This is a genomic window from Arthrobacter sp. SAFR-023 (assembly GCF_051965295.1).
Lineage (GTDB): Bacteria > Actinomycetota > Actinomycetes > Actinomycetales > Micrococcaceae > Arthrobacter.
On sequence record NZ_JBQCMF010000010.1, the window covers coordinates 1 to 55,398 of the forward strand.

Annotated in this window: 54 protein-coding genes and 1 pseudogene (1 of these 55 only partly in view); 23 read left to right on the forward strand and 32 right to left on the reverse strand. The window is 65.9% G+C overall.

From position 1 onward, the window contains the following. The 3 genes and pseudogenes from ACTHQX_RS11875 to ACTHQX_RS11885 all read right to left on the reverse strand — a co-directional run. Window positions 1-725: pseudogene (locus ACTHQX_RS11875) on the reverse strand (HNH endonuclease signature motif containing protein); the annotation flags it as partial. Between the two features lie 143 nt (window positions 726-868). After that, window positions 869-1,729, reverse strand: coding sequence for an NAD-dependent epimerase/dehydratase family protein (locus ACTHQX_RS11880; RefSeq protein ID WP_440157908.1), 861 nt, complete (start codon window positions 1,727-1,729; stop codon window positions 869-871). Between the two features lie 8 nt (window positions 1,730-1,737). Further along, complete coding sequence (locus ACTHQX_RS11885) at window positions 1,738-2,724, reverse strand: MSMEG_6728 family protein (protein WP_440157909.1); 987 nt, start codon at window positions 2,722-2,724, stop codon at window positions 1,738-1,740. A gap of 166 nt (window positions 2,725-2,890) precedes the next feature. On the opposite strand from ACTHQX_RS11885, the gene ACTHQX_RS11890 reads away from it, so the two are divergent. Beyond that, window positions 2,891-3,517 carry a hypothetical protein gene (locus ACTHQX_RS11890; RefSeq protein WP_440157910.1) on the forward strand — a complete coding sequence of 209 codons (627 nt, stop codon included), beginning with the start codon at window positions 2,891-2,893 and terminating at the stop codon, window positions 3,515-3,517. Between the two features lie 187 nt (window positions 3,518-3,704). On the opposite strand, the gene ACTHQX_RS11895 is transcribed toward ACTHQX_RS11890, so the two are convergent. Beyond that, window positions 3,705-4,400, reverse strand: a complete 696-nt coding sequence (locus tag ACTHQX_RS11895) for a transglycosylase family protein (RefSeq protein WP_440157911.1) — start codon at window positions 4,398-4,400, stop codon at window positions 3,705-3,707. 299 nt (window positions 4,401-4,699) lie between these two features. Beyond that, window positions 4,700-7,363 carry an ABC transporter gene (locus tag ACTHQX_RS11900; RefSeq protein ID WP_440157912.1) on the reverse strand — a complete coding sequence of 888 codons (2,664 nt, stop codon included), beginning with the start codon at window positions 7,361-7,363 and terminating at the stop codon, window positions 4,700-4,702. Between the two features lie 203 nt (window positions 7,364-7,566). Here ACTHQX_RS11900 and ACTHQX_RS11905 point away from each other — a divergent pair, with 203 nt between their 5' ends. After that, window positions 7,567-8,535, forward strand: a complete 969-nt coding sequence (locus tag ACTHQX_RS11905) for an adenosine deaminase (RefSeq protein WP_440158043.1) — start codon at window positions 7,567-7,569, stop codon at window positions 8,533-8,535. Window positions 8,536-8,547: 12 nt separating this feature from the next. On the opposite strand, the gene ACTHQX_RS11910 is transcribed toward ACTHQX_RS11905, so the two are convergent. After that, complete coding sequence (locus ACTHQX_RS11910; protein WP_440157913.1) at window positions 8,548-9,207, reverse strand: hypothetical protein; 660 nt, start codon at window positions 9,205-9,207, stop codon at window positions 8,548-8,550. A 365-nt stretch (window positions 9,208-9,572) separates the two neighbouring features. On the opposite strand from ACTHQX_RS11910, the gene ACTHQX_RS11915 reads away from it, so the two are divergent. Further along, entirely contained in the window at window positions 9,573-11,876 is a 2,304-nt protein-coding gene (locus tag ACTHQX_RS11915; RefSeq protein WP_440157914.1) for an FdhF/YdeP family oxidoreductase, read from the forward strand. 45 nt (window positions 11,877-11,921) lie between these two features. Here ACTHQX_RS11915 and ACTHQX_RS11920 read toward each other — a convergent pair whose 3' ends face one another. Together ACTHQX_RS11920 and ACTHQX_RS11925 are read right to left on the reverse strand one after the other, a co-directional pair. After that, on the reverse strand, window positions 11,922-12,896 hold the full coding sequence (locus ACTHQX_RS11920; RefSeq protein ID WP_440157916.1) for an aldo/keto reductase: 975 nt from the start codon (window positions 12,894-12,896) through the stop codon (window positions 11,922-11,924). Between the two features lie 228 nt (window positions 12,897-13,124). Beyond that, window positions 13,125-14,018, reverse strand: a complete 894-nt coding sequence (locus tag ACTHQX_RS11925) for a glucose 1-dehydrogenase (protein WP_440157917.1) — start codon at window positions 14,016-14,018, stop codon at window positions 13,125-13,127. A 373-nt stretch (window positions 14,019-14,391) separates the two neighbouring features. Here ACTHQX_RS11925 and ACTHQX_RS11930 point away from each other — a divergent pair, with 373 nt between their 5' ends. Beyond that, complete coding sequence (locus ACTHQX_RS11930) at window positions 14,392-14,691, forward strand: DUF2630 family protein (RefSeq protein ID WP_440157918.1); 300 nt, start codon at window positions 14,392-14,394, stop codon at window positions 14,689-14,691. 212 nt (window positions 14,692-14,903) lie between these two features. On the opposite strand, the gene ACTHQX_RS11935 is transcribed toward ACTHQX_RS11930, so the two are convergent. Continuing rightward, complete coding sequence (locus tag ACTHQX_RS11935; RefSeq protein WP_236807335.1) at window positions 14,904-15,203, reverse strand: hypothetical protein; 300 nt, start codon at window positions 15,201-15,203, stop codon at window positions 14,904-14,906. 246 nt (window positions 15,204-15,449) lie between these two features. On the opposite strand from ACTHQX_RS11935, the gene ACTHQX_RS11940 reads away from it, so the two are divergent. Beyond that, complete coding sequence (locus ACTHQX_RS11940; RefSeq protein WP_440157919.1) at window positions 15,450-16,313, forward strand: pullulanase X25 domain-containing protein; 864 nt, start codon at window positions 15,450-15,452, stop codon at window positions 16,311-16,313. Between the two features lie 271 nt (window positions 16,314-16,584). Here the strand turns inward: ACTHQX_RS11940 and ACTHQX_RS11945 are convergent, their stop codons facing one another. Continuing rightward, a complete protein-coding gene (locus ACTHQX_RS11945; RefSeq protein WP_440157920.1) occupies window positions 16,585-16,773 on the reverse strand; it encodes a hypothetical protein in 189 nt (62 codons plus the stop codon). Window positions 16,774-16,828: 55 nt separating this feature from the next. Between ACTHQX_RS11945 and ACTHQX_RS11950 the strand changes: the two genes are divergently transcribed. Further along, window positions 16,829-17,335, forward strand: coding sequence for a hypothetical protein (locus tag ACTHQX_RS11950; RefSeq protein WP_440157921.1), 507 nt, complete (start codon window positions 16,829-16,831; stop codon window positions 17,333-17,335). An 82-nt stretch (window positions 17,336-17,417) separates the two neighbouring features. After that, entirely contained in the window at window positions 17,418-17,720 is a 303-nt protein-coding gene (locus ACTHQX_RS11955; protein WP_111902885.1) for an acylphosphatase, read from the forward strand. Here the strand turns inward: ACTHQX_RS11955 and ACTHQX_RS11960 are convergent. Together ACTHQX_RS11960 and ACTHQX_RS11965 are read right to left on the reverse strand one after the other, a co-directional pair. After that, on the reverse strand, window positions 17,713-21,522 hold the full coding sequence (locus ACTHQX_RS11960; RefSeq protein ID WP_440157922.1) for a TM0106 family RecB-like putative nuclease: 3,810 nt from the start codon (window positions 21,520-21,522) through the stop codon (window positions 17,713-17,715). The genes ACTHQX_RS11955 and ACTHQX_RS11960 overlap by 8 nt on opposite strands. A 162-nt stretch (window positions 21,523-21,684) precedes the next feature. After that, the gene (locus tag ACTHQX_RS11965; protein ID WP_236807341.1) at window positions 21,685-21,987 is read right to left on the reverse strand and encodes a DUF1540 domain-containing protein; all 303 of its coding nucleotides are present in this window, start codon (window positions 21,985-21,987) and stop codon (window positions 21,685-21,687) included. Between the two features lie 326 nt (window positions 21,988-22,313). On the opposite strand from ACTHQX_RS11965, the gene fdhA reads away from it, so the two are divergent. Next, window positions 22,314-23,525, forward strand: a complete 1,212-nt coding sequence (gene fdhA, locus ACTHQX_RS11970) for a formaldehyde dehydrogenase, glutathione-independent (protein ID WP_440157923.1) — start codon at window positions 22,314-22,316, stop codon at window positions 23,523-23,525. Between the two features lie 130 nt (window positions 23,526-23,655). Then, window positions 23,656-23,952: a hypothetical protein gene (locus ACTHQX_RS11975; RefSeq protein WP_440157924.1), complete on the forward strand. Its 297-nt coding sequence runs from the start codon at window positions 23,656-23,658 to the stop codon at window positions 23,950-23,952. Window positions 23,953-24,005: 53 nt separating this feature from the next. Here the strand turns inward: ACTHQX_RS11975 and ACTHQX_RS11980 are convergent, their stop codons facing one another. Then, window positions 24,006-24,779 carry an HNH endonuclease family protein gene (locus ACTHQX_RS11980; protein ID WP_440157925.1) on the reverse strand — a complete coding sequence of 258 codons (774 nt, stop codon included), beginning with the start codon at window positions 24,777-24,779 and terminating at the stop codon, window positions 24,006-24,008. A gap of 328 nt (window positions 24,780-25,107) precedes the next feature. Between ACTHQX_RS11980 and ACTHQX_RS11985 the strand changes: the two genes are divergently transcribed. From ACTHQX_RS11985 to ACTHQX_RS11995, 3 genes are all read left to right on the forward strand, one after another. After that, complete coding sequence (locus ACTHQX_RS11985; protein WP_440157926.1) at window positions 25,108-25,653, forward strand: YceI family protein; 546 nt, start codon at window positions 25,108-25,110, stop codon at window positions 25,651-25,653. A 217-nt stretch (window positions 25,654-25,870) separates the two neighbouring features. Next, window positions 25,871-26,068: a hypothetical protein gene (locus ACTHQX_RS11990; protein ID WP_236807368.1), complete on the forward strand. Its 198-nt coding sequence runs from the start codon at window positions 25,871-25,873 to the stop codon at window positions 26,066-26,068. Window positions 26,069-26,130: 62 nt separating this feature from the next. Next, window positions 26,131-27,102, forward strand: a complete 972-nt coding sequence (locus ACTHQX_RS11995) for a serine hydrolase domain-containing protein (protein ID WP_440158044.1) — start codon at window positions 26,131-26,133, stop codon at window positions 27,100-27,102. Window positions 27,103-27,186: 84 nt separating this feature from the next. Here the strand turns inward: ACTHQX_RS11995 and ACTHQX_RS12000 are convergent, their stop codons facing one another. Together ACTHQX_RS12000 and ACTHQX_RS12005 are read right to left on the reverse strand one after the other, a co-directional pair. After that, window positions 27,187-28,383: a TerC family protein gene (locus tag ACTHQX_RS12000; RefSeq protein WP_440157927.1), complete on the reverse strand. Its 1,197-nt coding sequence runs from the start codon at window positions 28,381-28,383 to the stop codon at window positions 27,187-27,189. Between the two features lie 86 nt (window positions 28,384-28,469). Further along, entirely contained in the window at window positions 28,470-29,225 is a 756-nt protein-coding gene (locus ACTHQX_RS12005; RefSeq protein WP_440157928.1) for an ArsR/SmtB family transcription factor, read from the reverse strand. 229 nt (window positions 29,226-29,454) lie between these two features. On the opposite strand from ACTHQX_RS12005, the gene ACTHQX_RS12010 reads away from it, so the two are divergent. Further along, window positions 29,455-30,258, forward strand: coding sequence for a chitosanase (locus ACTHQX_RS12010; protein WP_440157929.1), 804 nt, complete (start codon window positions 29,455-29,457; stop codon window positions 30,256-30,258). A 17-nt stretch (window positions 30,259-30,275) separates the two neighbouring features. On the opposite strand, the gene ACTHQX_RS12015 is transcribed toward ACTHQX_RS12010, so the two are convergent. Beyond that, entirely contained in the window at window positions 30,276-32,033 is a 1,758-nt protein-coding gene (locus ACTHQX_RS12015; RefSeq protein WP_440157930.1) for a RecQ family ATP-dependent DNA helicase, read from the reverse strand. Between the two features lie 173 nt (window positions 32,034-32,206). After that, window positions 32,207-32,527: a YegP family protein gene (locus tag ACTHQX_RS12020; protein ID WP_440157931.1), complete on the reverse strand. Its 321-nt coding sequence runs from the start codon at window positions 32,525-32,527 to the stop codon at window positions 32,207-32,209. Window positions 32,528-32,710: 183 nt separating this feature from the next. Between ACTHQX_RS12020 and ACTHQX_RS12025 the strand changes: the two genes are divergently transcribed. Together ACTHQX_RS12025 and ACTHQX_RS12030 are read left to right on the forward strand one after the other, a co-directional pair. Continuing rightward, window positions 32,711-33,127, forward strand: coding sequence for an ester cyclase (locus ACTHQX_RS12025; protein WP_440157932.1), 417 nt, complete (start codon window positions 32,711-32,713; stop codon window positions 33,125-33,127). Between the two features lie 416 nt (window positions 33,128-33,543). Next, window positions 33,544-34,623, forward strand: coding sequence for a TM2 domain-containing protein (locus ACTHQX_RS12030; protein ID WP_440157933.1), 1,080 nt, complete (start codon window positions 33,544-33,546; stop codon window positions 34,621-34,623). A gap of 88 nt (window positions 34,624-34,711) precedes the next feature. On the opposite strand, the gene ACTHQX_RS12035 is transcribed toward ACTHQX_RS12030, so the two are convergent. Together ACTHQX_RS12035 and ACTHQX_RS12040 are read right to left on the reverse strand one after the other, a co-directional pair. After that, window positions 34,712-35,134, reverse strand: a complete 423-nt coding sequence (locus ACTHQX_RS12035) for a DUF3592 domain-containing protein (RefSeq protein ID WP_440158045.1) — start codon at window positions 35,132-35,134, stop codon at window positions 34,712-34,714. Window positions 35,135-35,253: 119 nt separating this feature from the next. After that, window positions 35,254-36,318, reverse strand: a complete 1,065-nt coding sequence (locus ACTHQX_RS12040) for a glycerophosphodiester phosphodiesterase family protein (RefSeq protein WP_440157934.1) — start codon at window positions 36,316-36,318, stop codon at window positions 35,254-35,256. A 261-nt stretch (window positions 36,319-36,579) separates the two neighbouring features. Between ACTHQX_RS12040 and ACTHQX_RS12045 the strand changes: the two genes are divergently transcribed. After that, window positions 36,580-37,116: a hypothetical protein gene (locus ACTHQX_RS12045; RefSeq protein WP_440157935.1), complete on the forward strand. Its 537-nt coding sequence runs from the start codon at window positions 36,580-36,582 to the stop codon at window positions 37,114-37,116. A 175-nt stretch (window positions 37,117-37,291) separates the two neighbouring features. On the opposite strand, the gene ACTHQX_RS12050 is transcribed toward ACTHQX_RS12045, so the two are convergent. The 5 genes from ACTHQX_RS12050 to ACTHQX_RS12070 form a co-directional block, all read right to left on the reverse strand. After that, on the reverse strand, window positions 37,292-38,224 hold the full coding sequence (locus tag ACTHQX_RS12050; protein WP_440157936.1) for an SAM-dependent methyltransferase: 933 nt from the start codon (window positions 38,222-38,224) through the stop codon (window positions 37,292-37,294). A 364-nt stretch (window positions 38,225-38,588) separates the two neighbouring features. Continuing rightward, the gene (locus tag ACTHQX_RS12055; protein ID WP_440157937.1) at window positions 38,589-38,738 is read right to left on the reverse strand and encodes a hypothetical protein; all 150 of its coding nucleotides are present in this window, start codon (window positions 38,736-38,738) and stop codon (window positions 38,589-38,591) included. Between the two features lie 172 nt (window positions 38,739-38,910). Continuing rightward, window positions 38,911-39,237, reverse strand: a complete 327-nt coding sequence (locus ACTHQX_RS12060) for a sugar phosphate isomerase/epimerase family protein (RefSeq protein ID WP_440157938.1) — start codon at window positions 39,235-39,237, stop codon at window positions 38,911-38,913. A gap of 10 nt (window positions 39,238-39,247) precedes the next feature. Continuing rightward, window positions 39,248-39,403, reverse strand: a complete 156-nt coding sequence (locus ACTHQX_RS12065) for a hypothetical protein (protein ID WP_440157940.1) — start codon at window positions 39,401-39,403, stop codon at window positions 39,248-39,250. Window positions 39,404-39,431: 28 nt separating this feature from the next. Further along, complete coding sequence (locus ACTHQX_RS12070) at window positions 39,432-39,608, reverse strand: hypothetical protein (protein ID WP_440157941.1); 177 nt, start codon at window positions 39,606-39,608, stop codon at window positions 39,432-39,434. Between the two features lie 523 nt (window positions 39,609-40,131). Between ACTHQX_RS12070 and ACTHQX_RS12075 the strand changes: the two genes are divergently transcribed. Then, complete coding sequence (locus tag ACTHQX_RS12075; RefSeq protein WP_111902841.1) at window positions 40,132-40,452, forward strand: GYD domain-containing protein; 321 nt, start codon at window positions 40,132-40,134, stop codon at window positions 40,450-40,452. 107 nt (window positions 40,453-40,559) lie between these two features. Here ACTHQX_RS12075 and ACTHQX_RS12080 read toward each other — a convergent pair whose 3' ends face one another. The 3 genes from ACTHQX_RS12080 to ACTHQX_RS12090 form a co-directional block, all read right to left on the reverse strand. Further along, window positions 40,560-41,810: a S8 family serine peptidase gene (locus ACTHQX_RS12080; RefSeq protein ID WP_440157942.1), complete on the reverse strand. Its 1,251-nt coding sequence runs from the start codon at window positions 41,808-41,810 to the stop codon at window positions 40,560-40,562. Between the two features lie 334 nt (window positions 41,811-42,144). After that, complete coding sequence (locus tag ACTHQX_RS12085; RefSeq protein WP_440157943.1) at window positions 42,145-43,590, reverse strand: SLC13 family permease; 1,446 nt, start codon at window positions 43,588-43,590, stop codon at window positions 42,145-42,147. 46 nt (window positions 43,591-43,636) lie between these two features. Then, window positions 43,637-44,755 carry a PrpF domain-containing protein gene (locus ACTHQX_RS12090; protein ID WP_440157944.1) on the reverse strand — a complete coding sequence of 373 codons (1,119 nt, stop codon included), beginning with the start codon at window positions 44,753-44,755 and terminating at the stop codon, window positions 43,637-43,639. Window positions 44,756-44,975: 220 nt separating this feature from the next. Here ACTHQX_RS12090 and ACTHQX_RS12095 point away from each other — a divergent pair, with 220 nt between their 5' ends. Then, window positions 44,976-45,935, forward strand: a complete 960-nt coding sequence (locus ACTHQX_RS12095; protein WP_440157945.1) for a LysR substrate-binding domain-containing protein — start codon at window positions 44,976-44,978, stop codon at window positions 45,933-45,935. A gap of 103 nt (window positions 45,936-46,038) precedes the next feature. On the opposite strand, the gene ACTHQX_RS12100 is transcribed toward ACTHQX_RS12095, so the two are convergent. After that, complete coding sequence (locus ACTHQX_RS12100; RefSeq protein ID WP_440157947.1) at window positions 46,039-46,512, reverse strand: DUF4383 domain-containing protein; 474 nt, start codon at window positions 46,510-46,512, stop codon at window positions 46,039-46,041. A gap of 275 nt (window positions 46,513-46,787) precedes the next feature. Here ACTHQX_RS12100 and ACTHQX_RS12105 point away from each other — a divergent pair, with 275 nt between their 5' ends. After that, window positions 46,788-47,576 carry a hypothetical protein gene (locus ACTHQX_RS12105; protein WP_440158046.1) on the forward strand — a complete coding sequence of 263 codons (789 nt, stop codon included), beginning with the start codon at window positions 46,788-46,790 and terminating at the stop codon, window positions 47,574-47,576. On the opposite strand, the gene ACTHQX_RS12110 is transcribed toward ACTHQX_RS12105, so the two are convergent. Further along, complete coding sequence (locus ACTHQX_RS12110) at window positions 47,565-47,699, reverse strand: hypothetical protein (RefSeq protein ID WP_440157948.1); 135 nt, start codon at window positions 47,697-47,699, stop codon at window positions 47,565-47,567. The genes ACTHQX_RS12105 and ACTHQX_RS12110 overlap by 12 nt on opposite strands. A 207-nt stretch (window positions 47,700-47,906) precedes the next feature. Between ACTHQX_RS12110 and ACTHQX_RS12115 the strand changes: the two genes are divergently transcribed. Continuing rightward, window positions 47,907-49,001 (forward strand): TerC family protein, encoded by a 1,095-nt coding sequence (locus ACTHQX_RS12115; RefSeq protein WP_440157949.1) that lies wholly within the window; start codon window positions 47,907-47,909, stop codon window positions 48,999-49,001. 103 nt (window positions 49,002-49,104) lie between these two features. Here the strand turns inward: ACTHQX_RS12115 and ACTHQX_RS12120 are convergent, their stop codons facing one another. Both ACTHQX_RS12120 and ACTHQX_RS12125 read right to left on the reverse strand, forming a co-directional pair. Then, window positions 49,105-50,034, reverse strand: a complete 930-nt coding sequence (locus tag ACTHQX_RS12120) for an NADP-dependent oxidoreductase (protein ID WP_440157951.1) — start codon at window positions 50,032-50,034, stop codon at window positions 49,105-49,107. A 94-nt stretch (window positions 50,035-50,128) separates the two neighbouring features. Continuing rightward, entirely contained in the window at window positions 50,129-50,887 is a 759-nt protein-coding gene (locus ACTHQX_RS12125) for a FadR/GntR family transcriptional regulator (RefSeq protein ID WP_440157952.1), read from the reverse strand. A 95-nt stretch (window positions 50,888-50,982) separates the two neighbouring features. On the opposite strand from ACTHQX_RS12125, the gene ACTHQX_RS12130 reads away from it, so the two are divergent. From ACTHQX_RS12130 to ACTHQX_RS12140, 3 genes are read left to right on the forward strand one after another with little or no spacing between them, the layout of a single operon-like run. Next, window positions 50,983-51,861, forward strand: coding sequence for a carbon-nitrogen hydrolase family protein (locus ACTHQX_RS12130; RefSeq protein ID WP_440157953.1), 879 nt, complete (start codon window positions 50,983-50,985; stop codon window positions 51,859-51,861). A gap of 10 nt (window positions 51,862-51,871) precedes the next feature. Then, window positions 51,872-53,221 carry an APC family permease gene (locus ACTHQX_RS12135; RefSeq protein WP_440157954.1) on the forward strand — a complete coding sequence of 450 codons (1,350 nt, stop codon included), beginning with the start codon at window positions 51,872-51,874 and terminating at the stop codon, window positions 53,219-53,221. A 34-nt stretch (window positions 53,222-53,255) separates the two neighbouring features. Further along, a complete protein-coding gene (locus tag ACTHQX_RS12140) occupies window positions 53,256-54,038 on the forward strand; it encodes a carbon-nitrogen hydrolase family protein (RefSeq protein WP_440157956.1) in 783 nt (260 codons plus the stop codon). A 254-nt stretch (window positions 54,039-54,292) separates the two neighbouring features. Here the strand turns inward: ACTHQX_RS12140 and ACTHQX_RS12145 are convergent, their stop codons facing one another. Continuing rightward, on the reverse strand, window positions 54,293-55,398 hold the final stretch of the coding sequence (locus ACTHQX_RS12145) for a tetratricopeptide repeat protein (RefSeq protein ID WP_440157957.1). It continues 1,690 nt past the right edge of the window; 1,106 of the gene's 2,796 nt are visible here — the last part of the coding sequence; the start codon falls outside the window, past its right edge; its stop codon occupies window positions 54,293-54,295.

Sequence of the window (55,398 nt, forward strand, 5' to 3'; positions counted from 1 at the left end):
GGCCGGCCGGCGAGTCCGGTGCGGGGGAGTGTGGCGTCGGCGAGGGCGAGTCGGCGGCGTGCTTCGGAGGAGCTGATTCGGAGCCGGGTGCGGAGGAACTCGGCGGTGTTCCGGGACCCGTCATCGGCCGGCGACCAAGTCACCACACGGACCGGAACCGACTGGGCCGTAATGGAAGCCGAAGCCGGGGTCTCAGCGGGGGCGTCAATGGCAGCAGCTGCGGCGGATACGGCCGTGACGGCGGAGGGCTGAGCTCCGAGCGCCGTGGCGGCTTCGCGTTCAGTGCCCCAGCCCGTGGGCCAGCCGGCCGCGCGCCCGGCCGTCTCCGCGGCGTTGATCGCCTCCGTGCGCGTCCGCTCCACGGCCGCGGCAGCCTGCAGCTGAAGGTACTCGACGCGGCGGGACAGTTCCTCGGTGAGCTCCGCGAAATCAGCCGCGTCCTGGAAGCTCGCCGCGGCGAGCTCCGCCGGTGCCGAGCTGGTTGCGGTGTCCAGCGCCGCCAGGGACGCCTTCAAATCAGCAGTCACTGGGCGCGACGCCGGCACGTCGGCTGTGAAGCCGGCGGCAGCACCGCCGTCGGGCGTGTCCTCAATAGAGGCGTCAGAAAGGAAACCAGCGGAGGGGACGCTGCGGAACCCGGGGCCGCGCATCAGAGCGGCGGCGCTGAAGCCGGAGACGTCAGTCCCGGCTGCGGTATCCGCTCGATCTTCCCCAATGGCTTCCATAGGAAAACTTTCTCAACAGGATCTGACATTTTTAGGGGTGATCCGGGTCACTGGGGGCCATTAGTGAAAAGTTTTTGAAAAAACTTTTGGATCCCCTCCCAAGCCGTCCTCTTCCGCTGCATCGCACCCCGCCGCGCACGGAATCAGGGGTGGCGCACGCCCACTCCGGCAAGAATGTTGCGGTAACCCTCACGGAAGGTTGGGTACTTGAACGACAACCCTGTTTCCCGAAGCAGCGCGTTGCTGCACCGCTTGTTCCCACCGCGTGCTTCACCCACGTCTCCCGTGGGCGGGACGTCCAACCCCAACTCGGCCGCCAGAAAACGCAGGACGTCGCCCAATTCGGCCGGGTCGTTATCCACGCCGAGATAGACCGGCGACGGCACAGCACTCATGGTGCACAACTGCACAATGGCACCGGCGGCGTCGTCCCGGTGGATGCGGTTAGTGAAGCGAGGCTGGTCCGGGATGATGGCCGAGCCTGTCCGGACCTGATCGATAAGCCTGGTGCGGCCCGGACCGTAGATGCCGCCAAGCCTGAGCACGATGGCTGAGGTTCCGGTGCCATCGAGCCGCTTCAGCAGGAGCTCCTCTGCTTCGCGCATGATGCGGCCAGAAAATCCCCCGGGCTCCGGCGTCGTGTTTTCATCGATCCAGCCGCCTTCAGCGTCACCGTGGACGGCTGTGGAGGAGACGAAAAGGACGCGTTCGGGCGTCGCGCGGTCGCGCTCAAGAGCGTCGAGCACATGCGTTACGCCGTTCAGGTACGCGCTTCGGTATGCCTCTTCCGTGGGCGCGTCCGCTGCCACAGCAATAACGACGGCGGCCGTGTCCGCCGGGACAGGCGGCAGTTCGGCGGTGCTCAGGTTCGCCGCGACGCCCTCGATCTCCGCCGGCAGCTTGCTCGGGGAACGGCGCCAGCCCACCACACGGTGCCCTGCTGCAGCGAACCGCAGGCCCGCCTCGGTGCCGAGGTCGCCGCAGCCGGCGAGAAGGATAGTCATCCGCGGACCTAGAGAGCCGGGACCGGGAAGAAGACGCGCGGGTCCTGCAGCAGCGCCGGGTAGTCGAACTCTGACCGGTCGATGATGTCGGTGACCTGGAAGTTGCGGCCGAAGCGCCCGTCGTCGAGCGTGATCGGACGGCCCACGACCATTCCGACGGCGAACCTGCTGCCGCCGTCGAACGGGACGGCCACTGGCGATTTTCCGGGAAGCGTGGAGAAGGCTGCCTCCTGGCGCTGCCGCTTGCGCGACGGCTTCTTGACCAGCGGCTTGGCCGGAGCCTTCTTGGCCACCTTGGCCGGCCGGCGCGACGTTTCCTCCGCGTAGACGAACTGGTAGTCCTCTCCGGATTCCCCGGCGGCTCCGGAGCCACCCGAACCGCCGGAGGCATCGGAACCACCGGAACCGTCGCCGGCCGCCGAAGCGGCGCCAGCAGCGGAAGCCGCCCGCCCCACGGCCGGAAGCCCAACCTTGTCCAACCGCTCGGGGTCGCCGTGGCCGACGTGCTCGCGTAGGATCCAGAGAACCTCGCCCTCGGGATCCTCCGGGAGGAACTCGTGCCTGGGTTCCGGCCAGACGTACTCCAGGCCGTGCTCGGTGCCGGGGAAGACCTCTTCGTAGAACCGCGGGTCCTTGCGGATCAGGTTGGACCGGTGGCTCATGTGCAACTCGGGGTCGCCGAGCCACGGCGGAAGCAGGATCTTGGCAGCGTAGTCAGGGTGCGCAGCCTGCGGGGCAAACTCGCGGATGTTGTCCCGGGTGTTGTCGGCGAAACCGCGCTTGGTCCATTCGTCAACCATGGCGAGGCCGTACATGGTGAGGGCGGGAACGTGCCCCATCCACATCCGGATGGCGGGGTGTGACTGCCAGCCGTATTCCGGGATGACCAGCGCGCGGAGTGTCTGCAGCGCCTCTACGCGCTGTTTGCCCAGCCGGGGCGTGTCCAGCGCGGCCGCGCTTTGCCGGAAATCGGGATAGGGAAGGAAGGTTTGCATCCCTTCAGTCTGCCGTCCTTGGCGCCATGTGCCAATTGAAGTGCCGAGCAGCACAGTCAGCCGCCAAAATGGACAGTCGGGTGTTCACAATGTGGACCTGTGCATACGAAAGGTTGATTAAACCACTAAGATATCCGAAACCTCAACAGCGTCTGGAAGCCTACTCATGACTCTTACGTCCCCCGCGCCCCTGTCCTCCGCCCCCGCGGAAGCGAATTCACACGCGTCACAGGAGCCTCAGCTGTTCGTTCCGAAGTACGGCCAAATGCTGGGCGCCGACGCGAACGGGATCCTCGTTCTGGACGAGTTTACGCTTGATCCGGCCGCTGCGCGCAAGGACCAGCACCGTTTCCGCACTGCGCTTGCTTCCGTTGCGCTGACCCTGCGCCGTCTCGTCGCCCTGCGCGTCTTCATCGCAGTGGTGGCCGTCGCCAACCTGCCGCTCTTCCTGATGTCGACGGGCTGGTGGATCTATGCCGTCTCGCTGGCTCTGGTCATCGGTGTTCACGCTGCCGTGAACTGGCTGAACAAGCACGAGCCGCGCGTCAAGCACCGCCACGAGCTCGAACTGCACCTGCACCGCGAACGCAGCGACAACTACCGTAAGGTGCGCGACGCCGTGAAGTTCGTCGTCGACAGCCCCTCCCGCGTCAATGAGCACCTCTACCTTGAGCTGCTGCACGCCAAGCGGGTAGCGCTGCACCTCGCGTCGGGTACTGTCGCACTCCTCGACACCAGCGACGACGCCGCCTGGAAGGTGCGCATCGTCCGCGAACTCCCTGCTGCGGCCTAAGGCCGAAATAGTGACGCTTCCAGCCGTCACGCTATAGGCAATTAATCACGACGCCGGGCGTCCCCACTCAGGGGGCGCCCGGCGTCGTCGTTGGAGCCGTACAAAACGAAACCGGACGGCCCCCCGAAAGGGGACCGCCCGGCGTCGAGCTTTGATGCAGTGCCGCTAAGCGCGCCGACCAGCCAGATTAGGCAGGCAGCTGCAGGAGCTGGCCCACATACACCAGGTTCGGGTCGCTGATGGTGTCGGTGTTGGCGTCAGCGAGGTGCTGCCAGCCGCCCTGGATGCCGAGCTTCTGAGCGATCTTGCTCAGGGTGTCGCCTTCCTGGACCGTGTAGGTCTGGCCGCTCACGGCGACCGTGGCAGCGTGGCGGGCCTCGGCCGGTGCCTGGACCGGAACTTCGGCGGCCACCGGGGCCTGTGCCACGGGAGCCGCCTGGACCGGAGCCTGGACCGGAACGGCCTGCACGGGTGCGGCCTGAACCGGCGCGCTCTGGGGCAGGATCTGCGGTGCAGGAGCGCCACCGCCGCCGTTCAGGCCCAGCTTGGCGGAGCAGGCGGGCCATGCGCCCCAGCCCTGGGTAGCCTGGACCTTTTCGGCCACGGCGATCTGCTGCGCGCGGGAGGCGCCCTGGGGGGAGCCGGTTCCGCCGAAGGCGGCCCAGGTCTGCGGCGTGAACTGCAGGCCGCCGGAGAAGCCGTTGCCGGTGTTGGTGGACCAGTTGCCGCCACTCTCACACTGGGCGAGGGCGTCCCAGGTGGAGGCGCTGGCGGTAGGCGTGGCCGCGTTGGCGGCCGTGGCGGAGAGCGCCAGGGTTGCTGCGGAAACGGCGGCCAGGGTGACTCCACGGCGCGCGGCAGTATTGAATGTCGACTTTTTCATTATTGGGATGCTCCTGAGGCCACCCGCGCTCGGTCCGTCCCCGGACGTTGTCGCGCTACTGCCCGCCCCTGACGAACTAGAGGTCATTTCGGTATCCGCCGGCCGGGCAGTAACTGGTGGTGGCGGCACCGGGCATTCTTGGGCCCGCGTCGCGCGGGCATGTGTCCCACCCTAGAGGTGTCGGGCGCCGTTATCAAATCGAGATCTTTATTGACAGTCAAGCAGTTTAAGGGCACTCCAACCCGGCAGTTGGAGGGCCCAGGCCCGCCGGAACCGGGGACGGGGTAGTCGCCAGGTTGTTACCTCTCGGACGGGGATTTCAGGGCGGAAGCCAGGTACGGCGCCGTCCGGCTGTCCGGTGAACCGGCGACGGCGGCGGGCGTTCCCGAGGCAACGATCTCTCCGCCGGCGTCCCCGCCGGCCGGTCCGAGGTCGATCACCCAGTCCGCTTCCGCCACCACGTCCATTTCGTGTTCCACCACGACCACCGTGTTTCCCGCGTCCACAAGGCGCTGCAGCTGGGCCATGAGGAGCCGGACGTCTGCCGGATGCAGTCCGGTGGTGGGCTCATCCAGCAGGTACAGCGTGTGGCCGCGGCGGGCACGCTGCAGCTCGGTGGCGAGCTTGATGCGCTGGGCCTCTCCGCCGGACAGTTCGGTGGCAGGCTGTCCGAGCCGCAGGTAGCCCAGCCCGACTTCCCGGAGCGTCTGCAGGCTGCGGGCAGCGGCTGGAACGTCCTGCAGGAATTCCGCGGCGGCGTCCACAGTCATGCCCAGGACGTCGGCCACAGTCTTGCCGCGGTAGGTGATTTCAAGGGTTTCAGGGTTGTAGCGGGAACCGTCGCATTCCGGGCAGGGGCCGTAACTGCCGGGCAGGAAGAGCAGTTCGACGGCGACGAATCCTTCGCCCTGGCAGGTCTCGCACCGCCCGCCCGCCACGTTGAAGGAGAACCGTCCGCCCCCGTATTTGCGCGCCCGGGCTTCGTCCGTGGCGGCGAACTCCTTGCGCACAGCGTCGAAGAGCCCGGTGTAAGTGGCCAGGTTGGACCGGGGCGTACGGCCGATCGGTTTCTGGTCCACCGTCACCAGCCGGTCCACGTGGTGCAGGCCGGTCACGGTACCTACGCTCAGCGGGGCGCTGGGGTCGCCGTTCATCACGGACTGGTCCTCGTTGGCGCCCGATAGCCCAACGCCAGCGGCGTCTACGCCCTCGCCGTTGCCGTGCAGTTCGGATCCGACCACTTCGGCCAGGACATGGCTGACCAGCGTCGACTTGCCCGAGCCGGACACCCCGGTGACCGCCGTCAGTACCTGCAACGGGAACGCCGCGTCGAGGCCGCGCAGGTTGTGGCGGGAGATGTCCTTCAGTTCCAGCCAAGCACCAGGCTCCCGACGGCGGCCGGTACCGTCGCTGCTGTCAGGCGCGCCGCCGTCGTAAGCACCGCCGTCGTGAGCACTGCCGTCGACAGCACTGCCGCTGGAACCGTCCGGAACGAGGAACGGGCGCGTAACGGATGCCTCGACGGCTGCAAGGCCGGCCACCGGCCCGCTGTACAGGACTTCGCCGCCGCCCTCTCCTGCCCGCGGCCCCACGTCCACGAGCCAGTCAGCACGGCGCACAATATCCATGTTGTGCTCCACCACGAACACCGAGTTGCCCGAGGACTTGAGCTGCTCCAGTACCGCCAGGAGGGGCTCGGCGTCCGCCGGGTGCAGCCCGGCAGACGGCTCGTCCAGCACATAGACCACACCGAAGAGCCCCGAGCGGAGCTGGGTGGCGATCCGGAGGCGCTGCATTTCGCCGGGGGAGAGGGTGGGCGTGGAGCGGCCCAGGGCAAGGTAGCCGAGCCCCAGATCCAGCAGGACCGTGATGCGCTGGAAGAGGTCACGCGTGATGGCCACGGCCACCTCGTTGCCTTCGCCGGAGGACAGCTTGCGGGAGGCGGTTCCGGCATCCTTCAGATCGGTCGTCGGGCGGATGATGTCCGCCAGTTCGGCCATCGGCACCGCGTTGAGGTCGGCGATGGTCCTGCCTGCGAACGTGACGGCCAGGGCCTCCGGCGTGAGTCCGCTGCCGCTGCACCGCCGGCAGGGGCCGGTTTCCATGAAGCGGAGCACCCGTTCGCGCATGGTGTTGCTCTTGGAATCGGCCAGGGTGTGCAGCACGTGGCTCTTGGCGCTCCAGAACTTGCCCTTGTACGGTTTGGCCACGCGGTCGCGCTGGGGCATGATTTCCACCACCGGCTGCTCCTCGGTGAAGAGGATCCAGTCGCGGTCCTTCCGGGGCAGGTCCCGCCACGGCGTATCGACGTCGTAGCCCAGATGGGTGAGGATGTCGCGCAGGTTCTTGCCCTGCCACGCCGTCGGCCATGCGGCGATTGCACCCTCCCGGATGCTCAGCGACGGGTCCGGAACCAGGGACGCTTCGGTGACGGTGTGTGCCACGCCGAGACCGTGGCACTCGGGGCATGCCCCCGCCGCCGTGTTGGGCGAGAAGGCGTCTGAGTCCAGCGGGCTGGCTCCGGCCGGATAACTGCCGGCACGCGAGAAAAGCATGCGGAGCGAGTTGGACAGCGTGGTCACCGTTCCCACCGTGGAACGGCTGCTGGGGGTGCCGCGGCGCTGTTGAAGCGCGACGGCGGGAGGCAGCCCCGTGATCATCTCCACCTTGGGATTGTGGCCCTGCTGGATGAGGCGGCGGGCGTACGGCGCCACGGACTCGAAGTACCGGCGCTGGGCTTCGGCGTAGATGGTCCCGAACGCCAGGGAGGACTTGCCCGACCCCGAGACGCCGGTGAAGGCGACGATCGCGTCGCGGGGGACGGCCACATCAACGTTGCGAAGGTTGTTCTCGCGGGCGCCGCGCACCCGGACAAAGCCGTCAGCAGAATGGCGGGCACCGGTGCCGGCTTCCAGGCTCCAGTCCAGATCAGCCAAGGGGTCAGCATACTCTTCAGTCCGCATCTGTTCGACTCTACGGGCATAGCCCGTCCGGGGACTATTCTGCAGGGGTGAACACTTACGACACCGCCGCTGAACCTGTCGATCCCACTGCGTTTTCAGGTCAAGCTGCGCCTTCAGCTCAAACTGCACCTTTAGAGCAATCGGGGCCCGCAGCAGAAACTGCGCCTGCAGCTGAAGAGGAGCTGGTGGCGCCCCCGTCGCCGATGCCTTTGGCGGAGCTCCACCTGCACATCGAGGGGACGCTGGAGCCGGAACTGATCTTTGCGCTCGCTGAGCGGAACGGGCTCGAACTGCCGTACGCGGACCTGGATGAGCTGCGCAGCCGGTATGAGTTCAAAGACCTGCAGTCGTTCCTCGACCTGTACTACACCAACATGGCCGTGCTGCGGACCGAGCAGGACTTCGCGGACATGACCCGGGCCTACCTGGAGCGCGCTGCGGCGGCCGGGGTGCGGCACGCGGAAATCATGATGGATCCGCAGGCGCACCTCTCGCGCGGCGTCGCCCTGGAGACGTGCGTGAACGGCGTGGCCTCGGTCCTCGCCACATCGGAGGAGGAGTTCGGCATCTCGACGCTGCTGATCGCCGCCTTCCTACGGGACCTGTCCGAGGACTCGGCGCTGGAAGTCTTGGAGGGGCTGTTGGCGATGAACGCGCCCATCGCCGGCATCGGCTTGGATTCCGCAGAGGTGGGCAACCCACCGTCGAAATTCACGCGGCTATTTGCCCGGGCTGGCGAAGCAGGCCTGCGGAAGATTGCGCACGCGGGGGAGGAGGGCCCGCCGTCGTACATCGTTGAGGCGCTGGACGTCCTGGGCGTGGAGCGGATCGACCACGGGATCCGGTGTATGGAGGACCCGGACCTCGTGGAGCGGTTGGTCAACGACCGTGTGCCGCTGACGGTCTGCCCGCTGTCGAACGTCCGGCTCCGCGCGGTGGACATGCTGGCCGCGCACCCGCTGCCGGCGATGCTCGCTGCCGGGCTCAACGTCAGCGTGAACTCGGACGATCCGGCGTACTTCGGTGGTTATGTGGACAGCAACTTCGCCCAGCTCGAGTCGGTCCTGGGCTTGTCCGAATTCGACCGGGTCAGGCTCGCGGCGAACTCGATCAGCTCCTCGTTCGCAAGCGAGGAGCGGAAACACGAGCTGCTGGCCGAGCTGTCGGGCTAAGGTCCCGGCGGGTTACGGCTCGGGCGTGGCATCCGGCTGCTCGGAGTCGGCCCGGCCGCCTGTCGCTGAACCACTGGCAGCCGCTGCCGGGGCTCCCGTCCGGATGATCCACCAGCCCAGGGCCGCCATGACCAGCCCGATGGGGATCCCGTAAGGCGGCAGCCCTGCGTTGTAACCGAGGAACCCCGCGGCCACGAACGCGATGCCGATCCACGCGGGGAACATCCCTGAGCGCCAGCCGGCGATGCCAAAGAACATCCAGCCCAGGGCGAAGAGTATGTAGCTGGACAGCGCGCCGACGGCCAGCATTCCGGACCCTCCGGCGAGGATCGTGCCCGGGGCTACGTCGATAATCCAGGGGCCGGCGAAGCCGTCGAACCACATGTTGCCGGCCATGTCCAGGGTGCCCGCAAGTGCGAAGCAGAAGCCGACGGCGCCCAGTCCGCCGGCCCGGTCTGCGACCCGGAAGTAGACGCACACCAGGGCGATCGTGAGCGGGACGAACGCCACCCAGTACAGGGCGTTCGTGACCTGGAACGGAATCTGCCTCATCATCTCGATCCGGTCGAGGCTCCTGTCGGCGGCGAGCAGGCGGGCCACGTCCACGGCGGCGAAGACGAGGCCGGACACCTGGGCGATGGGCCCGGCGGCTCTGGCCAGCGGTGAGGACATTTTTTCCTCCTGTGGAGGGGAATGGCGGGTACTGATTCGGAGCACCGGCGCCGTTCGCCCGGTGCCGGCGACCCGCCGTCGTAAATTGCGTAGGCCAGCACAAAGAATGCCAGAAGCCTGCGGCGTTTTAGCCAGCCCATCCGACGGCGCATGTCGGCTCCAAACAGTTTCTGCAGGTGCACCTATTGTCCGCCCCTTCTGCGTTGGCGCACTAGCAGGCGCTGCGTCGCTGCGCCGCTGCCCAGGCGCGGGCCGAATGCTTGCAGGCGCCTTCCATAACTGCTAGTCCTGTGGGGAGGCAAGACCGCGGCGACGACGCCGCGGGCAGCAGTACCGGGACGATGCCGAGTCAAGGAGTGTGCAGCATGCCGCGCAAAAACCCAGACGTGGACGAGGCAGACGGCAAGGACCTGGAAGTCGGCAAGCCGAAGGAGTGGGCCGCCGGCATCCCTGGCGTCCTGCATTCCATGCAGCCAGCCATCAAGCACATGGGCCTGAGCAGGACCGAGAAGACGCTGCTGGCCCTGAACCAGAAGCACGGCTTCGACTGCATGAGCTGCGCCTGGCCGGACCCGGACCACCGCAAGACGTTTGAGTTCTGTGAAAACGGGGCCAAGGCCGTCACTTGGGAAGCCACGCCCGTGGTCATCGGATCGGACTTTTGGGCGGAGCATCCCGTCAGGGAACTGCGGCAGAGGACGGAGTACTGGCTCGGGATGCAGGGCCGCCTTACGGAGCCGGTCTACAAGCCGGCGGGGGAGGACCATTACCGGCCCGTGAGCTGGGACGAAGCCTTCAAGATTCTGGGGCGGAAGCTGAACGGCCTGGCAACTCCGGACGAGGCCGCCTTCTACACGAGCGGCCGGACGTCAAACGAGGCGGCCTTCATCTACCAGCTGTTCGTGCGGGCCTTCGGCACCAACAACCTGCCGGACTGTTCAAACATGTGCCACGAATCATCCGGCTCGGCGATGGGCCAGACCATCGGCATCGGCAAGGCCACCATCACCTACGACGACTTCGCCAAATCGCAGCTCATCATCATCATGGGTCAGAACCCGGGTACCAACCACCCGCGCATGCTCACCGCGCTTGAGGAAGCCAAGGAAGCGGGCGCCGGGATTGTGGCCGTCAATCCACTGCCGGAAGCCGGGCTGCTGCGGTACAAGAACCCGCAAAAGGTCAAGGGCACCATTGGGCACGGCAGCGATCTCGCGGACCAGTACCTGCAGATCCGCGTGGGCGGCGACATGGCGCTGCTGCAGGCCATCTCGAAGCGGGTCCTGGACGCCGAGGAAAAGAATCCGGGGACCGTGCTGGACCACCAGTTCCTTGAGCAGCACTGCGAGGGGCTGGAGGAACTCCGCGCCCACCTTGGGGGGCTGGACGACGAGGCAGTCCTCGCGGCCAACGGGCTCCGCAGCGACGAGTTTGACGAGCTCGCTGCCCGGTATCTGAAGGCGGACCGCGTCATCATCACCTGGGCCATGGGGATCACCCAGCACAAGAAGAGTGTGCCCACCATCAAGGAGATCATCAACCTTCTCCTGCTGCGGGGAAACATCGGCAAGCCCGGCGCCGGTGCCTCGCCGATCCGCGGGCACAGCAACGTCCAGGGGGACCGGACCATGGGCATCTGGGAGCAGATGCCGCCCACGTTCCTGGACGCCCTTGGCAAGGAGTTCGACTTCGACCCGCCGCGCGTCCACGGCGCTGACGCCGTGGAAACCATCCGAAGAATGCGCGACGGCGGGATCAAGGTTTTCATGGCATTGGGAGGAAACCTTGTGGCCGCCATCTCGGACACCCACGCTGCCGAGGCGGCCATGGAGAACACGGACCTCACCGTTCAGATCTCCACGAAGCTCAACCGCTCGCACACAGTGACAGGCAAAGAGGCGCTCATCCTGCCCACCATGGGGCGCACGGAGATCGACCTGCAGGAGTCTGGCCCGCAGTTCGTGTCCGTGGAGGATACTGTTTGCGCCGTGCATCCCTCGGCCGGAAGGGTCCAGCCTGTTGCGCCGAACCTGCTCTCCGAGGTGGCCATCGTCTGCCGGACCGCACGGGAGACGGTGGAGGGCAAGTCCAGCGCGGACTGGGCCGGGTTCGAGAAAAACTACGACCTCATCCGGGAGCACATTTCCCATGTGGTGGCCGGCTGTGAGGACTACAACAGCAAGATCCGGCAGGAAGGCGGCTTCGTCCTGCCCAACGGCCCGAGGGATTCGCGCACCTTCTCCACGCCCACCGGCAAGGCCATGCTGACGGTCAACCACTTGGAGAGCATTGAGCGGCCCGCGGGCACGCTGATCCTGCAGTCCATCCGGTCGCACGACCAGTTCAACACCACCATCTACGGGCACAACGACCGTTACCGGGGGATCAAGAAGGGCCGGGATGTGGTGTTCGTCAGCCCCGAGGACATCGCGGAGCTTGGCCTCAGTGACGGCCAGTTCGTGGATGTCCGTGGTGTGTACGAGGACAACGTGGAGCGGGTGATGCGGAAGCTGCGGGTCGTTTCGTATCCCACGGCCAGCGGCTGCGCGGCCACCTACTACCCGGAGGCCAACGTTCTGGTCCCGCTGGACAGCGTCGCGGAGGGGAGCAACACGCCGGCATCCAAGGCTGTGCTCGTGCGGCTGGAACCCAGCGCGGAGCCCGCTTAGCGCCCGGCAGGCACCAAGGAGACTCCCTCGGGTTAGGGGTTTACTTTAGGTGTCTATCGAGTTCATGTGCGGGTAACGCGCCCCTGCGGCAGCGCCCGCGGGGGCAAGTTCATCAAGGCGGGCAAGGTCCTCCGCTGAAAGCTCGACGTCGGCCGCGCCCAGGTTCTCGGCCAGGCGTTCGCGCTTCTTGGTGCCGGGAATGGGCACGACGTGCTCGCCCTGCGCGAGCAGCCAGGCCAGGGCGAGCTGCGCCGGACTGCACTGCTTCTCATCTGCGAGTTCCTTGACCCGGTCCACGAGTTGCAGGTTCCGGGTGAAGTTTTCGCCCTGGAAGCGGGGAGAGTGCCGCCGGAAGTCATCGGCAGCAAAATCGTCGGGGCTGCGCAGCTGGCCGGTGAGGAAGCCCCGGCCCAGGGGGCTGTAGGGCACGAAACCAATACCCAGCTCCGCCAGCACGGGGAAGACCTTCGTCTCCGGCTCCCGCTCCCAGAGTGAATACTCGGTCTGCAGCGCAGTGACCGGATGAACGGCGTGCGCCCTGCGGACGGTCTCAGCGCTGGCTTCGGACAGGCCCAGATGCAGGACTTTGCCGGCCTCGACGAGGTCTGCCATGGCTCCGACCGTGTCCTCGATGGGGACCGTCTTGTCCACCCGGTGCTGGTAATAGAGGTCAATGTGGTCCACTCCGAGCCGCTGCAGGCTGGCGTCGCAGGCGGAGCGGACGTACTCGGGGCGGCCGTTGATGCCCACCCAGGAACCGTCCTCCCGCCGCTCGTTGCCGAACTTCGTGGCCAGGACCACGTCGGAGCGCCGGTCCGCGATGGCCCTGCCGACCAGCTGCTCGTTGGTGAACGGGCCGTACATGTCAGCGGTGTCCAGCAGGGTTCCACCGGCGTCCAGGAAGGCGTGGATGGTGGCGATGGACTCGTTGTCGTTGCCGGTCCCGTAGAACTCGCTCATGCCCATGCAGCCGAGGCCGAGGCTGGAGACGGAAAGTGAACCAAGCGTGCGGGATTCCATGGGGCTCTCCTCAGGTAGGTTGCGGGAGTGGCTCAGGGAGGTGCTGTAGTCGCCACTATAAGTCGACCGGCGGCGTTTATGCTCCACTTTCGTGGCGCCGAAACGCCGCCGGCCCCGGGTGTCCCGCATGCTGACGCGGATTTCCCAGTGACCGGCGGCGACGTTGCTTCCGAAAGTGGTGCAGAAATGCGGGTGCCGCGCGGATTTTCGGCGCCCCGGCAACAACAGCTACGGCGAGGGGGTGCCTCCGTTGACGTTCAGGGTCTCGCCGACCACGAAGCTCGACTCCGCCGAGGCCAGGAACACGTAGGCGGGGGCGAGCTCGGCGGGCTGTCCGGCCCGGCCCAGGGGAGTGTCCTTGCCGAACTCGGGAAGGGCTTCCTTGGGCTGGCCGCTGCTGACCTGCAGGGGAGTCCAGATCGGCCCGGGAGCCACGGCATTGACCCGGATTCCCTTCGGCGCCAGCTGCTGTGCCAGTCCCTTGGTGAAGTTGTTGATGCTCGCCTTCGTGGTGGCGTAGTCGAGGAGGGTCGGCGACGGGTTGTAGGCCTGGATCGACGTCGTGTTGATGATCGTCGATCCGGCGGGAAGGTGCGGCACCGCGGCCCTGGTGAGCCAGAACATGGCGTAGACGTTGGTCTTCTGCGTGTGGTCGAACTGTTCGTCGGTGATGTCGCCGATGTCCTCTTGCGCCACCTGCTTGCCGGCGTTGTTCACGAGGAGGTCCAGTCCGCCCAGTTCCTGCAGTGCGGTCTCCACCAGCTTCTGGCAGGTGGCAGGGTCCTTGAGGTCGCCGGGCACTTTGACTGCCTTGCGGCCGGCCTTCTCGATCAGGTTCGCGATTTTCGCCGCGTCTTCCTCCTCCTCGGGAAGGTAAGAGAGCACGACGTCGGCCCCTTCCCGTGCGAACGCGATCGCCGTCGCTGCGCCGATGCCGGAGTCCGCACCCGTGACGATTGCCTTCCGGCCGTCGAGGCGGCCCGTGCCGCGGTAGGTGTCCTCGCCCAGGTCAGCCTTGGGTTCCAGCTTGGCGTCCAGGCCGGGCTCGGGCTGGTGCTGCTTGGGCGGCTCGATGTGCTCGTAAGCGGTGACAGGGTTCTTGAAGGTGTACTGGTCGGTCATGGTTCTCCTCCGTGGTGGTGTTGAACGCGGGCAGGATCATCTTGGTCCGGGCGGTGCTGGCATCGCGGGAATGCTAAGCATGCTTACCGTCCACCCTAACGAGACTGCGGCGGTGCCGCCAGTGGCAGTTGGGCGCCTGTTCGAGGCGCCCTGACCAGGGCCGGCTGCTCAGGTCGGGCCGCTCGGGGCGGGCCGCTTGGGGGGTGGCTGCTCAGGGCGGGCTGCTCAGGGCGGGCTGCGGTTAAGGGTTGATGGCCACCCCTTCCGCGTTCTGCATCGCCTGAATAGGCTGGCAGTCCCAGCCTTGGCGAACGGTCGCCGGTGGCGGTCTCCGGGAGTAAATCCGGTACACGGCAACGAAGGAGCGCAGGCGATGGACAACCAGGATATTCTGCAGCGCATCCAGGCGCTGGTTGACGAAGAGCATCAGCTCCGCGATCCTGCGGCGTCGGGCCCCGCCAGCGGCTCCGGCGCGGGTGGCTCCATGGAAGATGCATCCGACGAGGGTGCGGCTGAGCGGGATGAGCGTCGGGCCCGGCTGCGCCAGGTGGAAGAGGCCCTGGACCAGTGCTGGGATTTGCTGCGCCAGCGGCGGGCTAAGTCAAAGGCGGGCGAGGACCCCAACGAGGCGGATGCCCGTCCCGTCAATGAGGTGGAAGGCTATGTGCAGTAGCAAGCGGCCGGCCCCGTAAAAGTCGGCCAGCGGCAGTCAGGGGCCGGCCGGTCCAGTAAGAGGCCTGCGGGCAGCAAGTCTCCACCCGCGCGGAAGGGCGGCCGCCGTTAGCAGCCGCCCTTCCGCATTGCTGGAACGTGTTATTGCTGGTGCGTTATCGCCGAAACGTTATTGCCGGTGCGCTGTTACCGCACGGCAGCTCGTGCCGGCGCTTACTGTTCCTGCCCGCTGTGCAGTCCATCGTCGCTGCTGTCTGCGGAAGCCGAGTCGCCGGTGTCGTCGGAGAGGTCCATATTGCCGCGGGCTTCCTCCATGGTCGGGCCGCCGGACGGGACGCTGTAGCGCTCCGGGCGAATGCCGTGCGACTGCTCCTCGATGAGCGCCTGCTCCTCGCTGAAGCGGATGACGTTGGCGTCATCACCGGCGTCGCCGGGAACGTCCTCGCGGAGCTTTGAAGGGTCCGGAACGATAAAGCCGTCTGCCTTGCTGCTGTGTTCACTCACTGAACTCATCCCTTCCGTTTGTTGCCTCGGTCTACATGGTAAGCCTACTTTCTATTGACGACGCCGGGAAATGGCGCGGGAAGCGGCTCAGGAAAGTGGCCCCCGCAGGCCGGCGAAAAGCGAGATTTCGGCCTCAGTTGGGGTGTAATTTCCGTCATAGTCGGTCACGACACACAATGTTTACCCACCAAAGTCGCCATAATTGCCCACCTCTTGGCAGACTACTGGGGGAACAATCGCTCTGTAAGGGGAACCATGCGCAAGACTGCCGCCGAAAACACCAACATCCGCCTCAAGGCCGTGCTGGACGTTCTGGCAGAGGGGGTGTTGTCCGGTGACTCGCAGAACGCCGGCGCCGTGCTGGCTGAAGCGCTCGTACGCGTGCCGCTGAACGCCTACGAAGCTGAACTGCTCAGCGGCGGCATTCCCCGCGGCCACAAGTCACTGACCACCGCCACGTCCAAGCTGGTCAAGGCCGGCTGGCTCGTCAAGGGACGCTCCGGCTGGACCATCACCGAGGACGGGCAGCGCGCGACGGTCGCCTTCCCGGACGCAGCCAGCTTCTCGGCAGCGCTCGACGCCGGTACTCCGGTCCCTGCCGGCACGCCCCTTCCGGTGGCCGCACCTGCCAAGCCGGCAGCCGCGGAGGCGGCCCCGGCAGAGGCCGAGAAGGCCCCGTCCAAGGCAGCGAAGGTTGTCGACAAGGCCGCCAAGCTGATCGAGGACGCAGTCGCTCCCGTCGCCAAGGCTGTGCGCAAGAAGGCAGAGGCCGACGCCGGGGCGCAGGCTCCCGCCGTCGGAAACTCCACGGAAACCATCGAGCAGCCTGCCGCGGTGGCCGTGGCTGGCGACTTCAACACCCTGCTGGGAGCCCCGGAGAACTGGGCGCCGCAGTACGACGAAGCGCAGATGAAGCTGGACGAGCTGGACCAGCTGTGGAAGATTTCGGCTGAGATCCCGGCCGGCTACTACAACTTCAAGATCGCCCTCAACCGTTCCTGGGATGAGAACTACGGTGCGTTTGGCGCATTCGATGGTGCCAACCACGAACTTCACCACTCCGGCGGCCAGCTCACCATTCGCTACAACCACCGGACTCGGGACATCACCGTCAACTGATCCCGTCCGGCCGAAGCCCCGCTCCAGCGCATGCTGCGGCGGGGCTTCGTCGTTCCCGGCCCGCCGGTCGAGCTGGTCAAGACCAGGGTGACTCTGGTCCGCTGGTCGAGCTTGTCGAGACCAACGGGAGTCACTTCGTTCGCGGGGCCTTCGGAGCCGGGTCGTTATTGACGGCAACACTTTGGACGCGGTGCCCTCCATCCTCTTCCCCAGTCGATGGACACACGCCCAGAATGGGGAGCACGTTCGCAACTCAAGGAGGAGCTTTGCGCTATTCAGGGACTTTGTCCGCGGCCGCAGTGTTGGCCGCCGTCGTCGCGCTCGCCGGCTGCGGGGCGCCTGCCTCGCCCGGCGGAAGGTCTGCGGCACCCACAACGTCAGCCTCTTCCTCTGCCGCGGCCTCCGCAACGGGAAGTGGGACGGCGACGGCGACCGACAGCCCCGCGTCTGCCACTGCCACGCCATCCGCAACGCTGCCTGAGGGCTGGAAGACGTTTACGACGTCGGACGGCAAGTTGAGCTTCGATCTTCCGTCCGGGTGGACCATCAAGGATCCGGCCGGACAGACGCCGCAGGGAGGCGGCGTGTTCGTGGAGGTCCGGAACCCTGCTGGCAAGTCGATGTCCACGCTGCGCACCAACATGGTGGTGGGCGCGGAATGCACCAAGAAGCAGCCGTACGGCATGTACGACTCCGAACCGCTACCGGCACTGAAGCAGTCCGGGAGCACACCAAGGTTCACGTTTGAGTCGCGGCAGGACAATACGGCGACCGACCCCGCCAAGATGACGATCCTGGCCTACGGCATCACCTCGGCGCCGGAGCCGACCGGGCCCACGGCCTGCCCGATAGCCCATTTCTTCACGTGGCCGCCAAGCGGGGCGATGTTCGGCGGGGTCTACAACCCGTTCGACACCACCCCGGGAAATCCACCCAACGTGGACACGCCTGAGGCGTACATGGAAACGCCCGAATACAAGAACATCCGCGCCATGATCACCTCGCTCCGCCCGGCGGGGTAGCGCTGCTGGTCGAGCTCCATCAGGTTGTGCACCTTCTCGTCGAGCCTGTCGAGACCAGGGCCGCCGGCGCTACATTGGTTCCATGACTGACTCGAACGCAGCCGACCCGGACAGCGTCCGCCTCACCGCGCGGGTCACTGGCATGGTCCAAGGCGTCGGCTTCCGGTACTGGACCGCGCGCAAGGCCGATGAGCTGGGGCTGACCGGTTCAGTCAGGAACGACGACGACGGTTCGGTCGCCGTCGTCGCCGAGGGCCCGCAGCCGGACATCGTCGAATTCAGGCGCTGGCTCGGATCGTCCCACGCACCGGGGAGGGTGGCGCACGTCGACGAAAAGGTTTCCCCGGCTGAAGGCGGATTCGGGAGCTTTCAGGTTGTCAGCTGAGTCTCCCCGGGCTGAGACCCAGGAAGGCCCCGAGCTCCTCGAGCGCGAACGGCCGTGACGGCATGTAATTCGTGAGCTCAGGGGAGCGGACGATCACCGCCCGCCATTGACCACGGGACACAGCCACGTTGATCCGGTTGCGGTTGAGCAGGAATTCGGCTCCGCGCGGTGCCTCGGCAATGGCCGAACACGCCATGGACACGAGCACCACTGGAGCCTCCTGGCCCTGGAACTTGTCCACCGTGCCCACCCGCACCTCGGACAGGCCCTCATGGTCCAGGGCGTGCCGGACGGCCTGCACCTGGGCGTTGTACGCAGCCACCACCAGGATGTCCCTGGCTTCCAGGCGCCGGATCGGCTCGTCCTTGCCGGACGTCCACTTAAGCCCGATATGCCCGCGCGCCAGTCCGACGATCGCTGCCGCCTCTTCCGCAGAGCTTGTGGTGTTGCCGGTATGCGGCACCAGAACGGTTTCCACGCCCGGAGGTAGCCCGTCGAGGTGGCGCAGGGATGCCGCCGGTGCGGATTCCAGTTTGCCGTCGTAACTGAGCACCGACACCTTGCGGCAGAGCTCAGGATGCATCCGCCAGGAATCGGCGAGGAAGTAGCCCCGTTCGGCAGGCATCGTGGCGTGCCCGGCTGACAGCCACCCGAGCGCGGACTCGTCAACCGGCTCAGGATGCGATCCCTGGGTGACCTGGGGAAGCTGCTGTGGGTCGCCGAGCAGCAGGAGCCGCTTCGCGGACCGGGCCACGGCCAGCGTGTTGGCCAGCGAATACTGGCCGGCCTCGTCAATGACCAGCAGATCCAGGGATCGTGCCGGTACGCATTTGCCCGTCATGGTCCAGGCGGTTCCGCCAACCAGGCAACCGCCGTCCGCGTCCAGGAGCCGCGCGATGTCCTCGTCGGCGACGCAGGTCCATGGGACGTCGTGCGGTTGGGACAGTTTCTTGGCCACCACGGCGGGATCCACCCCGGCCTTCTCGATTGCCGTGCAGAGCATGTTCTCGACGACGGCGTGCGACTGGGCGACCACGCCCACCTTCCAGCCGGCCTGCACCAGTCGGGCGATGACGTGGGAGCCGACGAACGTCTTGCCCGTTCCCGGAGGACCCTGCACCGCGACGTAGGACCCGTCGAGGTGTTCCAGCGCCCGGGCAATCGCAGACACGTAATCCGCTTTGCCCTCCGCATCGTTGCCAACTGCAGGCAGATTCGGGATGCCGGCCAGCCTGGGTGCTGTCCGGCGCAGGATGTCCACGCCGGGATGCTTGGGAAGTTCCGGCAGCGAGGAGCCGACGAGCTGCGCGAGTTCCGCCAAAGCGGCTTCGATGCTGACGGTGGGAATGGGACGGTCGTCCGTCAGCGCCATAGGCAGCTGGAAGTACGGGGGCACCGCTTTCTTGGATTTCTCCGTGATGGTGATGATGGTCCGGCCGCGCTGATCGGGATGGTCCTCGACGGCTTCCACGAGCGTGCCGAAAATGCCGTCCCGGGAGGGCGGCATGGTGGCTTCGTGGCGTGCTTCAGCAGCACCTGCAGGCTGGCCCGCTGCCGCTCGCCGCGCGGTCCGCCCGCCGTCGACCTCCCCGAGGCCGTCGGGCAGGGGGTCCTCGAACATCCTGAACCAGGTGGAACCCGGCTTGAACTCAGAACCCTCGCTCATGATGCCGGTGAGCCGCAGGGTGCGGGACTCAGTCCGGGCGCGAGCGGTGGGCGGCGCCCAGTCCGACACGACTTCAGCCGCCTCAACGATGAACACGTTGCGCTGGTCCCGCCACCTGTCGACCTCGGATTCGAGCCGGTCGAAATGCCCCCACCAGAACTGTTTGCGCTCCCGCCGGTGGTACCCGGTAGCCGCCGCGACCAGTGCCACGGCCTGCTCGTCCGCCGTCAGCCCGCGGTGATCCGGAATGGCGTCCAGGAAGGCACGCAGACCGGCTTCCTCCTGTGACGGTTCAGCGTCCGGGACTGCATCCGACGGCGTCTGGGAACGGGAGGCTTCCAGGGCGTCGGCTCCGGCAGGAGCACTGATCTCCGCCAAAGCACTGATCTCCGGCTGAGCAGCGGGTGCCCCACCGCCACGCAGTTGCAGCAGCCAGTCCCGGAGGCGCAGCGTGGAAAGGCAGTCGTACTGGTTGTAGTCAGAAATGGAGGCGAGGATGGCCGCCGCCTCCTCCTGCGTCTCGGGTCCGGCATCGCGCGCTTCGCAGTAGGCCACGTATGCCACCACCGAAGCGCCGGCGTCCTTGACGTCACCAGAGCGCAGGTTGTCTCCCATGTACAGGGGCTCGAGCTTCTTGATGGAGTACGAGGCCTCGGAGATGCGGAGTGAGTGCCGGACGGTCGCATACAGGTCCACGAGGAGCCCGCCGCGCAGCCACGAATCCACCACGTCCTCGCCGGCGACGTGGTTCAGTGAGAGATTGCGCAGGGCCGTTTTTTCGTAAGGCGCATAGTGGTAGACGTGCATGTCCGGGTACCGGGCCCGGCGTTCCTCCACGTAAGCGAGGAAGTCTAGGAACGCCTCCCGTTCATCGGCGCGCGAGTGGGCCCAGAACGGCCGGAACAACGGCTCCTGGCCCAGCGGATCAGTGGGCCGCGGAGCCTCAATCACACCGAACAGGTACTCCAGACCCCATCGGCCCGCGGGATCCTGCCAGAGGGGGTCGCCCTCGAAGTCGAAGAAGATGTCGCCGTCACTCGGGGCAGGAATCCCGGCCAGCGCGTTGTCTGGCAGCACTTTGTAGGTAACGGTGTGCGGCCGGCCCTCCTTCACGAAGGTGCGTGAACCGTCCTCAACCTCACGGCCGGTCTGCATCCTGGCCTGGTCGCGCAGCCGCCGGCGCGACCCGGTAGCCAGATGCAGAGGCAGGTCGGCGAGGGCGTCGATGGTGGTGATGCCGTCCGCAACCAGCTTCTTTCGCTGGATGGAGGTCATGCCTGCCACCATCAGCAGGTCCCGGTGCTGGGCCACCTGCTCGGCGCAGTAGTCGCACCTGCCGCAGTAGCTGACCCCGGGCTGCTGCCACGCCACTTGAGCCTCCGTGTGGCGGTGCGCGGCCGTGAGGTCACGGAACCGCGCCCGGCGCTCGCGGTACACGGGCAGCAGGTCCGCCAGCGAGTGGGAACTGCGTTCCATGTTGCCCAGCACCAGGGTGACGCGCGGGGCGGGTTCGAGTCCGAGACTGATCAGTTGGTCTCCATACGCAGCAAGCTGCAGCAGGGCACCCACCTTGGCATGCCGCGCGAGCTTGGTGTCCCAGACCGCATACCGCGGGGCACCAGTGTCTCCGCCAGACACGTCAGAACCAGACACTTCAGAACCAGGCACGTCAGAACCAGACACTTCAGAACCAGGCACGTCAGAACCAGGCGAGGCGGCCCCCTCCCGCACCAGGAAGTCCGCATAGCCGAGGAATTCGCCGTCGAAGAAGGTGGCCTGGAAGACGACGTCGGCGCCGGTGCGGAGGGCGGCGGCGGTTTCCCGGGCCTTGTTCGCCAGGTCGGCACGGTCCGTGGTTCCACGCTCGACGCAGTAAACGCCGGTGCCGCGCGCCGGATCCCACGGGCCATGCTCGTCGATGAGGGAGGCGAGCACCTTGTGCTCATGGAGATCGCCGAGTTTGCCCGCCCGGGCCTGCATCTCGTCCGGGGGGAAGTCAGCCTTGGGGGAGCGGCCCAGCTTCTCGTCCAGGATCCGCAGCGTGCGGTACTCGCACTCATTGGCGGCCACGAGGTCGGTGGCTGAGAACACCAGATCAGCTGGCGCTCCCGGCGTGGTCGGGTGGAGCAGGAACATGGGGCCTCCCCATTGGCAGCCTCGCTCCGGGACGGTTCCCGGTGCACTGATTTGAATCTAGCAAGAGGCTATGACAATCAAACCGCACCGGGAGCTTTGCTGAGCGAGGAGCAGCGCCAACGGGGGACCCCACGTGCTTGCGCAGGTCAGAGAATGCGCAGATTAGTGGGCGGCCTGCCGTCCATTGTGGGAGTAGGTGAGGCAGTCGGCGTTGTCCGGGCCCGGGCCGACGTGGACTTCCGGTGCCTTGCACATGAGGTGGTCGTTGTGGACGCATTCCGACCGCTGGCATGCCCCGACGCCGGCGAGGACCTTCGGCAGGCCGCCGTGAATGCCGGTGTCGATGAACGTGGCACACGAGGCGTGGTCTGTGGTGCCGCCAACCGTGATGGCCTCGGCGTTGCATTCAGAATGGTCGTTGAAGGAGCAGTTGGTAACGCTGCAATCGGCTACATGCGTGCTCATGGATTCCTCCAAGATTCCGGACGCCCCGGCTGGGCGGCTCGCTCTTCCCAACGTAGGCCGAATGGGTCCAATCAAAAAGACCCAATTGTGTTGCGTAATTGATGTAATTGCTAAAACCCAACCCCTGAGTGTCTGCTCTCAATTTCCCGCCCAACCCCCATGGACCCGGTACGGGCAGCGTTCTAGACTGGCAGGACCCTCCACCTGTCAGGCCCGACGGCGTCGTCCGGTCTTCCGGGGGAATGCCCTGGAGGGCGCATCACATCACTCAGGAATTCACCGCCGACCCTTCACAGGGAGGGGTCCGTGACGCCAGGAGGAAAGAGATGGAAGGGAACAAAGCCGTTGCCTACAAGGGACCCGGCAAGGTGGAAGTCATCGATATCGACTACCCCACATTTGAACTTAAGGACGGGCCGGGCGTAAACCCGGCCAACGTGGGGCGCAAGGTGCCCCACGGCGCGATTATCAAGACGGTGGCCACCAACATCTGCGGCTCGGACCAGCACATGGTTCGAGGACGGACGACGGCGCCGCCGGACCTGGTGCTGGGCCACGAAATCACCGGTGAAGTGGTGGAGGTGGGGCCCGGCGTCGAATTCATCAAGGTCGGCGACATCTGCTCGGTGCCGTTTAACATTTCCTGCGGCCGCTGCCGGAACTGCAAGGAGCGCAAGACCGGCATCTGCCTCAACGTGAATCCGGACAGGCCGGGCAGCGCCTACGGCTACGTGGACATGGGCGGCTGGGTCGGCGGCCAGGCCAACTATGTGCTCGTGCCGTACGCGGACTGGAACCTGCTCAAGTTCCCGGACAAGGACAAGGCGATGGAGAAGATCCTGGACCTGGCCATGCTCTCGGACATCTTCCCCACTGGCTACCACGGTGCCGTATCGGCGGGGGTCGGCGTCGGCTCCACCGTCTATGTCGCGGGGGCGGGTCCTGTTGGGCTGGCAGCGGCGACGAGCGCGCATCTGCTGGGTGCCGCCGTAGTGATTGTGGGCGACATGAACAGTGACCGGCTGGCGCAGGCCCGCAGCTTCGGCTGCGAAACGGTGGACCTCACCAAGGGCGGGCCCGCGGAGCAGATCGAACAGATCCTCGGTGTTCCTGAGGTGGACTGCGGCGTGGACGCCGTGGGCTTCGAGGCGAAGGGCCACGGACAGGGCGCCCAGGAAGCGCCGGCAACGGTGCTGAATTCGCTGATGGACATTGCGGCGGCGGGCGGCGCGCTGGGTATTCCGGGGCTGTACGTGACGGGGGACCCGGGCGGCATCGACGAATCGGCGAAGAAGGGTGCGCTGAGCCTGAGCCTCGGCACCGGCTGGGCCAAGTCGCTGAGCTTCACCACGGGCCAGTGTCCGGTGATGAAGTACAACCGGCAGCTGATGATGGCCATCCTCAACGACCGCGTGAGCATCGCCAAGAACGTCAACGCCAAGCCGATTCCGCTGGACGAAGCACCGAAGGGGTACGCCGAATTCGACGCCGGCGCCGCCACCAAGTACGTGCTGAACCCGAACGGATACCTCAGCTGACGTAGGTGCGGCGGCGGGGACACGCGGGCGGCCCGGCCCCAGAGGATGGGCCGCACGCGGTCCCCATTGCCGTCGTCGGCGAGTAGGGCCAGACTCGTGGAGGGACGGGCCCAGCCACAGGAGGAGATCCATGAACAGCCAACAGGACGAAACACCGCTCGAAGTGCCGGACGTTGACGCGTTTGAGCAGCGCCAGTCGGCGGGCGGGGAGTCCGGGGACGAGGAACAGCGGCCGTTGCCCGAGGACGTTCCCGAGGCGGATGCCCTGGAGCAGCGGACCCCGCTGAGGTCCAACGGACCGGCCGCCGCCCCCGATCTCTCAGCCGAGGAAGCGGCCGAGGCCGACGCCATTGAGCAGGCCGCGGGCACGCCCGGCAGCGACGAGGACGACTACCCGTTCGCGGGCGAGGTGCCGGAGGAGGGCTGAATCGGCCGTTTGGCGGGCTCCCGGCTACCGTGCCGCCGGTTCGGCGCGGCCGGTTACTTGCTGCCGGCCACCGTCCCTCCGCACTGGGCCAGGACGGAGGCCATCGCGGTGCGCTCGGCCTGGGTCACCCACAGCTTGTACTTCGCCTTGACCGAAATCTGCCGCGCGACGTACGGGCAGCGGTAGGCCTTGCTGCTCGGCAGCCAGGTGGCGGCGTCGCCGTCGGACTTTTGCTGGTTGGCGGGGCCGGACGCGGCCAGCAGGTTGAGGGGATCGTTGGCGAAGGCCGTCCGCTGTGCCTTGCTGAGGCGCTGGGCACCTTTCTGCCACGCGTCGCTCAGGGCGACGACGTGGTCGATCTGGACTGCGCTGCTGGTTTTGCTGCCGCGCGTGAAGGCGATGGTGGTGGCCGTGTACGGATCTGCCAGGGAGCCGGTCAGGACGATGCAGTTCTTCGTTCCGGGCTTGAAGGTTGTGGCTTTGAGGTCCCGGGCGAGGATGTCGTTGCGGGTGTCGCAGCCGTTGTGGTCCGTGTCCGACCAGGCCGGTCCAAACTCTTCCCGGTCGTAACCCGTTTTCGGTGCGCGTCCCTTGACCGGCAGGGTGGCGAGGAGGTCGGCTGCTTTGACTGCGTAGCCAGGCGCGTTGCCGGCTGACCTGCCGGGAACAGCGTCCGACGACGGCTGCTGGGTTGCGCTGATTGCGCCGCCGCAGGCGGTGATGGCAAGGATGACGGCGGCAAGGGCGCCGGCTGCAAACCAGTTCCTTCTGCGGGGCGGTGCGTGGTGCAAGGCGGTGTACTCCCGTGGCGCTGGTTGTCGATTCAACGATCGATCGTACTGGCCGGGCGGGGTGAGCTGGCGGTGCCACGCGGAGGACGTCCTGAAACGCAGAGAGCCCCGCACTGCCTGACGGTGTTGTGCGGGGCTTCTCCTAGCGGCAGGACCACCTCGGATGGGGGATACGCGGTGGGCCTGTTCATAGGCTAGAGAAGTTTCCTGAGAATTGGCTAGGAATGTGCCAGCTTTCCGCTGGGCGTCTTTGGGTCCCCCGCACGGGCTCCTGTGAAGCTACTCGTCCTTGACTTCACCGCCGAGCTAAACCAGTGTTGAAACCGCACTGACCAGCAGGTTTTTCCCTCAAAGGAGATGCGTCATGACTCTTCCCGCAGGCCTGACCCCCGGCATCTGGACACTCGACATGTCCCACAGCGAAATCGGCTTCAGCGTGCGGCATGCCGGGATCAGCAAGGTCCGCGGGCGGTTCCGGGAAGCAACCGGCGAGGCTCACGTGCGGGATACCCTGGCCGATTCGTCGCTGCATGCCACCGTCAATACCGCCAGCTTCGATTCCGCTGACGCCAACCGAGACGCTCACGTGCAGGGGCCGGACTTCTTCGACGTCGCGGAATTCCCGGAGATGACTTTCAAGGGCACTCACATCGACGGCGACGGCGAGGATTACACCCTGACCGGCGACCTCACCATCAAGGGCATCACCAAGCCCGTCGAGCTGGAGGTCGAGTTTACCGGCGTAGCTGTGGACCCGTTCGGTGCCACCCGAGCAGGTTTCTCTGCAGAGGCCGAGATCAGCCGCAAGGAGTTCGGCCTGACCTGGAACGCGGCCCTGGAAGCCGGCGGGCTCCTGGTCAGCGACAAGGTGAAGATCAACCTCGAGGCCGCGCTGGTTAAGCAGGGGTAGGCGCGCCGACCGCTGATCGAGCTTGCCCGCGTTTGGGAATTCTCGCTGGATGAGCCTATCGACAGCCGAGATCAGCCCTTGATCTCGGCAGGCTCGATCAGCGGGCTGTCGCTTTATACTCCGCCGTAGCCATGCCTCCGGTACGCGCGTAAAGTCGGGAAAGACCGGTCCTAAACCGGTCGCAGCCTGAACAGACGCACAACCTAAGGAGTTCATCATGAACTTGGGCAACATGATCAGGAATGCCGCAGGACGTATTTCCGGACGGACCACGCAGGGAACCACCGGCGGATACACGAGGGGCTACACGCGGGGCACCAGGCCCTACACCACGGGACGGACCTCTTCCATGGGTCGCGGCCGCACCGCCGGGGGTATCGGAGACAAGATTCGCCAGATGCTCCACAGGCACTGACGCTGGGGCACACCAGTCCGGCCCCGGAGGTCCATGGCGACCCCGGGCTGTCGCAACAATTACTGGAAGCGTTTGGCCGCAGCCACCCTGTGGTGGCTGCGGCCACTGTTTCTGCAGGGGAGGTTGCCGTGGCGAGCCGCGGTGCCTCCCTTGCTGCTGACTTCGAAATTGGCTCAGTCTCCAAGGGAGTCACGGGGCTGCTGTATTCCGACGCCCTAAGCCGGGGCGAGCTCAGCCCGGACACGAGGCTGGGGGAGCGGCTGCCGCTCGGCGACTGCCCCGCCGCCGGCGTGACACTGGTTTCGCTAAGCCGGCATTCTTCGGGCCTGCCGCGGCTGCCCCGGCAGGCGGGAACCCTGCGGCGCACCCTTGACCTTCTTCTGCACGGCACCAATCCCTACGGCGAAAGCCTGACGGAGCTGCTGGACCAGGCCCGCGACGCGCGTCTGTCCGCCGGACGTTCCGCCCCGCGGCCGCGCTACTCCAACTTCGGCTTTGAGCTCCTGGGACACGCTATCGCCGCCGGTGCAGGTCTGGGCTTTCAGGACCTGCTCCGCGAGCGGCTCGCCGTTCCGCTCGGGGTCGGCTCCGTTTACGCGCCAGCAACTGCCGCTGAGGTGCGTCCGACGGCGGTCACCGGCCGAAGCCGCTCGGGGCGGGTGATGCAGCCGTGGACGGGTGCAGCGGTTGCTCCGGCCGGCGGAATCCGTGCCTCGATCGGCGACATGGCCCGGTTGGTGCAGGCGCTGCTGGAGGGATCAGCCCCGGGCCTGGCCGCGCTGGATCCCGTGGCGAACTTCGCCGGCCCGGCGGCCCGCATTGGTGCCGGCTGGATGACCCTGGAGGTGAAAGGCCGCGCAGTCACGTGGCACAACGGCGGCACCGGCGGTTTCCGCTCCTGGGTGGGGCTGGACCGAAAGGCGGGGACCGGCGTCGTACTTCTGACGGCGAAAGCGGCGCCCGTGGACCGCCACGGCTTCCGGCTCTTGGCCGGGCTGGTCCCGGCGGGAACTGCGGGAGCCTCGGAGACCTAACGCAACAAAGCAACGCGGGGTCACTTATAGCCCGATAAACCCTCCGAATTGGGCGGTAGGTGACCTCGCGTTGCTGTTGGTGGCCTACTTCTCGCCGGCGCGCTCCAGTGCCTGGTCGTGCTCGGCGTGGGCCTGGCGGATCAGGTTCATGAACTCGGTCTCGTTCCGGATGAGGCGCTTGTACTTCTCCGGGAGCTTCTTGAGTTCCTGCTCCTCGTGGACCAGCTTGTCGAAGATCCGCTCGCGCTCGGCGATGTCCGTCTCGTAGTTGAGGTCCAAGTACGTGGTGGCGTGCCGCCTGGCGCCGGAGACCATGGTCTTGGCCTTGCCCTTGGGGCTGAGGAGGGAGCCGACGATGGTGACGGCCAGTACACCGAGGATCACGCTGAGCGAGAGGCTGGTGCTGATTTCGACGACGTTCACGTGTTCGCCGTCGTTGATGAATGGCAGGTTGTTCTCGTGCAGGGCGTGCAGGATCAGCTTCACGCCGATGAAGCCGAGGATGGCGGCGAGGCCGTAGGAGAGGTAGATGAGCCGGTCGAGGAGCTCGTCGATCAGGAAGAACAGCTGCCGCAGGCCCATGAGCGAGAATGCGGTGGCCGTGAAGACGATGAACACGTTCTGCGTCAGGCCGAAGATGGCCGGGATGGAGTCCAGCGCGAAGAGAATGTCCGTGGCGCCGATGGCCACCATCACCAGGAGCATGGGCGTGAGGACCCTCTTGCCGTCCACCTCGGTGAAGAGCTTGTCGCCGTCAAAATGCTCCGAGGCCGGCAGGAACTTCTTGGCGAGCCGGACCACGAGGGTTTCGGTGTCGTCGTCGTGGTTGTCCGGCTTGAGCAGGTTCCCGGCGGTGACCAGCAGGATCAGCCCGAAGATATAGAACACCCAGGCGAAGCTGTTGATTAGCGCGGCGCCGAGGAAAATGAAGCCGGTCCGGGCGAGCAGCGAGAAAACGATGCCGAACAGGAGCACCTTCTGCTGGTCGGCGCGCGGCACCTTGAAACTGGACATGATGATCAGGAAGACGAAGAGGTTGTCCACGGACAGGGCCTTCTCGGTCACGTAGCCGGCGAAGTACTCGGTGCCCATCTTGGAGCCACCGAAGAACCAGACGCCGAGGCCAAACACGAGTGCCATCCCCACGTAGATGGCCGACCACGTGGCGGATTCCGTCAGGGACGGGGTGTGGGCCTTGCGGACGTGGAAGAAGAAGTCGAAGACCAGGAGCGCAACGATCCCGGCAATCGTGAGGGTCCAGGCGATAGGGGGAACTTCCATGCTGCCTCTTTCCTGAGCGTTTCGGGCGGGGCGTGCAAGACAACCCTACCCAGTGCGCTCAGCCCGCCCGCAAGGCGCCGCTGCGCTCAGCCGTACATCAGCGAGCCCGGCGTGGTGAGCTTTTCCCCGGTCTCGAGCCAGGTCTTCAGGCCCGAGAGGATCATCGGCCAGCCACCGTAGAGCTGCTCGTTGGCGCCTTCGCGGAGCTGGTCGTGCGTGACGGTGAGGTGGCACGAATCGTCGCCGACCGGCTCGATTTCCCAGGTGACGCGGGAGGTCCCCTCGGCCTTGACGTCCTCGCCCCAAAGCGCGCGCATGGTCTGCACCAGCCGGCGCGGGGGATCGACTTCCAAGTTCTCACCCTCGCCCAGGAGCGCCCCGGCTTTGGGGTTGCCCATTTCGAAACGGGAGCCCGGCGTCCAGTCCGACTTCAGCGTGTTGCCGAACTGGTACTTGCTGCGGATGTCGCTGTTCGTGATGGCTTCCCAGAGCCGTTCCGGAGTGGTCTTGATGTAGATTTCGAAGATCTTTTCCACGGGACTTTCCAATCGGGATTTGAGGTCGCTGAGCGCAGCGGCCCATGGTTCTGCGTATTTGCTCACCCAGCGGTCGTGGACGAGCCTGATGGGCACCGGATTGAGGAAGTGCAGTTTCTCGCGGCCGCGGCGCCTGGTCACCACGAGGCCCGCCTCTTCCAGGATCTTCAGGTGCTTCATGACGCCGAACCGGGTGATCTCGAACCGCGCCTCCAGCGCGCTGAGGGTCTGTCCGTCCTCGTTGAAGAGCGCGTCCAGCAGGTCCCTGCGGATGGGGTCGGCGAGGGCCTTGAATACGGCGTCCACACGGCCAGAATAGGTGACCATTTGGTCACGTGTCAACGCTTCCGATGGGTGCCGAGCCGCGTTCACTACACACCCGTGAAGGGGGTCTGTCGCGGCTGCGGGGCAAAATGCTAGATTCGCCCTACTTCAACACCTTGGCCGGAAGCGCGAGGCACATCATGACCGTGATCATCCGACAGCGGGACAACACCGTCGGCCTTTCGGCTTCGGCCTGCGGCGGGTGGTCTTGATGTTGGAACGGTTCCTGGCGCGGCTTGGCCAGAAATCCGCCAAGGACGGCCAGGGACGCCCGGACATCACTGGACCCGTCTACAAGGAGATGGCGCTCCAGCTCACCTCCACTGCGGAGAATTCCACGCCGGACTGGACCACCGCGTACGGCTACATCGAGGACATCAATGACGGGCGTGGCTACACCGGCGGGCTCGTCGGGTGGTGCAGCGGCACGGGGGATATGCTGACGCTCGTCGAGTCTTATGCACGGGCAGCGCCCGGCAACGCACTGCACAAATATGTGCCGGCGCTGCGACCCATCATGGAGGCGAAATACAACCGCAGGCCGGCGCTGAGCCACGAGCTGCTGGATCCACACTTCGTGTCCGACTGGGCGAGGGCAGCCAATGACCCCGCCTTCCAGAGGGTCCAGCAGCAGGAACGGGACCGCGTTTACTGGGGACCGGCGCTGGCAGAGGCAGTGCGGGACGGCGTTGGGCCGCTGGGGCTTGCGATCTACTACGACGTGTCCGTCAACCACGGCCCCGGGGATGACGACGAGTCGTTCGGCGGCATCCTGGCTACGGCGCGTCGCGCCAATCGGCCGCCTGCGGAGGGCGGGGACGAAACCAAGTACCTGAGCGGCGTGGTCGATGCCCGGGTAAAAATTCTCAAGTCCTGGGGCGACTACCAGCATGACGGCCGCCAGAATATCCACTACGGACTCCTGAAGTCAGGCAACCTGGAGCTCGTCGCGCCTTTCAGCTGGTCCATCTATGGCGACCGGTTCGAGCTTGGCTCCTATCCGCAGCCGCGCTAGCCGGGCCCGCTGACCGCCTAGGTCGCCAGCGTCAGCAGCTTCCCCTCGGTCACGGCCTGGCGGGAGAGCGTCTTGTAGCCCTCCTGCTCGAAGAGCACGGTGATCACGTCCTCCTCGTGCCGCATGACGATTCCCGCGCCCCACTCCTTGTGCACCACAGCGGCCTGGAGCGGGAACGGTTCGCCGCCGGCGGCAGCCGCGGCGCCGTCGTCGTAATCCTCCTCATAAGCCGAGCCGTCCGCGCAGTTGTCGCAGTTGCCGCAGGGCTCGGGCAGGTCCTCGCCGAAGTAGCCCAGCAGGAACTGGCGCCGGCAGGCGTCGGTCTCCGCGTAGCCGCGCGCCATCTCGATCCGGGACCGGTCCACACGCTGGCGTGCTTCGGCGAGTTCGACGGCGTGTTCCACCACCTTGGGCAGCTTGGCGTCGGTGTCCAGCCGGATGCCCCGCTTGAGGGCCTTCACGGAGCGGGTCTCCTGCAGTTCGTTGAGCAGGCCGGTCAGACGCCGCGACGGGATGCCGGTCTGCTCGGCGAGTGCCTTCTGGGTGACCGGGCCGTCGGCGGCGCGCAACGCGGTGAGGACGGCGAGCAGGGCGTCCTCGTCCGGCTTGTGCGTGCCGAAGAACTTGCGCAGGCCCAGATCCTCGGGCCGGTAGTGCAGGACGGCGGAGGCGGGCTGTCCGTCGCGGCCGGAGCGGCCGATCTCCTGGTAATAGGCGTCGAGGGACTCTGGAATGTCGGCGTGGATCACGAAGCGGACGTTGGGCTTGTCGATGCCCATGCCGAACGCGGTGGTGGCCACCACAACGTCGAGTTCGTCGTCGAGGAACTGCTCGTGGACCTGGTCGCGCTCGCTCTGCTTCCGGCCGGCGTGATACGCCGCGGCACGCAGCCCGCGCTCCGTGAGTTCCGCCGCGTAGGTCTCGGTGTCCTTGCGGGTGGCGGCGTACAGCAGACCGGGACCCTTGAAGTCGGCCACCTGCTCGACGACGGCGCGCCGCTTGTCCCGGGCCTCGAGATGCCGGACGACGTCGAGCCGGATGTTGGGCCGGTCGAAGCCGCGGACCAGCACCAGCGGGTCCTTCATGCGCAGGCGCTGCTGGATCTCGTCACGCACCGGTGGAGAGGCGGTGGCGGTGAGCGCGGCGACGGGCGGGTTGCCGAGCTGCGCGCGGTCCTCGCCCAGGCGCAGGTAGTCGGGGCGGAAGTCGTGCCCCCAGGAGGAGACGCAATGGGCCTCGTCCACCACGAACAGCGAGACGTCCATGGCGGCCAGCCGCTCCACGGTCTCGGTCTTGGCCAGTTGCTCGGGGGCCAGGAAGAGGAATGCCGCCTCGCCCCGCTCGGCGGCCTCCCACGCGTCGGCCACCTCCGAATCCTTCCGGCCGGAGTTGATGGCAGCGGCGGACGCCCCGCCGAGGTCCTCCAGCAGGCCGTCCAGCTGGTCCTCCTGCAGGGCAATCAACGGGGAAACGACGACGGCGGGACCGCGCCGTGCGCTGTTGGCCGCGGCGGCGTCGGGGTCCTTGGCTTCGTGGCCGCCGTGGATGAACAGGGCGGCAACCTGGTAGATGGCCGACTTGCCGTAACCGGTGGGCATGACGGCGAGGACGTCGCGGCCCTGGACGAGGGCACGCATGCCCGCGAGCTGGCCGTCCCGAAGGTGGGGGAGCCCGTAGGCGTCGGCGGCGAGCTGGCGGAGGCCGGCGTCGGGATTGCTGTTGGTATCTGTGCTGTTGCCGGTTGTGTCGGGTGTGGCGGCGAGGGCTTCGGTCATGGTGGCAGCTCCGTACGGGCGTTCCAAGGCCGGGTGTCTTCAGCCGTGGAATCCACCCTAGTGCGAGGTCCGCCCGGAGTCATGTCCCGATAGTGCCGTCTTGTCCGCCACAGGGCAGGGGCATCTGCGGACCAGCCCGCCACGCCGCGGTCGGCCCGTCATTTTGTCGTCCGTCAGAGCGAGCGGATCCTTCGGACCCCAGCTCCTCGTTCCCCGGCCCCTAAGTCCGCGGCCGGGAAGCGCGTATGGGAGTGGATTCTCACGGTAGCGTGGGCGGCCCTGGACTTCGGGATGATGACCTCGCCATGCCCGCCGCGGCTCATGTCGCGGATAAGTCCGGTCCCGGCGACTTCCCTGATCCACGCAATCCCCGCCACGGCAGCCTCTTTGGTGGGGTAGTTCACCGAGACGGCCACCAGAGCGCCCGTCCCGTCCAGAAGCCTGACGCGGAAGCCGCCGTCCGGGGCATCGATGATTTCAAAGTAGCTGGCCATGACAAACCCCTTCGTTCGTGCATCTTCTTGCCATGTCCCCTTAGCCCATTTTGGACCTTTCCTGCCCCGAAGGACCGCCCTTTTTGGCGCCGGAATCCGGAAAGCAATTAACCGTTGTTGCGCCGAGCGGCCGGTGGGAAGATCTAGCTGCCGAATACGGCCACAAGCTCAAAGGAGACGGAGATGGCTGGCGGACAAGGATTGATCAGGCGGTTTTACAACGAGGTGCTGACCGGCGGAAATCTGGCGCTCATCGACGAGATGGTGGCGGACGACGTCGTCGACCACGAGGAGGGCTTTCCGGGGCAGCCGCCGGGCAAGGAAGGTGTGAAGTTCTACGTCAACGCTGTCCGGACCGCGTTTCCGGACCTCGCTGTCAAGACCAGCGAGCCGGCGCTCGCGGACGGGGATCTCGAGGCCGTGCACGTAACCCTGACGGGAACCCATCAGGGCGACTTCGCGGGCGTGCCGGCCACCGGCAAGTCGGTGGAATTCTCGGGCATCGACATCATCCGGGTGCAGGACGGCAAAGTGGCCGAACACTGGGGATCGACGGACACCATGAGCCTGATGCAGCAGATTGGAGCCGTGCCAAAGTAGGGCCGGATTAGCGGGCCCAAAAACAAACAAGAAGTGCGACGAGGGCGGGCGACGCGCGCCGTCGTCGTGCATCTTTCCGGCGCGTCGGCCGGGACGCGCCGTGGCGTCCCCGCGCGCCCACCGGAAGCCCTGTATCATCCCTTCAGGGGGCGGTGACGCCGAAGCGTCAACCCGGGGGGACAGCAGCAGATGTGCAAGCCATGAGGCCTTAAGAAAAATGGGCTTTTGAAGCCATGTGCCCGCCGTCCAGCCACGTGTCATCCAGCACAAGGTCCCGCTCTTGCGGTGTTCCTGTCACGGGTGGATTCCGGCTCGACCAACCACCCTACTGCACCACCCCTTTCGCACTGCCACCCTTCTTTCCTCACTCCGCCACCTCGGCGACCCCTGCCGTCGCCTGCCCTGAAAGGACCGCAATGAGCCACCCCGGCCCAGCCCTGCCGCCGCCCTCCGACTACACCACCTACGGGGCGCCGCAGTATGCGAACGGGCAGTTGTTGGACGGGCAGAACGCGGGGCAGGCGTATCCGGGGCCGTACGGGTCCTTCCCGGGGCAGTACGGGGCGGAACCGCAGAAGTCCTTCCTGGTCACCTGGCTTTTCTCGCTGCTCCTGGGCGTGTTGGGCGTGGACCGGTTCTATCTCGGCAAGACCGGCACGGGCATCGCCAAGCTGCTGACGCTGGGCGGACTGGGCTGGTGGGCGCTGGCGGATCTGGTCATTACGCTGGCCGGAAAGCAGACGGACAAGGACGGCCGGCCGCTGGCAGGGTATGCGCAGCTCAAGAAGGTGGCCGTTGTGGTCACGGTTGTCTTTTTGGTGGTCAACCTGGTGATTGGCGTGTTCATCGGGATGACTGCCGCCGCTCTTGTCCGGCAGGCCTCCACCCCGCCGATCGTCACCGCCGCTCCGGTCACGACGGAGAGCGCCGCCGCGGATCCCTCGGCGGATCCGGTGGCCACCGGGGAAACAGCTGCAGGGGAAGACCGGCCGCACCTGGCGGCGCAGACGCTGACGGGCACCGGCGACGCCGTCAAGACAGTGGACCTCAAGGGCGTCCCCGCCGTGGTGACGTTCACGTGCAAGGCCTGCAGCGGCAACACGGTCCTGGAAACCAACGGACACGAGATGCTCCTGGTCAACGCCGTTGGCGCGTACGCAGGCTCGCACCTCGTGGACACCAGCACGGCGGCCACCACCGAACTGGCTATCAGTGCCGATTCCGCGTGGACACTCAAGATCGAGGACATCGACAGCGTTCCCACCTCAACGGACAAGGTGAGCGGCCACGGCGACATGGTTCTCTACTGGGATGCGTTCAGTGACAAGGCTGCGATCACCAACAAGGGCGAAGGCAACTTCGTGGTGCAGGGCTTCGGCAGCGAGGTTCCCGAGCTGCCCGTCAACAAGATCGGCGACTACAGCGGCACCGTGAAGCTCACCCCCGGCTTCGTCCAGGTCAACTCCGACGGCGACTGGACCATCGCGGCGAAGTAGTGTTCCCCTACCCAACTGACTCGCAGTTGTTGTCGTTATGAGCCCTCAAAACGACAACAACTGCGAGTTACTTTAAGCCGGCCCGCTGTCAGGCCAGCGGAAAGATGCCGATGAACCAGAAGAGGACCACGGCAAAGACGGCGAAGAACGGAATCGCGCAGCCCAGCAGTGCTCTCGTCTCCGGGGAGATGTGGAAAGACTCGCTGGGGTTGGCCGGGTTGTAGGCCACCTCCAGAGGCGAGCCCGGCACTGGCTCCCCGGCGGATGAATACTCGGATTCCCCTGTGAACGCCCTGCCGTGCGGATCGATGAACTGATATGTGGGCCAGAAGCGGCGGCCGGGCGTCATGTTGCCCAGGCCGCCGCTCCAGCCCGCCCGGCTGCCGGTCACCGTGGCTTGCACGCGGGGCCAAGAGGCTATTCGCTGCTCGTGCTGCCTGTTCTTCCTGACCACGTGGATGATGGAGTAGGCGGCGCCGGCAACGAACAGCGCCCAGATGATGTACAGCACGATTTTCAAGTGATCCCCCAAGGTTCACGCAGCAGTATGCCAGAACCCATCGAGTGCTCCACAAAGGCCCTTTTGGGACTGAAAACGACAGTTACCGAGCAACCGATGGAAGAAACGACCTAGACAGCCGCGTACGCCTTCGGCAGCTTCAGGCCGCGTTGGTCCATGAGGGTGCGCAGGCGGGTGGGGTAATCGGTGATGATGCCGTCCACGCCGAGGTCCATCAGCCGGGCCATGTCCGCGGTGGCGTTCACGGTCCACGGGATGACGGGCAGGCCGTACTCGTGGGCCTCGGCGATCATCTGCGGGGTGACCGAGCGGAACGTGGGGGAGATGACGTCGTAGCCCAGGGCCTTGGCAGCCTTGGCGAGGGAGCCGTCGTAGTCGTCGATGTCGATGCCGCCCAACTCGGGTGCGGCGCCGGGCTTGCCCACCTGCAGCCACGCGTCACCGCTGGAGAGCGACACAACCGGCAGCTGCGGGGCGATCTTCCTGGTGTAGTTCAGCGTTGACCAGTCGAACGACTGCACGGTGGTGCGGCCGGACATCCCCGCCATGTAGATCTCGGTGACCACGGCCTTGGTGAGCGCCACGGACCCTTCGCCGCCGGCCTGCCCGTCCTCCACCTTGGTCTCCACGTTGAAGCGGACCTTCTTGGCGCCGAAGTCACGCACCAGCTGGAACACATCCTTGAGCTCGGCGATGCGGTTGCCTTCGATCACCTGCTGCTCCGGGTATCCGGCCAGCTGGGTGTAGCCGCAGTTGAGCGTCTTGATCTGGGCCAGCGACAGCTCCGCCACCCGGTCACCCGCGTATGGGAACTCGGGGTCGTTCGGCGTGGCCGGCAAGGTGTCCGCGCACTTGTTGGCCTGGGTCGTGTCGTCGTGCCAGACGATCACCTTGCCGTCCTCGGTCAGGTGGGTGTCCAGTTCGAACGTGCTCACGCCAAGCTTCAGCGAGTTCGCGAAAGCGGCCAGCGATTCCTCGGTCCACTCGCCGCGGCCGCCGCGGTGCGACTGCAGGTCGAAGGAGCCGTTGCGCTCGTTGGTCTTGATGGGGGACGTGGCGGTGCCTGAAGCGTTCGACGACGGCGTGCCGGCGTCCGCGGCCGGTGCGGCGACGGCGGGACTCGCCATAGCGGCGAAAAGTGCGACGGCGGCCGCTGCGGTCAGGAATTTGCGCATGGTTTTGGTTCCTCCCGGATGACGTGGCCGGCGCTGTGCCGCCGACCCGTTCACCCTAAGGAAGCCAAGTGGCCTGCCGTCTGCGGGGAGGTGGCGGTGAGGTTAACGGCCGCAATGCCAGGGGAAGGTACGGCGTGCCTGAATTCCGGTGACGGTGAGTTTACCGTGCTAGCACGGAAGAGCCAGTTTAACCCGCGGGCGCAGAATAATTACACACCGGATTTCCGGAATCATAAACTCCATTGAAAGAAGTCAATCCGTATGTTTGCACCAGTAAAAAAGGCAAAAGGCTCTCTTCGGGGCAGGGTGGCAACGGTCGCGGCCCTGGCGTTGTCTGCCGCAGTTATTCCCTCCGTGCTGGCCGCGCCCGCCCAAGCAAGTGAAAACAAGACCGCGCAAACTTCCACGGTCGCGGCCAGCCATTCGATCCAAAGTAACTCGACCTGCTCGTTGACCGCCCAAACCCCCTATTGGTATTGGGCGTGGGAAAGCAACAGGTACGTCAAGAAGGTCAATTACAAAATTTCCGTGTATTGCTTTGAGGGAACCTATCTAAACATTAATCAGAACCGGTACGAGTATGACATGTACGGCACAGATTATCGTCTCGGAAGTAGCACTTGGGGGTCGGTCTGGATACCGGCAAATAAGCTATACACATTTGATAGCGTTCATTATGCCTTGAATACAGAAGCGGGAGATGAAGAGGATTTCCATAGGGTCACGTTCCGCGAGTGGCACGGCGCTTGGTCGCCGTCGAAGACACTCACCAGCCATTATGCGTCCATCCCCGTTTAGCCGCTGGAAGCCGCATCCAACCCGCAGCCCTGCAAGCTAGGACGCTTTAGTAACCTGCGAAGCTAGATATTCGAAAAAGCTAGGCTGGACAGTCTGCACTACGCGGATGTCCAGCCTAGCTGCGTGCTCTCTCACGGCATTGCAGCCTAGCCAAGTTGCGGTGACGCGAACAAGCTCAGGACAGCCAGGCGGTGACAAAGCCGCCCCGGGACTGGTCCTGGCCTTGGTTTTGCGGTCCGGGCTGCTCTGCTGCGGTCCTGCCAACCGAGGGGTCAAGCGACAGTACGCGGCCGTAGCTCGAACACAGCTCCTCCACCGAGTGACTGCTGCAGTACCAGCCTGCTGCCTCCAGCAGCTCGACGGGATCCGGCGGATCGGCCCGCGCCAGCAGCTCGCTCATGGGCAGACCCGTCTGCTCACTGAACTCGCGCAGCTTGGCTTCGATGTCGTCCGTCTTCGGCAGCGGCACGGCCCGTTCAATCACCGTCCGCGATCCCGGCGCAGACAATGCCGCGACTTCGCCCAGCACCGCATGCTGGGCGGCGGAATCGAGGTACGGCAGCAGGCCCTCGAGGACCCAGGTGGTTGGCTGGGCAGGCTCAAAACCGGCGGCCAGCAGTGCCTCCCGCCACGGCAGGGACAGGTCGGCGGGCAGACTGACCAGTTCGCACGCGGGCTCCGCCGAAAGCCGGCTCAGCACGTGGGCCTTGAAGTCCAGGACGTTGGCGCTGTCGATCTCAATGACCATGGCGCCGGCCGGCCAGGTCAGCCGGTAGGCCCGAGTATCGAGGCCCGCACCGAGAACCACCGTCTGCATGGTGGCGGGATGGGACTGCAGGAAGTCGTCGATGAACCTGGTCCGCATGCCGATGTAAATGGAAGCAAGCAGGAGAGGCTGCTGCAGGGGAGGAGCCGCCGACGGTTCAGAGGGCCACACCGTCGGCAGGTCAAGGTGGGAGCGGGCGGCCACCACCAGGGCTGAGGCGTAGGGATCCGCCACGAGCGGATCGGCCCGCGACGTCTCGACGGCCCGGCCCGCCGCCACGGCCAGGGCTGTCAGAGGCAGCCCCTGGTCCTCAAGTTCGGTGCTGCCCGTAGGTTCTGTCACGCCTAACCCTCCTCGCGCTGCTGCGTCCCTTGCGGTGAGCGTACCAAAGCATTGGCCAGCCCTAAGGAATTCTCCCGCGAGCGCGCTGAATGACCGCCCGGCCCGCCCACCGTCTTCACCGCGGAATGCGGGCGCCGATGCCACGGGCACTGCCAGCCAGGGCCAGGGCCCGCTAGCCAACAGAATCAAGACAACAGCTGTGCCGGCAACACCAGGACTGCTCGGTACCGCAGGGGCATATATGTCCGGAACTCCACGGGTCTCGAGTCTTCCCCCAGCATCATCCCTGCAGTCTTCTAGACGACCACCCTGCCAGCAACTCGGATGGCTTCACTGATGCCCCAGCCACCGCAGCCACTGCAGGTCATGCCTGCGCGGCGCTGTCCCACCAGCCTTCCCAGGCTGCGGAAGTGAGCTGGCCCTGGGGAAAGTCGGTGTTCGACCCGGCCTCGCCGAGTGCGGAGTTTCCGTCAGTGCGCGAGGTGAAGAACAGGTTCAAGGTATTCCAAAGCATGGCTATTTCCTCTCAATCGACCTGCGGACCGACCGTCTCTCAGGTAGGAATTAGCGTAGCCACGGCATGTTTCACCGGGACGACTCAACGTTTCGTCTTTGTATCCGTCTGCTCACACCGCAGCGCAGGGCCTCAGTACAGGACCTCAATAAAGAACCCGCCGCAGAAACTGTCAGGCGAGGAGCATCTGTACGGTGTTGCGCAGGGTTGAGGCAACGAGGGTGTCGGCGAGGTCGGCCACCTTGTCGCAGAAGATCTCCGGGCAGTACCAGCCGTCGTAGCCGGTGGCCTTGCAGGCGTCGATCCACTCCTGCAGCGGGATGTTGCCCGCCCCGGTCCAGACGTTGCGTGAGATCAACTGGTCGGGCACTTCGCCCGGCGGTACGTGCAGGCCGTCGCAGACGTGGACGGCGGCGATCTGGGCCGCGGGCAGGACGACGATGTCTTCTGGGGTGTCGCCGGAGGCCCAGAAGTGCCGGAAGTCGACGCACAGCTTCATGCTGGACCGGTCAATGGTCTCGAAGAATCTGCAGGGCCTGGCTGACGCGGTTGACGGGAGCCCAGGCGAGTGGTTCGAGGTAGAGGCTGACGCCATGGTCGGCGGCGATGTCCGCGGCGAGCGCCACCCGCCGGGCAGTGTCGCTAAGAGCCTCCTTGTCACTCATGCCCAACGTGCCGCGGAACCTCGGGTCGTCAGGGCTGAGCGTGCCCGGTGTAGCCGGCGTCGAGAAACCGGAACAGCTTGGGCGTCTGGAGTTCGACGGCGTCGTACCCGCCGCCTTGGCCACCGCGATGTCCCGCCCGGTTGTCCCGTGGAATGCCGCCGTCGAACTCATTGAAACCTTCATGTTGGCCCTCCAGAAATGGCATCAGCGCAGTGTGCCGCTCCAAGTCCGGGGGCGCATCATGTTTGGCGGTTTGTCATTACATGAAGGAGGGGTCAATGATCGCTGGACCCATGGGCTCCGCCCTGCGCGGGCCGCGCTCCCTAGAAGGAAGACGGCCAGCACCAGCCACAGGCCCAGGACTTCAGTGACCAGGTCGCACCGGCTATCGGAGACGGTGTTGCGCGCAGTCTCGAGCATCCTTGCCCACCACCGGCATCTATCCTGTCATCGAGCCGGAACCGGTTGAGCAGAACTTGCCGAACCGGGTGCGGCCACCATGGCCATCGTTATGCGGCTAGCGATGCTGCATGGCCCGGGTTCCATGGAGCTCGCCGGGCCGCCAACCCGAGCCGCCCGCGGACTTTCCGGAGGACCGTTGTCAGTGCACGGAAGTGGGCCTACGCTGTGCGCACGGCCCCATTCGGGGACCGTTCCAGGACCTGCCGGCGAGGGTGCCAGGCATGCCCGCGGGTGCCTGTGTGGACATCGCGGAACAGGAAATGACCATGACCAAGTATTTGTTTGAGGCCAATTACGTGGGTGAAGGAATCAAGGGGCTCATGCGCGAAGGCGGGACGGCGAGGCGTGCCGCGCTGACCGACGCCCTCAAGTCCGTTGGCGGTTCACTCGAGAGTTTCTACTACGCCTTCGGGGACACTGACGTCTTGGGCGTCTTCGATGTCCCCGACCCGGCAGGCGCGGCAGCCCTGTCGCTGATGATTAATTCGTCGGGCAACGTGAACGTGCGGCTGAAGCCGCTCCTGACGCCGGAGGAGATCGACGAGGCGGCCAAAAAGACCCCGTCCTACCGGGCCCCCGGTCAGTAGGGGCAGGTCAGTAGGGCAGGCTGCAGAGGGGCGGTCACAAGGGAAGAGGGTTCCCGGATGACCGCCCCGCCGCTACAGGCCGCCGTCGCTACGGTGCGCCGCCGTCGTTACGGTGCTGAGACGGCGTCGAACGCGTTCACCCGGCCGTGGGCCCAGTATGTGCCCGTGCCAGCAACATCGTCATCGGCGCCGGATTCCACGTTGGCGCGGACTGACGTGTTCGTGGCGCCGGGGTGGGAGCTCCAGGTCAGTGCGGCAGTTGCGGCGACGATGGGTGCTGACATGGAGGTGCCGTTGCCGACGTCGTAACCGAAAGAGCGGTTGTTCTGCGTCCCGATGACGGTCTTGTGGTTCGGGAACGTTGAGTAGACATTGACTCCGGGGGCCGCGATGTCCACCCAGCTGGCTCCGTAGGTTGAGAAAAATGCTTTAACGTCCTTGTTGTCGGTGGCGCCGACGGCGATGACGTTGGGATAGGCGCCTGGGTAGATCTTGGTCTGGTTGCCGCCGTTGCCTGCTGCGGCAACCAGCACCACGCCCTTGCTCCAGGCGTTGTTGACCGCGGTCTCGAGGGTGCGTGATGCCCGCACGCCGATACTCATGTTGATCACCTTCGCGCCGTTGCTGACCGCCCAGTTGATGCCGTTGGCAAGGCCCGAGCTGGAGCCAACCCCGCTGTCGTTGAGGACCTTGCCGGCCAGAATGGTGCATCCCGGGCACACGCCAGCCACGCCCGAGGTGTTGTGCATGGCGGCGACAATGCCGGCCACGTGGGTACCGTGCCCATAAATGTCTTCATTGCTTGTTGCACCGCTGAAGTTGGCCCGCAGGACAACCTTCGGGTTGATGTCCGGGTTATCAGTTGCGACTCCAGAATCGAGGACCGCCACTTTGATGCCGTTTCCGGTGGTGACCTTCCACGCCTCCACGGCGTCCACGTCGGCGTCGGGTTCGCCTGCGGGCACAGAGATGGTGCCGGCGGTGTTGGTAAACGACTGTCCGGTGTTCTGCAGGGCGTACTGGCGCGGGAAATACGTGTCGGCCGTAGTGGCGGAAACCACCTCGTCCGGCTCGGCGTACTCAACTGCGGGGTTGCGGTTCAGGGCGTCGATCAGCTGGGATTCCTTGCCGGCCGGAACCCTGATGACGCGGCCTCCGGTGCTCCCGACGTCGGATCCCTCCCCGAGGCCCTGCTGCCGCAGCAGGCCGCCCGCGGCGCCGTTGTCGCGGAACTTGACGAGGATTTGGCCGGTGGCCTGCGAAGGCTCGGGGGCCGCCGCGGTGCCTGTGGCTGCCAGGCTGATGGTGCCGAACCCCAGAACTGCCGCGGTGACACTGGCCATGATGAGTTTTTTCATGGGGTTATATTGCGCCAGCCTGCACGGGCTGGATAGACCTGTCCGCAATTAGGACGAGGGGCCTCACGCGTCTGTGAGCGCTGCCATTACGCCGCCGCCCCGGCCCGGACGCGGCCTCTTCCTCCTACGTTTGGCCTGGCACGCGAAAAGGCAGGGCGGCTGAGCCGCCCTGCCTGTGGTGCGTACGGGTTCATTCCTGCGCCCGGCTTTCGGGCTACCTGTTGCGATGGAGTGCAGGGCCGTTCCGTCCGCTTGCCGGATGTTTATCCGGCAGTCCTGCCTGCCGATGGTCAGCGACTGGCAGAAACCCTGGTGTGTTCCCTCCGGGAGGGGATCACATGATGCCGGTGGGTACCAGCAGGGCCCAGGCCAGGGCGGGTGCTGCGACAACCACGCCTCCGGCGTACATCATGAGCTGCTTGTAAACGCGCTGGCGGTCATTGTCCCGGGCGTTGGCGACGACGAGCGCGCCGTCGGTGGAGAAGGGGGAGACATCGACGACGGTGGCCGCGATGGCGAGTGCCGCGACGGTTCCCGAGGCGCTCAGGGAGCTCGTTGCCAGCAGCGGGCCGGCCATGGGGATGAACGCGGTCAGCAGGGCCGTGGAGGAGGCGAAGGCGGAGCCGACGCCGATGACGTAGCAGAGGACCAGTGCGATCAGGAGCGGTGCTCCCAGGGCGAGGGCCATCTCCGCGAGGGTGTCGATGACGCCGACGTGCTGGAGCAGGGAGACGTAGGTGATCATGCCCGCCACCAGCAGGACGGTGGACCAGGAAACACCGCTAATGAACGATTTGTGTTCCTTGATGTTGACGAAGGCCAGCAGGAGCCCGGCGGAGAGGGCAACGAATCCGATGGGCATGTGGAAGCCCAGGGTGCACACGAGGATCGCAGCGATCAGTGCGAGCGTGAAGATCTGCTGGCCCTGGGGGCGTCCCACGCGGGGCGTGTCCAGGCCGGCGTACTCGTTGGCGTGCTGGTCGCGCAGCTTGCCGAGGAGGGCGAACAGCACGATGGTCAGGGCCGAAAGGATGAAGTTGAGGGCGAAGCTTGCCGTGAACAGCGCCCCCTGCTCGATGGGGAATCCGTTTTTCACGGAGATGTCATGCACCAGCACGCCGGCGACGGACAGCGGGGAGAAGCCGCCGGCGTGGGCTCCGTTGATGACAAACGCGCCCATGAGGACAGGGTGGATGCGTGATTCGTAAGCAAGTCCCAGTGCTGCCGGGGCCAGGAGTGCGACGGCGGCCGGGGAGAAGGTGCCCAGTGCCGTCAGTGCGGCAGCCATGAGGAAGAACACCCACGGCAGGAGCATTGTCTTGCCCCTGACCAGGCGCACGCAGGTCTGGACGATGATGTCGATGGACCCGTTCCGCTGGGCCATGCTGAAGAAGTAGGTGACGCCGATGATCGTCAGGACGATGCTGGCCGGGAAGTCCGTGAGGATTTCCTTGTCGGTCATTCCGAGCATGAAGTATCCGACGCCGAAGGATGCCACCAGACCCATCACGCCGATGTTCAGCGGCCATTTGGTAGCGACGACGAACATCACCACGAGGATGACGAGCGGGATGATCTGGGTGGCGGTCATGGTCGGCTCCGATTCCGAGGCGGCCGCGGGGCTGAACATGACACCCCCGAACAGGATGGCGGCCAGACCCAGAATAGCGGTGGCGGCTACCGTCATCAGCAGGATACGGCGGCGACGGTTCGGATGCCGGGACTCGACGTCGAGGGTGTCGCCTTCCAGGGGTGCAGTTTGTTCTTCAGTCTTAGTCATGATGCTGTCTCCTCGTTGAGTGGCGCAGGTCAGTTGGTGGCCCAGCTCAGTTGGTGGCGCTGGCGAAGGAGGCGTCGACGGCGCTGCCGAGGGCCTCGGGGAGGTGGATGGTGGTGGTTGCGATGGTGCGGGCGGTCCGGTCGACGCCGACCAGCAGCGATCCGGACTGTTCCTCGCTCCAGGTTTCGATGACGCCGGCCGGGGTCTGCAGCCGCAGGGTGGGGCGAACGGTGCTGCCGGTGATGTTGTTAAGCACAGTGCCCGGGGTGCGGGCGGCGAGGGTCAGTGCGATGCTGCCGGTGATGGCGAGCGCCGGGTGGGGCTTGCCCATCGAGAGCATCATGACGCTGACGTCGCTTTCCGAGTCTGCCTGGGCCGGTGAAGCTGCGATCGCCACCTTGGGGACGGCACGCGCCGCCTCAGCGGTGGTGGCTGCGAGCCCCATCCGCACTGCCGCCTGGCGGCGGATGTGCTCCAGCGTCTCCAGTTGCAGTTCTACCCCGGCGGACCAGCTGTGGTAGCGCTCCGGGTCAAGGCCCAGGTCCTCAGCCCGGAGAATGACTACCGGTGCTCCGGCGTCGACCATGGAGACGGTCCAGCGGGTTCCGCCGGCGGTGATGGTGTCTGAGGCTGAACCTGTTGGAAGCAGCTGGCCGGTGGTCTTGCCGGCCGGATCCTGGAAGCCGAGCCCCACCCGGTACCCGGGGAACGGGACGCCGGGCATCTGGGCCTGCGGCACGATCGGCAGGGCACCGGACGGCGTGGACACCCGCTGGATGATGATCTGGCCGGTGTTGGTGTTGCGGGTGACGATCCGGGTGACGTCGCTGGTGGGAATCACCCAGCCCTTTTCGATGGCGTACAGGCCCACCACTGCCGAGCAGTTGCCGCAGTTGCTGCCCCAGTCCACAGCGGCCTCTTCGATGCCTACCTGGGCGAAGGTGAACTCGACATCAACGTCATCATCTGCGGGACGGTGAAGGATCATCGCTTTGCTGGTGGTGGAGGTTGCCCCGCCAACGCCGTCGATCTGCCGGTGGTCCGGGCTGCCGAACAGCCGGGGAAGCAGCACGTCCGGGCTGGTTCCCGTTTCGCCCAGCTGTCCGGTTTCGAAGACCCAGCACTTGCTGGTGCCTCCGCGCATCCACTCCGCTTCGATCTTCATGATCCCGTTCCTTGCTTCTCGACTGCCGCGATGTGTTCGGGGCCTGTATCGAGATTGAGCTAGATCACAAATGAAGACAATGTTGGATTTCTGAACTACTGTGTAGTCCTTCTTCATTCACTGCAACTGCAGGCTTGGAAGTCGCCCTGGATCTCCTCTCAGACCAGCTAGTACGCCTAAAGAAGCCGCATGAAATGCGGAGTCTGCATAGAATGAACCAATGGCGGAGAAGGGTGAAGCAGTGGTTAACGATGAAGCCCAAGACTTATTTGATATCCGGCGGCTGGCCCTGCTGGTGGAGGTCGTCGAGCAGGGATCGATCACTGCTGCGGCCGAACTGATGCTGTACACGCCCTCGGCCGTCTCCCAGCAGCTGCGGAAGCTCGAACAGGAAGTCGGGCAGCCTCTCCTCAACCGCCGCTCGCGCGGTGTGGTCCCTACGGAGGCTGGGCAGGTGCTTGCAGGCCACGCCCGCAAGATCATTGGGCAGATGCGGGCCGCCCAGTCCGACCTGGACCAAATCGCGGGACTCAAGCGCGGTTCCCTGACAGTGGGGACGTTTCCGACTCTCGCCGGGTCATTCATGCCCGTTGTCATCCGGGCCTTCAAGAAGAGGTACCCGGCGATCGGGCTCTCGCTGCGAAGTGCACGCTTCGAGGAGCTTGTTGATGACCTGCAGTCGGGAGTCACCGGGCTGTGCCTGCTCTGGGACTACCCATGGAATCGCTTCCACGATGACTCCATCCGGATCACGGAGGTCTTCCAGGAAAGCACGGTCATCCTGGTATCGCGCGGGCACCCGCTCGCGGACCGCGAAGAGATAAGAATGGAAGAGCTCCGGAAGGAATCGTGGATAGTGCGGGCCGAGGCCCACCCCGTGGTGGAAGTACTGCAGCGCTCTGCCCATGAGGCCGGGTTCGAACCAACGATCGGCTTCCTGGCCAACGACTACCAGGAGGCCCAGGCGATGGTGAGCGTCGGGATGGGCGTGGCCATGGTGCCCAAGACCGCTGTGGCCCTGCAGCACCCTGACGTCCGGGTCATCAGCCTCGGCTCCGCCGCACCCCTGCGGCGGGTGCTGCTGGCCCAGCGCCAGGACAAGGTCTACGCCCCGGCTGAGGTGGCTTTTCACTCCACCTTGCTGGAGATTGCCCGCGAACATGCCGGAGACTATCTGTAGCGGCGGCGGGGATCTTTGAGCACGCTGTAGGCCGTCCCCAGAGCAGAATCCCTGCCCGGGGGACGGCCGCCGTCGTCGGTTAATTCAGGACCGTGAGTCCGCGCTATGGCGTGGCGCTTCCCCTCGTCCGGTCCATGGCATCCCTGCCGAGCCAGAGGCCCAAGCCGACCATGGCCAGGCCGAGGATCAGGTGCAGCCAGTTGTCGGCGGCATTGAACGGGACGAAGTTGGCCCCCGTGTTCATGTCGATGACCAGGCCGTACAGCCACAGAACTATGTAGACGATGCCGCCGCCAAGCAAGAACCAGCGGGCCGACGAGGCGGTCCGGGCCATTGCGATGCCGGCCGCGCCGAACAGCAAATGGACGATGTTGTGCAGCACGGACACCTGGAACACTCCGAGCAGCATTGCCCCGGAGTCGTATCCGGCAAAGCTCATGGCGCCGTAGTTGGTGGTGATTCCCGGGATGAACCCGAGGACCCCAACCAGCAGGAAAACCACACCAAGACCCATGGCGGTGTTGTGGAGGGACAACCCCATGGCGTGGTGGTGGGCGTGGTGTGAAGCGGTAGTCATTGGTCGCCCTTTCGCGCTGGTTACCGGCTCTTCAGGTGGATAGCCGGCCTCGCGGCAGGAGTCGCAGGAATCCTGCCGACGTCCACAGCCTACTCCTGAAAACCGCGTGTGTGCAGGGAAAAACGGCTTCCCCGAGCAAGCAAATCGACCGGGCAGTCGATGAAACAACGGCGCCGCGCAACCCAATAACATTGGTACCTGGAAGGGTCGGACGGCGGTGCCGTCATCGGCTGGGGCGATGACACGGTCAAGGCCGTATGGGGTTGGTGGATACGATGCGACCGGGAACGGCGGACAAGCGAAGCACGCGGCCTGCAAAGAGGAAACGCGAGTCCGGGCTTGGCTACTTCATCCTTGGCAGCGCCATCTTTCTTGGCTCGCTGGCGTTGGTCCTCTTTGGCCGGATCGAGGCAACGTGGCCCGTCTTTACAGCGCTGGCTGCCGGCGCCGCGCTGGGGATCTGGCTCTTTCGGTTCGGCTCACGCCACGCGTGGGTGTCCATGCTGTGTCTCTTCGGTTCCCTGGCCATGTGCCTGGTCCTGGGGATCAACGTCAATTCGGCAGCGGGCATAGCGTGGATGGGAGGTTTCGTTGCGGGAACGAATCTGGGAACGGCGTGGAGGCTGGCAACCGGGAGCTCCAAGCCAACGGCGGCGTGGACGGTGAACGGGCACGGGTTCAACACCGCGGCGGAGGCCCGGAATGCGGCTGCCAGTGCACTGATTTCCCTGGACGGGCGTGCACGCGGGCGCCTGGCCGTTGAGCATGGGGCGGCCCGTTTCGAGGTGGCCGGAAATGCGGCATCCGGGCTGGTGTGCCATCGACGTCCGAAGGCCGGGCAGGTGGGGTCATGGGCGGTGCTGGTGCGGCCCGGGCAGGTGGCGGACGAATCGGTGGATGTGCCGATGGGCCCGGTGACGGGATTCATTCCTTCGCGGTTCGTCAACGACCTTGGGACCGTTGAAGCGGCGCTGGCGGATTTCCTGATGGATCCGGGGTTCGCGCCGTCGGGTCCGGAATGGATGACGGGCGAGAACGCCATGGGCATGCGCCTAGGTTCCTAGGAGATCTGCCGTCCCTGGCGTTCCCTCCGCCAGCCCCATGAACATCGTCCGGTGCAGGATGTCCACGTGCTTCCGTGAGATTTCGACGGCGATGTCCCCGTCGTGCGCGCGCAGCGCTGCCACCAGGTCGACAGTTGGTGGAACTGCTCGTCAGCCTGGTGGTAGCCGCCCGCTAATCAGTTACGATTTAACCCATCAAGGGGAGTACTCCCGTCAGCGAGTGGCCCGTCAATACGGATGCAGCGATGCATCCCGGGCCGCCGGCTCCGGTTCATCCGGGCGGAGGAGACCTTGGCGTACATGTCAACGCCTACCCCTTTGGAGCCCACCATGCAGGTAACCCCTCTGGTCTGGATCATCACCATCGCCGTGACCATCCTGTTCTTCGTCTACGAGTTCTTCGCCCACGTCCGCAAACCCCACGAACCGTCAATCGGCGAATCGGCGCGCTGGTCGGCGTTTTACATCGGACTCGCGCTGCTCTTCGGCGTCGGGATTGGAACGGTGTCGGGCTGGACGTTCGGCGGCGAGTACTTCGCCGGTTATCTCACCGAAAAAGCCCTGTCCGTCGACAACCTGTTCGTCTTCCTCATCGTGATGACAGGGTTCGCTGTGCCCAGGAAGTACCAGCAGAAGGTGCTGATGGTGGGCATCATCATCGCCCTCATCCTGCGCGGCGGCTTCATCGCCGTCGGGGCCACGCTGATTGAGAACTTCTCCTGGGTGTTCTACATCTTCGGCGCCCTGCTGCTCTTCCTCGCGTACCGGCAGGCCTTCGGCGGCCATGACGGCAACCCGGCCGACGGCAGGTTCATGACATTCGTGCGCCGCGTCCTGCCGGTCACCCCGGACTACCACGGGGACAGGCTCACTGTGAACCTGGACGGCAAGCGGTTCGTGACGCCGATGCTGCTCACCATCATTGCCATCGGCTTTGTGGACGTGATCTTTGCGGTCGACTCGATTCCCGCAATCTACGGCCTGACGAGCGAGGCGTATATCGTCTTCACCGCCAACGCTTTCGCCCTGATGGGCCTGCGGCAGCTGTTCTTCCTCATCGGAGGACTGCTGGAACGCCTGGTGTACCTCGCGCAGGGCCTGGCCGTCATCCTGGCGTTCATCGGTGTGAAGCTGGTCTTCCACGCCCTGCACGTCAACGAGGTGTCCTTCATCAACGGTGGCCAGCCGCTCCTGTGGGTGCCTGAGATCCCCATCTGGTTCTCACTGCTCTTTATCGCTGCCGCCATCCTGGTGGCCACCGCGGCCAGCCTGGTCAAGACCCGCAGCGGCGGGGTTGGCGACGGCGGCGGGGGTGCCCTCGGTGACAGAGCGGTCCATGAAGACACCTCCGCGGCCGTGGCATACCAGGATGCGGACGCTGGCGTGGGGGAGGACACGGACAGCACGGCCCGCAGCAGGCGGTAGCCTCCGGCCGGCTACCCGCGCAGGATGTACGACGGCGGCACCAAGGCTTAGGTGCCGCCGTCGCAGTCCGGTGGGACGGAGCCTTAAGGCACCAGCTGCGGGATCAGGAATCCTGTTCCACGGCAACGATGACCTTGCCGCGGGTGTGTCCCTGCATGTTGGACCGGAAGGCATCCGCCGCCTTTTCCAGCGGGAAGACTTCGGCAACTTCAACACGGATTTTCCGGCTGTCCACCAAGTCGGCCAGTTCCTGCAGGTCGGCACCTACGGGGCTGACCCACATCCAGGTGCCGCCATGCTTCTCCGCTTCGCTGTCGGCGATCGAAGCATGCCGGCCCCCTTCGGCCAGCACCGCCAGCGTTGCTTCGAGGTTTCCGCCCACGAAGTCGGCAACCACGTCCACGCCGTCAGGGCGCAGCGCGCGTACGCGCTCTGCGAGCCCATCCCCGTAGGCAACCGGCTCGGCACCCAGGGAGCGGAGGAATCCGTGGTTCTTCTCCGAGGCGGTGGCAATGACACTGGCGCCCATGGCTGCGGCGATCTGGATGCCAAGCGATCCCACGCCCCCGGAACCACCGTGGATCAGAACAGTTTCGCCCGCCTTCAGGCCCAACCGGTTGAGGACCTGGTACGCGGTCAGCCCAGCCAGGGGCAGGCCAGCCGATTCAGTCCATCCCAGCGAGGCGGGCTTCCGCGCCACGACCCGCTCCGGCAGCGCGATGTACTCGGCAAAACTTCCGCCGTGGACGTAGTCCTTGCGGCCATAGGCGATGACCTCGTCGCCGGGCTTGAACTGCCGGGCATCGATGCCCACCGACTCCACGACCCCCGTCACGTCCCAGCCGGGGATCGCGGGGAACTCCAGGTCCATTGCTGCGTCCAGGTAGCCGGTCATGATCTTCCAGTCCACCGGGTTCACTGCGGCTGCTTTGACCCTGACCAGGACCATTCCGGGTCCGACTTTAGGCTTCGGCTGATCGCCGTATTCGAGGACGTCGGGGTTTCCGTAGGTGCTGTAAGTGATTGCCTTCATGTTTGCCACAACCTTGTGGCCGGACTTCCCTATTCCGGATCCGGGCACGAAGTGTTGTGCCGCATTTGGGCGGCAGACCGGGTAGTGGACCGGTTCAGGCGTGCGCAGGTTGGGATCCGCCCTGTGCCAGGCCCATGAACATGGTCCGGTGCAGAATGTCCACGTGCTTCCGTGAGATTTCGACGGCGGTGTCCCCGTCGTGTGCGCGCAGCGCTGCCACCAGGTCGACGTGGTCGCAGTTCGACTTGTGCAGCAGCTCGATGGGGTAGGGGATGAAGTAGGCATAGAGCTCGGCCAGCGTCTCGTGATAAACCCCGACGGCGGTCCCCAGACAGGACGCCGCGCCCACCAGCTGGTGGAACTGCTCGTCCGCCTGGTGGTACGCGGACCAGTCCGTGGACTCGGCCATCTCGCGGGTCAGCCGCTCCAGCTCGTCCAGCTGTTCGGGTGACGCATTGACGGCCGCGTAGTGCGTCACCGCGCATTCGAAAAGCAGCCGCCGGTCCACCAGCCGGTTCACAGCCTGCGACTCGGCGGGCGATGCCGTGAGCTCGGCGAGCACATCGCGCGGCGGCTCGTCCGCCACGAAGGTTCCGCCGGCCCGGCCACGGCGGCGGACCACCACGCCCTGGTCCGCCAGACTGGCCAGCGCGCGGCGGGCGGTGATCGGGCTGACGGACAGGCCGAGCGCCACGTCCTCCTGGTCCGGCAGGCGCTCGCCGGGCTTCAATAACCCCAGCGAGATGGCCATGCCGATGCGCAGCCGGACGGCGTCGATGGCGCTGCGGCGGTCGATGCCGGCAAGGGCACCGGAACCGATGGGGGAAACTGTGTCCTCCAGCTGACGGGTCATATCCGCTACTTTACGGCCCACCGGCTACCCCTTCCCATAATTGGATCATTCTGATCTAATATAGCTCAGATCACACCCCAGCTCGGAGAAAACCCATGCAACGAATCCTTCCCCTCATTGCTGCCCAGGCCCGGCCGCGGCTCATCGGCGAACCCGTCTCGGCCTTCGCGGACGAGGTCGCGGCCGCCCTCAAGACCAAGCCGGACAGCAAACTGGTGGTCTTCCCGGAACTCCACCTGTTCGGGGACGGCGCCCCGGACCGGCAGCGCACCGAAGCGCTGCAGGAGTCCGCCGAACCGCTCGACGGGCCGAGAATCAAAGAGCTCAAAGAGCTCGCCGCGGACCTGGGCATCTGGCTGGTTCCGGGCAGCGTCTGCGAGCGCGGCCCGGAAGGCCAGCTGTTCAACACCCAGCTGGTCCTGTCCCCGGAGGGTGAGCTGGCCGGCTACTACCGGAAGATCTTCCCCTGGCGCCCGTTCGAGCCCTACGATCCCGGCGACCGGTTCACCACCGTGGACCTGGCCGGCATCGGCCGGGTGGGCCTGAATATCTGCTACGACGCCTGGTACCCGGAGGTGTCCCGCCAGCTCGCGTGGATGGGCGCCGAGGTGATTCTCAACGTCGTGAAGACCACCACCCCGGACCGGCGGCAGGAGCTGGTGCTGGCCAAGGCGAACGCCATCGTGAACCAGGTGTTCATGGTTAGCGTCAACTGCGCGGGCCCCACCGGCCAGGGCAAGAGCATCATCGTCGACCCCGAGGGCAACACTATCGCCGAAGCCGGGGACGACGCCCCGGTGCTGCTGGCGGCGGACCTTGACCTGGCCGCCGTCGGGCACGTCCGCACCCACGGGACGGAGAACCTCAACCGTCCCTGGTCCCAGTTCCGGGACGGTGAGGCCGCCGTCGAACTTCCCGTCTACCAAGGCCGGATCAATCCGCTGACCTGGACGCCCCCCACTTTCAACGCTTAAGGAACCAACCTTGACTACAACCCTGACCCGCACGCTGAAGCTGCCGTCGCTGGTGCTGTTCGGCCTGGCGTACCTGACCCCGCTGATTGTCCTGGCCATCTTCGGCCTGATCGCCGAAACCACGGGCGGGGCGGCACCGTCGGCCTACCTCGTGGCGATGGTGGCCATGCTGTTCACCGCCCACAGCTACGGCCGGATGGCGGTCGCCTACCCGGTGGCGGGCTCCGCCTACACGTACGTGCGCCGCTCCATCGATCCCCGGGTGGGCTTCCTGGTGGGCTGGGCGATCCTGCTGGACTACCTGTTCCTGCCTATGGTGATCTGGCTGATCGGCTCCTCGTACCTGAGCGCGCAGTTCCCGGGCGTGCCCATGTGGCTGTGGATTGTCGGGTTCATCCTCATCACCACGGTGCTGAACATCCTGGGCATCAAGGTGGCGGACAAGGCGAACTACGTGCTGATGGCGTTCCAGCTGCTGGTGATCGTGTTCTTCGTGGTGCTGGCCATCGGCAACGTGGTGTCCGCCTCCGGCGCTGGCGGCCTGGTAAGCACGGAGCCGTTCTTCAACGGCACGTCCAGCTTCGCCACCATATCCGCCGGCGCGGCCATCGCGGCGTACTCGTTCCTGGGGTTCGACGCCGTCACCACCCTCACCGAGGAAACCGTGGACCCGCGCCGGAACGTGCCCCGCGCCATCATGCTCATCGCGCTGATCGGCGGCGGCATCTTCGTGGCCGTTTCCTACGTCACCCAGCTGGTGCACCCGGGCGGCGTGTTCGAGGACTCGGCGTCCGCGGCCAGCGCCATCGCCCTGCAGATCGGCGGGCAACTCTTCGGCGCGGTGTTCCTCGCCGGTCTGGTGGTGGCGCAGTTCGCCTCAGGCCTGGCGGCGCAGGCCAGCGCCTCCCGCCTGATCTACGCCATGGGCCGCGACTCGGTCCTGCCCAAGGCCATCTTCGGCCGGCTCAGCGCGAAGTACCACACCCCCGTGGTGAACCTGGTGATCACCGGCATCGTCGGCCTGATCGCGATCTTCCTGGACGTGGCGACGTCGACGTCGTTCATCAACTTCGGCGCCTTCACCGCCTTCACGCTGGTCAACGTGTCCGTGGTGTTCCACTACGTGCGCCGGCGCCGTGCCGGGGAGCAGCTGAACGTGGTTTCCTACGTGGTGGTCCCGGCGGTGGGCGCCATCGTCTGCGCCTACCTGCTCTCCCAGCTGGACAGCAACGCCATTATGCTGGGACTGTCGTGGCTGGCGCTGGGCGTCGTGGTTTTGGCGCTGATCACGCGGGGCTTCCGGGCCGCGCCGCCGGAAATGACGACGACGGAGAAGGCCACCGTGGAGGCCGCCGCCTAGTGCGGCCATCGGGTTCGGGACGGAAGGGACTGGCGTGAGGATAGCCCTCGGTCAGCTGGAATCCGGCACCGACATCGCGGTGAACCTCGCCGCGATCGACCGGTTCGCCGTGTCGGCCGCCGGCGACGGCGCCACGCTGGTGGCGTTCCCGGAGTACGCCACGTACGAGAAGAAGACCGTGGACGCCTCGTTCCCGGCGTTGGCCGAGCCGCTGGACGGCCCGATCTGCCGGGAACTTGCGGCCACCGCTGCGCGCCATGGCGTCACGCTGGTGGCGGGCGTGGTGGAAACCTCGGAGGAGGAGGGGCGGGCGTACAACACGCTGGTGGCGTTCGGGCCTTCCGGTGAGCGGCTGGCCGTGTACCGAAAGATCCACCTGTTCGACGCGCAGGGCTTCGGGGAGTCGACGTACATCAAACCGGGCCCGTCCACCGAGCCGGTAGTGTTCGAGGCCGGGGGAGCGGTGTTCGGGCTGATGACCTGCTACGACCTGCGGTTCCCGGAGTTGGCCCGTTCCCTGGCCGACGCCGGCGCCCAGATTTTGCTGGTCTGCTCGTCATGGGTGCCGGGCACGCACAAGACGGAGCAGTGGCTGGCTTTGAATGCGGCCCGGGCGATTGAGAACAGCGTGTACGTGGCCGGCGTCTGCCAGGCCCCGCCGGTGTCCGTGGGACGCAGCCTGCTGGTGGATCCGATGGGGTACGTCGAGGCGGATCTTGGGCTGGAGCCAGGGGTGCGGGCAGTGGATGTTTCGCTGGGGACGGTGGCGCGGGTGCGGGAGCAGTTTCCGATGTTCCGGCAGCGGCGGCTGGGGTAGCTGACCCGCTTCATCGGGCTTTCAGCTGTGGTCACCTTTATCGTCCGGAAATATGGGCTCTTCTAATCCCTCCGCTTTGCCACTACCGAGACGCATCCGCTCCACCTCCTCCAGCGTTATCCCAGGTGCATCTTTCCATCACCAGTGAGCCGAACCTCGCCGCGGCAGGTTCCAAAGTGCATTGTTTCCACACTGGAAGCGGGAAACTGACGGCATAAAGGAAAGCCCAGCAGCCACGTGCCGATCTTCTCCCTCTACCCTTTCTCCTCAAGTCCCGTTCCACGGAGGCGGAAGGCTTCTTTTCGAGCTGACTCGGCCCTTGCCCCCAGCCCGAGGCTGTGGAGCACAGCGGCCTGCATGCGCAGCGATCGAGCAAGGACCGGGGTGTAGACGGCGGGATGGGCGGCGGCCAAGTCCCGGCCGATGTTGACGGCTTCATCGATGGCTTGCAGGGCCCCGTTGTGGTCACCTGTGTCCACGAGCAGGTTGCAGAGGTTGTTCAGTGACTTAGCGAGGTCGGGGTTGTAGTTGGCGGGGTGGGCGGCGGCCAGATACCGACGGATGTTGACCGCTTCGCGGATTGTTTCCAGTGCCCCGTCGTGGTCGCCGGCTTTCGTGAGTCGGTTGGAGAGGTTGTTCAATGATCTAGCCAAGCCGGGGTTGTAAGCTGCGGGGTGAGCGGCGGCAAGTTCCCGTTGGATGCTGACGGCTTCGCGGATTGTTTCCAGTGCCCCGTCGTGGTCGCCGCTCGTTGCGAGTCGGTTGGAGAGGTTGAGCAGGGAGCCCGCGAGGACTGGGGCATACGCGGCAGGGTGGGCAGCGTTCAGGTCCCGGCGGATGTTGACCGCTTCGCGGATGGCTTGCAAAGCTCCGTTGCGGTCCCCGGTCTCCGCAAGGCGGACGGAAAGGCTGTTAAGGGAAAAGGCGAGGTCGGGGGTGTAGACGGCGGGATGGGCGGCGGCTAAGTTCCGGCGGATGTCGACGGCTTCACGGACAGCTTGCAGGGCCCCGTTGCGGTCGCCGGTGCGCGCGAGACAGACCGCGAGGTTGTTCAGGGTGGACGCGAGGCCGGGGGAATACGCGGCGGGGCGGGCGGCAACCAGGTTCCGGCGGATGTCGACCGCTTCTCGAATGGCTTGCAGGGCCCCGTCGTGGTCTCCGGCACGCCCGAGGCAGCCTGTGAGGTTGTTCAGAGAGGCCGCGAGGTCCGTGGTGTAGGCGGTGGGGTCGGCTAGGGCCAGATCCCGGTGGATTCCGACGGCTTCTCGGATGGCTTGCAGGGCCCCGTCGTGGTCGTTGACATCAGTGAGGCGATTGGAGAGCGTGTTCAGGGACGTAGCGAGGTCCCGGGCGGAGTCGG

Coding starts and splice junctions, on each gene's coding strand:
- ACTHQX_RS11940 (WP_440157919.1), top strand. CDS start 15,450: ATGCGCAAGACTGCCGCCGAAAACACCAACATCCGCCTCAAGGCCGTG.
- ACTHQX_RS12105 (WP_440158046.1), top strand. CDS start 46,788: ATGCGACCGGGAACGGCGGACAAGCGAAGCACGCGGCCTGCAAAGAGG.
- ACTHQX_RS12080 (WP_440157942.1), bottom strand. CDS start 41,810: ATGAAAAAACTCATCATGGCCAGTGTCACCGCGGCAGTTCTGGGGTTC.
- ACTHQX_RS11990 (WP_236807368.1), top strand. CDS start 25,871: ATGAACTTGGGCAACATGATCAGGAATGCCGCAGGACGTATTTCCGGA.
- ACTHQX_RS11975 (WP_440157924.1), top strand. CDS start 23,656: ATGAACAGCCAACAGGACGAAACACCGCTCGAAGTGCCGGACGTTGAC.
- ACTHQX_RS11930 (WP_440157918.1), top strand. CDS start 14,392: ATGGACAACCAGGATATTCTGCAGCGCATCCAGGCGCTGGTTGACGAA.
- ACTHQX_RS11880 (WP_440157908.1), bottom strand. CDS start 1,729: ATGACTATCCTTCTCGCCGGCTGCGGCGACCTCGGCACCGAGGCGGGC.
- ACTHQX_RS11920 (WP_440157916.1), bottom strand. CDS start 12,896: ATGGAATCCCGCACGCTTGGTTCACTTTCCGTCTCCAGCCTCGGCCTC.
- fdhA (WP_440157923.1), top strand. CDS start 22,314: ATGGAAGGGAACAAAGCCGTTGCCTACAAGGGACCCGGCAAGGTGGAA.
- ACTHQX_RS11905 (WP_440158043.1), top strand. CDS start 7,567: ATGCCTTTGGCGGAGCTCCACCTGCACATCGAGGGGACGCTGGAGCCG.
- ACTHQX_RS12095 (WP_440157945.1), top strand. CDS start 44,976: ATGGCGGAGAAGGGTGAAGCAGTGGTTAACGATGAAGCCCAAGACTTA.
- ACTHQX_RS11895 (WP_440157911.1), bottom strand. CDS start 4,400: ATGAAAAAGTCGACATTCAATACTGCCGCGCGCCGTGGAGTCACCCTG.
- ACTHQX_RS11890 (WP_440157910.1), top strand. CDS start 2,891: ATGACTCTTACGTCCCCCGCGCCCCTGTCCTCCGCCCCCGCGGAAGCG.
- ACTHQX_RS12100 (WP_440157947.1), bottom strand. CDS start 46,512: ATGACTACCGCTTCACACCACGCCCACCACCACGCCATGGGGTTGTCC.
- ACTHQX_RS12085 (WP_440157943.1), bottom strand. CDS start 43,590: ATGACTAAGACTGAAGAACAAACTGCACCCCTGGAAGGCGACACCCTC.
- ACTHQX_RS12065 (WP_440157940.1), bottom strand. CDS start 39,403: ATGAGTGACAAGGAGGCTCTTAGCGACACTGCCCGGCGGGTGGCGCTC.
- ACTHQX_RS12010 (WP_440157929.1), top strand. CDS start 29,455: ATGTTGGAACGGTTCCTGGCGCGGCTTGGCCAGAAATCCGCCAAGGAC.
- ACTHQX_RS12015 (WP_440157930.1), bottom strand. CDS start 32,033: ATGACCGAAGCCCTCGCCGCCACACCCGACACAACCGGCAACAGCACA.
- ACTHQX_RS12030 (WP_440157933.1), top strand. CDS start 33,544: ATGAGCCACCCCGGCCCAGCCCTGCCGCCGCCCTCCGACTACACCACC.
- ACTHQX_RS11965 (WP_236807341.1), bottom strand. CDS start 21,987: ATGAGCACGCATGTAGCCGATTGCAGCGTTACCAACTGCTCCTTCAAC.
- ACTHQX_RS11985 (WP_440157926.1), top strand. CDS start 25,108: ATGACTCTTCCCGCAGGCCTGACCCCCGGCATCTGGACACTCGACATG.
- ACTHQX_RS12000 (WP_440157927.1), bottom strand. CDS start 28,383: ATGGAAGTTCCCCCTATCGCCTGGACCCTCACGATTGCCGGGATCGTT.
- ACTHQX_RS12070 (WP_440157941.1), bottom strand. CDS start 39,608: ATGCCATTTCTGGAGGGCCAACATGAAGGTTTCAATGAGTTCGACGGC.
- ACTHQX_RS11915 (WP_440157914.1), top strand. CDS start 9,573: ATGCCGCGCAAAAACCCAGACGTGGACGAGGCAGACGGCAAGGACCTG.
- ACTHQX_RS11955 (WP_111902885.1), top strand. CDS start 17,418: ATGACTGACTCGAACGCAGCCGACCCGGACAGCGTCCGCCTCACCGCG.
- ACTHQX_RS12090 (WP_440157944.1), bottom strand. CDS start 44,755: ATGAAGATCGAAGCGGAGTGGATGCGCGGAGGCACCAGCAAGTGCTGG.
- ACTHQX_RS12120 (WP_440157951.1), bottom strand. CDS start 50,034: ATGAAGGCAATCACTTACAGCACCTACGGAAACCCCGACGTCCTCGAA.
- ACTHQX_RS11900 (WP_440157912.1), bottom strand. CDS start 7,363: ATGCGGACTGAAGAGTATGCTGACCCCTTGGCTGATCTGGACTGGAGC.
- ACTHQX_RS12055 (WP_440157937.1), bottom strand. CDS start 38,738: ATGCTTTGGAATACCTTGAACCTGTTCTTCACCTCGCGCACTGACGGA.
- ACTHQX_RS11935 (WP_236807335.1), bottom strand. CDS start 15,203: ATGAGTTCAGTGAGTGAACACAGCAGCAAGGCAGACGGCTTTATCGTT.
- ACTHQX_RS11960 (WP_440157922.1), bottom strand. CDS start 21,522: ATGTTCCTGCTCCACCCGACCACGCCGGGAGCGCCAGCTGATCTGGTG.
- ACTHQX_RS12020 (WP_440157931.1), bottom strand. CDS start 32,527: ATGGCCAGCTACTTTGAAATCATCGATGCCCCGGACGGCGGCTTCCGC.
- ACTHQX_RS12025 (WP_440157932.1), top strand. CDS start 32,711: ATGGCTGGCGGACAAGGATTGATCAGGCGGTTTTACAACGAGGTGCTG.
- ACTHQX_RS12075 (WP_111902841.1), top strand. CDS start 40,132: ATGACCAAGTATTTGTTTGAGGCCAATTACGTGGGTGAAGGAATCAAG.
- ACTHQX_RS12130 (WP_440157953.1), top strand. CDS start 50,983: ATGCAACGAATCCTTCCCCTCATTGCTGCCCAGGCCCGGCCGCGGCTC.
- ACTHQX_RS12060 (WP_440157938.1), bottom strand. CDS start 39,237: ATGAAGCTGTGCGTCGACTTCCGGCACTTCTGGGCCTCCGGCGACACC.
- ACTHQX_RS12115 (WP_440157949.1), top strand. CDS start 47,907: ATGCAGGTAACCCCTCTGGTCTGGATCATCACCATCGCCGTGACCATC.
- ACTHQX_RS11885 (WP_440157909.1), bottom strand. CDS start 2,724: ATGCAAACCTTCCTTCCCTATCCCGATTTCCGGCAAAGCGCGGCCGCG.
- ACTHQX_RS12045 (WP_440157935.1), top strand. CDS start 36,580: ATGTTTGCACCAGTAAAAAAGGCAAAAGGCTCTCTTCGGGGCAGGGTG.
- ACTHQX_RS11925 (WP_440157917.1), bottom strand. CDS start 14,018: ATGACCGACCAGTACACCTTCAAGAACCCTGTCACCGCTTACGAGCAC.
- ACTHQX_RS11910 (WP_440157913.1), bottom strand. CDS start 9,207: ATGTCCTCACCGCTGGCCAGAGCCGCCGGGCCCATCGCCCAGGTGTCC.
- ACTHQX_RS12040 (WP_440157934.1), bottom strand. CDS start 36,318: ATGCGCAAATTCCTGACCGCAGCGGCCGCCGTCGCACTTTTCGCCGCT.
- ACTHQX_RS12125 (WP_440157952.1), bottom strand. CDS start 50,887: ATGACCCGTCAGCTGGAGGACACAGTTTCCCCCATCGGTTCCGGTGCC.